The organism is Asanoa ishikariensis (genome assembly GCF_900107455.1).
GTDB lineage: Bacteria > Actinomycetota > Actinomycetes > Mycobacteriales > Micromonosporaceae > Asanoa > Asanoa ishikariensis.
Map to the genome: position 1 here is coordinate 623,365 of NZ_FNQB01000003.1, position 56,336 is coordinate 679,700.

The 56,336-nt window shown below is 71.6% G+C and carries 51 protein-coding genes (1 of these 51 running past the window's edge); 17 read left to right on the top strand and 34 right to left on the bottom strand.

Annotated elements, in window-relative coordinates; translation table 11 throughout:
* Positions 1–53 precede the first annotated feature (53 nt).
* Positions 54–1,187: an anhydro-N-acetylmuramic acid kinase gene (locus tag BLV39_RS26910; protein WP_090798866.1), complete on the top strand. Its 1,134-nt coding sequence runs from the start codon at positions 54–56 to the stop codon at positions 1,185–1,187.
* Between the two features lie 42 nt (positions 1,188–1,229).
* Here BLV39_RS26910 and BLV39_RS26915 read toward each other — a convergent pair whose 3' ends face one another.
* The 8 genes from BLV39_RS26915 to BLV39_RS26950 form a co-directional block, all read right to left on the bottom strand.
* Positions 1,230–5,126 carry a ThuA domain-containing protein gene (locus BLV39_RS26915; RefSeq protein ID WP_090798868.1) on the bottom strand — a complete coding sequence of 1,299 codons (3,897 nt, stop codon included), beginning with the start codon at positions 5,124–5,126 and terminating at the stop codon, positions 1,230–1,232.
* Positions 5,127–5,233: 107 nt separating this feature from the next.
* Entirely contained in the window at positions 5,234–6,379 is a 1,146-nt protein-coding gene (locus BLV39_RS26920; protein ID WP_090798870.1) for a multicopper oxidase domain-containing protein, read from the bottom strand.
* A gap of 60 nt (positions 6,380–6,439) precedes the next feature.
* Positions 6,440–9,547, bottom strand: coding sequence for an OmpL47-type beta-barrel domain-containing protein (locus BLV39_RS26925; RefSeq protein ID WP_425304717.1), 3,108 nt, complete (start codon positions 9,545–9,547; stop codon positions 6,440–6,442).
* A gap of 344 nt (positions 9,548–9,891) precedes the next feature.
* Positions 9,892–11,091, bottom strand: coding sequence for an epoxide hydrolase family protein (locus BLV39_RS26930; protein ID WP_090798874.1), 1,200 nt, complete (start codon positions 11,089–11,091; stop codon positions 9,892–9,894).
* A gap of 107 nt (positions 11,092–11,198) precedes the next feature.
* Complete coding sequence (locus BLV39_RS26935; protein ID WP_090798878.1) at positions 11,199–11,828, bottom strand: LysE family translocator; 630 nt, start codon at positions 11,826–11,828, stop codon at positions 11,199–11,201.
* Positions 11,829–11,837: 9 nt separating this feature from the next.
* Positions 11,838–12,380 carry a DUF4232 domain-containing protein gene (locus BLV39_RS26940; protein ID WP_090800669.1) on the bottom strand — a complete coding sequence of 181 codons (543 nt, stop codon included), beginning with the start codon at positions 12,378–12,380 and terminating at the stop codon, positions 11,838–11,840.
* A complete protein-coding gene (locus BLV39_RS26945) occupies positions 12,380–13,333 on the bottom strand; it encodes an MBL fold metallo-hydrolase (protein ID WP_090798881.1) in 954 nt (317 codons plus the stop codon). The genes BLV39_RS26940 and BLV39_RS26945 overlap by 1 nt, the downstream gene beginning before the upstream one ends.
* Before the next feature lie 123 nt (positions 13,334–13,456).
* On the bottom strand, positions 13,457–14,338 hold the full coding sequence (locus BLV39_RS26950; protein ID WP_239083455.1) for a serine hydrolase: 882 nt from the start codon (positions 14,336–14,338) through the stop codon (positions 13,457–13,459).
* Between the two features lie 57 nt (positions 14,339–14,395).
* Between BLV39_RS26950 and BLV39_RS26955 the strand changes: the two genes are divergently transcribed.
* Entirely contained in the window at positions 14,396–15,349 is a 954-nt protein-coding gene (locus tag BLV39_RS26955; RefSeq protein WP_090798885.1) for a LysR family transcriptional regulator, read from the top strand.
* 1 nt (position 15,350) lies between these two features.
* Here BLV39_RS26955 and BLV39_RS26960 read toward each other — a convergent pair whose 3' ends face one another.
* A complete protein-coding gene (locus BLV39_RS26960; protein WP_090798888.1) occupies positions 15,351–15,980 on the bottom strand; it encodes a LysE family translocator in 630 nt (209 codons plus the stop codon).
* Positions 15,980–18,760, bottom strand: a complete 2,781-nt coding sequence (locus BLV39_RS26965; protein WP_090798892.1) for a CHAT domain-containing protein — start codon at positions 18,758–18,760, stop codon at positions 15,980–15,982. Before BLV39_RS26965 ends, BLV39_RS26960 begins: the two co-directional genes overlap by 1 nt.
* Positions 18,761–18,884: 124 nt before the next feature.
* On the opposite strand from BLV39_RS26965, the gene BLV39_RS26970 reads away from it, so the two are divergent.
* The 3 genes from BLV39_RS26970 to BLV39_RS43145 are packed head-to-tail and all read left to right on the top strand — an operon-like array spanning position 18,885 to position 21,080.
* Entirely contained in the window at positions 18,885–20,096 is a 1,212-nt protein-coding gene (locus BLV39_RS26970; RefSeq protein ID WP_090798894.1) for a S8 family peptidase, read from the top strand.
* On the top strand, positions 20,086–20,655 hold the full coding sequence (locus BLV39_RS26975; RefSeq protein ID WP_090798896.1) for an RNA polymerase sigma factor: 570 nt from the start codon (positions 20,086–20,088) through the stop codon (positions 20,653–20,655). Before BLV39_RS26970 ends, BLV39_RS26975 begins: the two co-directional genes overlap by 11 nt.
* A complete protein-coding gene (locus BLV39_RS43145; RefSeq protein WP_090798898.1) occupies positions 20,652–21,080 on the top strand; it encodes a hypothetical protein in 429 nt (142 codons plus the stop codon). The genes BLV39_RS26975 and BLV39_RS43145 overlap by 4 nt, the downstream gene beginning before the upstream one ends.
* On the opposite strand, the gene lysA is transcribed toward BLV39_RS43145, so the two are convergent.
* Entirely contained in the window at positions 21,077–22,429 is a 1,353-nt protein-coding gene (lysA, locus tag BLV39_RS26985) for a diaminopimelate decarboxylase (RefSeq protein ID WP_090798899.1), read from the bottom strand. The two genes, BLV39_RS43145 and lysA, sit on opposite strands and share 4 nt — an antisense overlap.
* Positions 22,365–22,697, bottom strand: a complete 333-nt coding sequence (locus BLV39_RS26990) for an Lrp/AsnC ligand binding domain-containing protein (RefSeq protein WP_090798901.1) — start codon at positions 22,695–22,697, stop codon at positions 22,365–22,367. The genes lysA and BLV39_RS26990 overlap by 65 nt, the downstream gene beginning before the upstream one ends.
* A 154-nt stretch (positions 22,698–22,851) precedes the next feature.
* Here BLV39_RS26990 and BLV39_RS26995 point away from each other — a divergent pair, with 154 nt between their 5' ends.
* Positions 22,852–23,625 (top strand): SAM-dependent methyltransferase, encoded by a 774-nt coding sequence (locus tag BLV39_RS26995; RefSeq protein ID WP_090798903.1) that lies wholly within the window; start codon positions 22,852–22,854, stop codon positions 23,623–23,625.
* A gap of 20 nt (positions 23,626–23,645) precedes the next feature.
* Here the strand turns inward: BLV39_RS26995 and BLV39_RS43150 are convergent, their stop codons facing one another.
* The 3 genes from BLV39_RS43150 to BLV39_RS27010 form a co-directional block, all read right to left on the bottom strand.
* Complete coding sequence (locus BLV39_RS43150) at positions 23,646–24,356, bottom strand: hypothetical protein (protein WP_090798905.1); 711 nt, start codon at positions 24,354–24,356, stop codon at positions 23,646–23,648.
* A gap of 376 nt (positions 24,357–24,732) precedes the next feature.
* On the bottom strand, positions 24,733–25,410 hold the full coding sequence (locus tag BLV39_RS27005) for a response regulator (RefSeq protein WP_090798907.1): 678 nt from the start codon (positions 25,408–25,410) through the stop codon (positions 24,733–24,735).
* On the bottom strand, positions 25,407–26,513 hold the full coding sequence (locus BLV39_RS27010) for a sensor histidine kinase (RefSeq protein WP_090798909.1): 1,107 nt from the start codon (positions 26,511–26,513) through the stop codon (positions 25,407–25,409). Before BLV39_RS27010 ends, BLV39_RS27005 begins: the two co-directional genes overlap by 4 nt.
* Positions 26,514–26,624: 111 nt before the next feature.
* Between BLV39_RS27010 and BLV39_RS27015 the strand changes: the two genes are divergently transcribed.
* The 3 genes from BLV39_RS27015 to BLV39_RS27025 all read left to right on the top strand — a co-directional run bounded on the left by BLV39_RS27015 (position 26,625) and on the right by BLV39_RS27025 (position 29,873).
* Positions 26,625–27,548, top strand: a complete 924-nt coding sequence (locus tag BLV39_RS27015; protein WP_090798911.1) for an ABC transporter ATP-binding protein — start codon at positions 26,625–26,627, stop codon at positions 27,546–27,548.
* Positions 27,545–29,026 (top strand): ABC transporter permease subunit, encoded by a 1,482-nt coding sequence (locus BLV39_RS27020; RefSeq protein ID WP_090798913.1) that lies wholly within the window; start codon positions 27,545–27,547, stop codon positions 29,024–29,026. The genes BLV39_RS27015 and BLV39_RS27020 overlap by 4 nt, the downstream gene beginning before the upstream one ends.
* A 70-nt stretch (positions 29,027–29,096) precedes the next feature.
* Positions 29,097–29,873: an ABC transporter permease gene (locus tag BLV39_RS27025; protein ID WP_090798915.1), complete on the top strand. Its 777-nt coding sequence runs from the start codon at positions 29,097–29,099 to the stop codon at positions 29,871–29,873.
* On the opposite strand, the gene BLV39_RS43690 is transcribed toward BLV39_RS27025, so the two are convergent.
* The 8 genes from BLV39_RS43690 to BLV39_RS27065 are packed head-to-tail and all read right to left on the bottom strand — an operon-like array spanning position 29,850 to position 35,523.
* The gene (locus tag BLV39_RS43690) at positions 29,850–30,344 is read right to left on the bottom strand and encodes an LPXTG cell wall anchor domain-containing protein (RefSeq protein ID WP_204082615.1); all 495 of its coding nucleotides are present in this window, start codon (positions 30,342–30,344) and stop codon (positions 29,850–29,852) included. The two genes, BLV39_RS27025 and BLV39_RS43690, sit on opposite strands and share 24 nt — an antisense overlap.
* Positions 30,341–30,913, bottom strand: a complete 573-nt coding sequence (locus tag BLV39_RS27035; protein WP_176985094.1) for a class E sortase — start codon at positions 30,911–30,913, stop codon at positions 30,341–30,343. Before BLV39_RS27035 ends, BLV39_RS43690 begins: the two co-directional genes overlap by 4 nt.
* Before the next feature lie 49 nt (positions 30,914–30,962).
* Entirely contained in the window at positions 30,963–31,982 is a 1,020-nt protein-coding gene (locus tag BLV39_RS27040) for a hypothetical protein (RefSeq protein WP_143049897.1), read from the bottom strand.
* A gap of 17 nt (positions 31,983–31,999) precedes the next feature.
* The gene (locus BLV39_RS27045; RefSeq protein WP_090798924.1) at positions 32,000–32,788 is read right to left on the bottom strand and encodes a hypothetical protein; all 789 of its coding nucleotides are present in this window, start codon (positions 32,786–32,788) and stop codon (positions 32,000–32,002) included.
* A 29-nt stretch (positions 32,789–32,817) separates the two neighbouring features.
* Entirely contained in the window at positions 32,818–33,465 is a 648-nt protein-coding gene (locus tag BLV39_RS27050; RefSeq protein ID WP_090798926.1) for an NIPSNAP family protein, read from the bottom strand.
* 19 nt (positions 33,466–33,484) lie between these two features.
* On the bottom strand, positions 33,485–34,423 hold the full coding sequence (locus BLV39_RS27055) for a hypothetical protein (protein WP_090798928.1): 939 nt from the start codon (positions 34,421–34,423) through the stop codon (positions 33,485–33,487).
* Entirely contained in the window at positions 34,420–34,749 is a 330-nt protein-coding gene (locus BLV39_RS27060) for a PadR family transcriptional regulator (RefSeq protein WP_090798930.1), read from the bottom strand. Before BLV39_RS27060 ends, BLV39_RS27055 begins: the two co-directional genes overlap by 4 nt.
* 51 nt (positions 34,750–34,800) lie before the next feature.
* Positions 34,801–35,523 (bottom strand): hypothetical protein, encoded by a 723-nt coding sequence (locus BLV39_RS27065; RefSeq protein ID WP_090798932.1) that lies wholly within the window; start codon positions 35,521–35,523, stop codon positions 34,801–34,803.
* Positions 35,524–35,594: 71 nt separating this feature from the next.
* Here BLV39_RS27065 and BLV39_RS27070 point away from each other — a divergent pair, with 71 nt between their 5' ends.
* Positions 35,595–36,233, top strand: a complete 639-nt coding sequence (locus BLV39_RS27070) for a winged helix-turn-helix transcriptional regulator (RefSeq protein WP_090798934.1) — start codon at positions 35,595–35,597, stop codon at positions 36,231–36,233.
* Here the strand turns inward: BLV39_RS27070 and BLV39_RS27075 are convergent.
* Positions 36,220–36,933: a M15 family metallopeptidase gene (locus BLV39_RS27075; RefSeq protein WP_090798936.1), complete on the bottom strand. Its 714-nt coding sequence runs from the start codon at positions 36,931–36,933 to the stop codon at positions 36,220–36,222. The two genes, BLV39_RS27070 and BLV39_RS27075, sit on opposite strands and share 14 nt — an antisense overlap.
* Positions 36,934–36,961: 28 nt before the next feature.
* Between BLV39_RS27075 and BLV39_RS27080 the strand changes: the two genes are divergently transcribed.
* Together BLV39_RS27080 and BLV39_RS27085 are read left to right on the top strand one after the other, a co-directional pair.
* Positions 36,962–37,807 carry a L,D-transpeptidase family protein gene (locus BLV39_RS27080; RefSeq protein ID WP_090798938.1) on the top strand — a complete coding sequence of 282 codons (846 nt, stop codon included), beginning with the start codon at positions 36,962–36,964 and terminating at the stop codon, positions 37,805–37,807.
* 135 nt (positions 37,808–37,942) lie between these two features.
* Positions 37,943–38,923, top strand: a complete 981-nt coding sequence (locus BLV39_RS27085; protein WP_090798940.1) for a sporulation protein — start codon at positions 37,943–37,945, stop codon at positions 38,921–38,923.
* Positions 38,924–38,972: 49 nt separating this feature from the next.
* Here BLV39_RS27085 and BLV39_RS27090 read toward each other — a convergent pair whose 3' ends face one another.
* The 9 genes from BLV39_RS27090 to BLV39_RS27130 all read right to left on the bottom strand — a co-directional run bounded on the left by BLV39_RS27090 (position 38,973) and on the right by BLV39_RS27130 (position 46,362).
* Complete coding sequence (locus tag BLV39_RS27090; RefSeq protein ID WP_143049898.1) at positions 38,973–39,395, bottom strand: hypothetical protein; 423 nt, start codon at positions 39,393–39,395, stop codon at positions 38,973–38,975.
* Positions 39,396–39,401: 6 nt separating this feature from the next.
* Positions 39,402–41,033, bottom strand: coding sequence for an AMP-binding protein (locus BLV39_RS27095; protein WP_090798945.1), 1,632 nt, complete (start codon positions 41,031–41,033; stop codon positions 39,402–39,404).
* Between the two features lie 26 nt (positions 41,034–41,059).
* Positions 41,060–43,633 carry a rifamycin-inactivating phosphotransferase gene (gene rph, locus BLV39_RS27100; RefSeq protein WP_090798947.1) on the bottom strand — a complete coding sequence of 858 codons (2,574 nt, stop codon included), beginning with the start codon at positions 43,631–43,633 and terminating at the stop codon, positions 41,060–41,062.
* A gap of 125 nt (positions 43,634–43,758) precedes the next feature.
* Positions 43,759–44,331 carry an Asp23/Gls24 family envelope stress response protein gene (locus BLV39_RS27105; protein WP_090798949.1) on the bottom strand — a complete coding sequence of 191 codons (573 nt, stop codon included), beginning with the start codon at positions 44,329–44,331 and terminating at the stop codon, positions 43,759–43,761.
* Entirely contained in the window at positions 44,331–44,864 is a 534-nt protein-coding gene (locus tag BLV39_RS27110; protein WP_090798951.1) for a DUF6286 domain-containing protein, read from the bottom strand. Before BLV39_RS27110 ends, BLV39_RS27105 begins: the two co-directional genes overlap by 1 nt.
* Before the next feature lie 13 nt (positions 44,865–44,877).
* Positions 44,878–45,306, bottom strand: coding sequence for an Asp23/Gls24 family envelope stress response protein (locus tag BLV39_RS27115; RefSeq protein ID WP_143049899.1), 429 nt, complete (start codon positions 45,304–45,306; stop codon positions 44,878–44,880).
* Between the two features lie 14 nt (positions 45,307–45,320).
* A complete protein-coding gene (locus BLV39_RS27120) occupies positions 45,321–45,533 on the bottom strand; it encodes a hypothetical protein (protein ID WP_090798954.1) in 213 nt (70 codons plus the stop codon).
* Between the two features lie 5 nt (positions 45,534–45,538).
* Complete coding sequence (locus tag BLV39_RS27125; RefSeq protein WP_090798956.1) at positions 45,539–45,841, bottom strand: hypothetical protein; 303 nt, start codon at positions 45,839–45,841, stop codon at positions 45,539–45,541.
* Between the two features lie 11 nt (positions 45,842–45,852).
* Positions 45,853–46,362 carry an Asp23/Gls24 family envelope stress response protein gene (locus tag BLV39_RS27130; RefSeq protein ID WP_090798958.1) on the bottom strand — a complete coding sequence of 170 codons (510 nt, stop codon included), beginning with the start codon at positions 46,360–46,362 and terminating at the stop codon, positions 45,853–45,855.
* A 166-nt stretch (positions 46,363–46,528) separates the two neighbouring features.
* On the opposite strand from BLV39_RS27130, the gene fxsT reads away from it, so the two are divergent.
* From fxsT to BLV39_RS27155, 5 genes are all read left to right on the top strand, one after another.
* Positions 46,529–50,803 carry an FxSxx-COOH system tetratricopeptide repeat protein gene (gene fxsT / locus BLV39_RS27135; RefSeq protein ID WP_176985095.1) on the top strand — a complete coding sequence of 1,425 codons (4,275 nt, stop codon included), beginning with the start codon at positions 46,529–46,531 and terminating at the stop codon, positions 50,801–50,803.
* A 53-nt stretch (positions 50,804–50,856) separates the two neighbouring features.
* Complete coding sequence (locus BLV39_RS27140; protein WP_090798963.1) at positions 50,857–51,207, top strand: hypothetical protein; 351 nt, start codon at positions 50,857–50,859, stop codon at positions 51,205–51,207.
* Entirely contained in the window at positions 51,207–53,105 is a 1,899-nt protein-coding gene (locus BLV39_RS27145) for a 4-alpha-glucanotransferase (RefSeq protein ID WP_090798965.1), read from the top strand. The genes BLV39_RS27140 and BLV39_RS27145 overlap by 1 nt, the downstream gene beginning before the upstream one ends.
* Positions 53,106–53,224: 119 nt before the next feature.
* A complete protein-coding gene (gndA, locus tag BLV39_RS27150; RefSeq protein ID WP_090798967.1) occupies positions 53,225–54,679 on the top strand; it encodes an NADP-dependent phosphogluconate dehydrogenase in 1,455 nt (484 codons plus the stop codon).
* Between the two features lie 67 nt (positions 54,680–54,746).
* On the top strand, positions 54,747–55,277 hold the full coding sequence (locus BLV39_RS27155) for a DUF302 domain-containing protein (RefSeq protein WP_143049901.1): 531 nt from the start codon (positions 54,747–54,749) through the stop codon (positions 55,275–55,277).
* Positions 55,278–55,310: 33 nt separating this feature from the next.
* Here the strand turns inward: BLV39_RS27155 and BLV39_RS27160 are convergent, their stop codons facing one another.
* Positions 55,311–56,336: the 3' portion of an aldo/keto reductase gene (locus BLV39_RS27160; RefSeq protein ID WP_090798971.1), read on the bottom strand. Its footprint extends 3 nt past the window's final position; only the last 1,026 of its 1,029 coding nucleotides appear in the window; its start codon lies off the right edge, out of view; the stop codon is at positions 55,311–55,313.

Consider the following 56,336-nt stretch of genomic DNA (forward strand, 5'->3'; position numbering starts at 1 on the left):
AGCGGCGCCACGGCCGATTGACGCGCACTGCCGCAGGGGAACAGGGTGGGTCGATGCGCGTACTGGGCCTGAGCTCCGGCACCTCGCACGACGGCATCGACGCGGCGCTGGTGTCCTTCACCAGGACACCCGACGGCGACGAGCTGCGGGCGCGGTTGCTGCACCACGCCACCACGCCGTACGAGCCGAAGTTGCGCACCGCGATCCGCAAGGCACTGCCGCCGGGGAAGGTCGGACTCGGCGCCGTGTGTGCGCTCGACACCCGGCTCGGTCAGGCGTTCGCCGGCGCGGCCACCGCGGTGCTGGACGCGGCCGGCCCGGCGGACCTGGTCTGCTCGCACGGGCAGACGATCTTCCACGCGGCCACCGACGGCACGCTCCAGCTCGGCCAGCCGGCGTGGATCGCTGAGCGCACCGGGCTGCCCGTGGTCGCCGACGTGCGGGTCCGCGACGTCGCCGCCGGCGGGCAGGGTGCGCCGCTCGTGCCCGTGCTCGACCTGATGCTGCTGGCCGGGCGAGAAGGGCGGTGGGGCGCGGTCAACCTCGGCGGGATCGCCAACCTCACCGTGGCGGTGCCGGGCGAGGCGACCGCGTACGACACCGGGCCGGGCAATGCCCTGATCGACGCCGCCGCGCTGGCCGTGACCGGCGAGCCCTACGACCGCGGCGGTGCGCTGGCGGCCGGTGGCACCGTGCGGGCCGAGCTGTTGGACCGGCTGTTGGTCGAGCCCTACTACACGCGGACGCCGCCGAAGTCGACCGGCAAGGAGCTGTTCTCGCCGGCCTACCTGGACGGTGCGGGCGGCTACCCGCCGGCCGACCTGCTGGCGACGCTGACCGAGCTCACCGCGGCCACGATCGCCACCGAGCTACGCCGGCACCGGCTCGACCACGTGCTGCTCTCCGGCGGCGGCGTGCACAACCGGACGCTGCTGGACCGGCTCGCCGCCCGTGCGCCACACACGACGCTGCACCGTTCCGAAGAGTTGGGATTGCCGGCCGACGCCAAGGAAGCCGTGCTGTTCGCGCTGGTCGGCTGGCTGACCTGGCACGGGCTGCCGGGCGCGGTGGCGTCCGCGACGGGTGCGCGCGGGCCGCGGGTGGCCGGCGCGATCACGCCGGGTGCCGCGCCGTTGCAGTTGCCTCCCCCGATAAAGGCAATCCCGAAACGGCTGGAAATGCAGTGACCGGGCACGGGCCGAAGCCCGTACCCGGTCACCGGAAATGAATCAGTAGGTGCGCACGCGCACGTTGCGGATGTCGATCAGGTCGTTGTTGCTGTGGTTCTGCAGCCCGATGAAGCCGCTGACGAACTGGCGCAGGTCGGTCGGGGGGTCACCCGCTCGCGACGAGTTCTTGCCTGGCGTGTTGTCGAACTCGTTGATCACCACGCCGTTGCGGATCATCGTGAAGTGCTGGCCGACCACGCGGATCTCGTAGTCGTTCCAGACGTTCTTGGCGGTGGCGCCGGCCTGCGGCAGGGTGTTCGAGTCGAAGTTGTAGACCGACCCGGTCTTCTGCGGCTCACCGGTCTCGCCGTCGTAGATCTGGATCTCGTGTCCGCAGAAGATCGCGACCCAGGCCTGCGACGTCCGTGCCGACCCGACCGTGCCACAGGTGCCCGGCGGGCGCTGGGCGAGCGGGGTGCGCGGGTCCGGGAACCGGATGAACACACCGCCGTTGGCCCGGAAGCCCTCGGGGGCCACGTCCTTGAACTGCAGCTTGATCGAGTAGTCCGCGAACTCCTGGTCCGCGTACCACAGCATGCCCAGGCCGCCGCTGCTGCGGATCGAGCCGTCCGGCCGGAGACCGAACGAGCCACCGGGTGCCTGCCGCCAGCCGGCCAGCGAGTACGCCGTGCCGTTGAAGAGCGTCTGGTAGCCGTTGGTGGCGCCGATCGGCGACTGGGTGCCGGTCCGCCGGAGCGTCGCGGCCTCCTTGTTGTCGATGACGTGGGCCGTCGTGAGCTCCGCGATCACCGTTTCGAGGTGGTCGGCGAAGCTGCCACGGTTGGGCCACGTCGTCTCGTCGTCGATCAGGTCGTTGATCGTGCAGCCGCCGCCGACCTGCCGGTTGGCCACGGTGCTGTCGGTCTCCAGGAAGTAGACCGTCGGACGGGCGTCGGCCGCGACACACCCGGCGGTGACCGGGATGCTCGACTCGACGACCTCACCGTCGGCGTACGTCACCTTGAGCGTGGCCGTGAAGGTGCCGTAGCGCTTGTAGGTGTGCTTCGGGTGGGGCGCCGCGGAGCCGTTGGTGCCGTCGCCGAAGTCCCAGTCCCACGCGACGCCACCGACCTTGTTGCTGGAGAAGTCGATGGTGCGCGGCGTGCTCGGTGTCGCCGAGAGCGCCGTGGCCAGACCCGGGTTCGGGGTCGCCTGGCCACCCGTGTAGGTGATCCGGATCAGCTTCTGGTTGCCGTGCAGCGTGAAGAAGCCGCCGCCATAGTCCAGCATGTAGAGCGCGCCGTCCGGGCCGAACTTGGCGTCCATCCAGGACTGGAGCTGGGTGGTGCCGTTGGTGCCCGGCGGGATGATCCGGCGCAGGTCCTCGGCGAAGGCCGGGGCACCGGCGTCCCGGGCGGTGTCCGGGTTGACGGAGATGGCGACCCGGTTGTTGCCGTTGGACTCGTCACCGATGAACCACTTGTTGTCCCAGTACTCCGGCCACGCGACGCCGCTGTTCGCGTCGACGTTCTCGTGGTGGTAGGTCGGACCGTCCATGATGGCCTGACCGCCACCGCTGAGGTACGGCTGGGTGTAGGTGGTCTCGGACTGCACGTAGGTCGGCAGCCCACTGCCGTCGGTCCGCTTCGGGAAGACCGGGCCACCGCCCTGCGGCGAGTACCAGATCATGTTGTTGCGGACCGGCGGGAGGTTGACCAGACCGGTGTTGCGCGGCGACTCGTTCTTCGGGTTGTCGCAGTCGTACCAGCCGGTCAGGACGGTCGCGTCGGTGTTGCTACGGTCCCGGTACGGCTGCCGGTTGCCCATGCAGTACGGCCAGCCGTGGTTGCCGGCCTGGGTGATGACGGTCGCCGTCTCGTACTTCGCCGGGCCGAGCTCCGGGCTCGGAGCACCGGCGTCCGGGCCGACCCACGCGGCGGTGAGCCAGTCGTTCACCGGGTCCCAGGCGATCCGGGCGATGTTGCGTACGCCCATCACGTAGATCTCCGGACGGGCCTTGCCGCCACCGCCCTCGAGGCCGGTGAACAGGTTGCCGTCGGGGATCGTGTAGGTGCCGTCCGCCTCGGGGTGGATCCGCAGGATCTTGCCGTTGAGGTTGTTGGTGTTACCGGCGGTGCGACGCGCGTCCTGGAAGGACAGGCCGCCGAACTCCTGGGTCCAGTTGTTGCCGGAGTAGCCGTCGGAGCCGCCGGACGAGTTGTTGTCACCGGAACCGACGTACAGGTTGCCGGACTCGTCGAAGGCCATGCCACCACCGGCGTGGCAGCAACTGTGGATCTGCGTGTCCCAGTGCAGCAGGTCCTTGCGGGTGGCCTGGTCGATCGTCTGGCTGGCCTTGTCGTAGGTGAACCGCGAGATGGTCCGCTGGCCGACGCGGTTGACCCGGTCGATCGACTCGTGCGGCATCCAGAAGACGTAGAACCAGCCGTTCTCGGCGAAGTTCGGGTCGAGCGTGATGCCGACCAGACCTTCCTCGTTCTTGACCAGCTCGCTGCCGCTGCCCCGGTTGCCCATCACCTTGAGCGTGGTGAGGAGCTTGACCTGCTTGGTACGCGGGTCCCAGGAGTGGATCGTGCCGCAGCCGAGGCCGACGTTGGGGTTGTTCCAGTCGACGACCGCCGGGGTCGCGCAGGCCGCCTTGCCGATGTAGAACACCGTGCCGTCCGGCGCGATGGTCAGGCCGTGCGGCTCACCGATCTGGTCGAGCTGACCCGACTGGTTGGCCACGGTCAGCCGCTCGACCTTGTAGTTCGACGCGATGGTGGCCTTGCAGTCACCGCGCACGAGGCCGGTGGTCCACTTGATCGCGCCGAGCAGGTGGCCGAGGAACTTGGTGTCGGTGGTGTAGCTGGCGTCGGTGCGCCCCATCCCGGTGTAGAAGGAGCGGCCGCCGTCGTAGTCGCGGCACCAGGAGAGCGGGTGGAACGCGCCGTTGCCGGACAGGCCGGGGTTGTACGTGTTCTCCTGCACCTGGGCGATGGTGTGCACGTTCCCGGTCGGGTTCGGGTCCCAGTTGATCCACTGGTCCGAGCGGGTCCAGGTGAGCGGCAGACCGTCGTTGGCCGGGTGCTGACGGTCGGTGACGCTGACCGTCGCCTGCTGCACGTTGGCCTCCGGCGGCGGGCCGGCGTCCGGTCCGATCAGCCAGATCTCGGCGAGCTGGATCAGCGGCTCACCGCTGTTGGCGGAGATGTCCAGCCGGTAGTACTGGTACGCGGTGGTGTTGGTGAACGTGAACTGGCGGGTCTGGAACCGCTGCGGGAACACCTCGTTGGTACGGGTGTCCAGGTCGGTCCACGACTGGCCGTCGTTGGAGCCCTGCAGCTTCCAGTTCTTCGGGTCCCGGCCGTCGAAGTCGTTGGCCGAGGTGAGCGCGTAGCGGCTGACCACCTTCGGGGCGGCGAGCTTGCCCTGCGCCCAGGCGGTGTTGGTGCGGACCAGCCACTTGGTGCCGGTCGAGCCGTCGAAGAGCTGCGCGACGGTCTCGTTCGGCGGGTTGTTGCCGCTGGCCAGGGACTCGACGACCTTCTCGGCGTTGGGCAGGCTCGGCGCCGGTCGGGTGCCGATCAGGCCCGTGAACCACTCCGAGGTTGGCTGCGCCCGCGCCGCGTCGTGGACGCCGACGAAGCCGCCGCCGCCCTTGACGTACGCCTGGAAGGCCGCCTCCTGGCCGTCGGTGAGGGTGACACCGTTGGCGGACAGGAACACGACGCCGCGGTATTTGGCGAGGTTGTCCTTGTTGAAGTCGGCCGGGTTGCTGGACACCCGGACCGTGAACCCGTTCTCGTTGCCGAGCTTGCGCACGGCCGCGATCGCCTTGTTGACCGGGTCGTCCTGCTGGTCGACCGGCCCGTGGAAGACCAGCACGTTGACCGCGTTGGCGCCCCACGTCGGCGCCGCTGCCGCGGCGGCCGGTGGAGATCCCGGTCCCGTCATGATGCCGAGCGTTAGCACGGCCGCTGACGCCAGCGCTATCGCGCGACGCAGTATCGGCCGCCTTCTGTTGGCCATTCCTGCTCCTTCGGAATGCTCGTAAAACCCGGTCACTTCGTGCTCCCGTGTCCGGCATGTGCCGCCGGGGCACCCGCCGCAGCCGCCGGCGCGTGGTCGGCGCTGTGCGGAGCGAGGGTGCCGTCGGGGTTGAGGACGTGCAGCATCGTGGCCATGCCCTGGTCGGAGTGGAACTGCATGTGGCAGTGCAGCATCCAGTTGCCCGAGCCGACCGAGTCACCGGCGACGACCTGCACCCCGAACGAGTCGCCGGGGCCGAGCGTCTTGTTGTCGATGACCGGCACCGAGTCGACCAGCGCCTTGTTGGTGCCGTCGAGCATCCCGGTGCGGGTGTCCGCCCAGGAGTGCCCGTGCAGGTGGAAGGTGTGCATGTCGTTGCCCATGCCGACCACCAGGAACTCGATCCGCTCGCCCTTCTTCGCGATCAGGCAGGTCGGGCCGGGCACCGGGTTGACCGGGTCACAGGTGTCGGTCGCGGCACCCCGCCGCAGGTTGATCGACTGCAGGTCGCCGAACACGGTCACGTAGGTCCGGTCCGGACGGACGTCGCCCTGCCGCCGCACGACCAGGCCGCCGAAGAGGCCGGAGCTCAGCCCCCGCGTGCCGTGGGAGGTGCCGACCATGTGGTCGTGGTACCACCAGTAGCCGGCCGTGCCCTGCGCACCCGTGCTGGGGTTGCGGGGCTTGGCGAACCAGATGTACGTGCGCTGGCCGCCCGGCGGCACCCACGAGTCCGTGTGGATGGTGCCGTCGGAGGTCGGCGTGTACTTGACGCCGTGGGTGTGCAGCGACACGCCGAGCGGAAGGTTGGGGTCCTGCCGCAGCGCCGCGAGGGTGGCCTCCGGCACCTGGTTGTGGAGCGTGATCGCGAGGCACTCCCCCTCGATCATCTCGATCAGCGGCCCTGGGTAGGAGGCCGTCTCCGGGGTCAGGCCGTAGCCCAGCCGGACCTGGGTGCCCTCCTTGGGCAGTTCGACCGCGTAAAGCTGGATCCGTCGGTCGGGTTGGATGCAACCGTCGGGGCGGTCGCCGGGCGCGAGGGCCGCCAGGGCGGCCTTCTCGGCGGAGACCGCGGCCGGTGCCGCGGCGGGTGCCCCCGGCCCGGCGGCCTGCTGGCCGCCGAACCGGAGGACCCCTGCGCCGACCAGCGTCACGGCGAGGATCGCGACGGCCCACATGCGCGGACCACCGACGTAACCAAGGCGTGTCGTTTCCTTGTCCACTGGTCTGTCCTTTGCTTACGGGGTCAGCGGAGCGATCCGGATGTTGCGGAAGCTGACCGTGTCCGCGGCGCTGTGGTTCTGGAGGCCGATGTAGCCCTCCGCGTTCTGGCGCCCGTCGGTGCCCGGGTCGTCGGCGCGCGGCGGGTTGAACAACTGGCCCGGCCCGTTGGTGAACTGGTTGATCAGCTTGCCGTTGCGGAAGATCGAGTAGTGCTGGCCGACGACCCGGATCTCGTAGTCGTTCCAGGTGCCCTTGGCCGTCACTCCCGCGTCGGCCAGGTTGACCTGGTCGAACCCGTACACCGAACCGCTCTTGTACTGATCGCCGGTCGCACTGTCGAAGATCTGCAGCTCGTGGCCGTACTTGATGGCCACCCACTCCGGCTGCGGCTCCTGCGGGTGCTGGTGCACCTGCGGGAAGCGCACGAACACACCGCTGTTGGCCCGTCCGGTGCCGGCAGCGTCGTCCCGCCACTGGAGCTTGATCGAGAAGTCGCCGTAGGTGCGGACGGGGAACCAGAGCATGCCCAGCCCGTCGACCTGCTTGCTGGTGATCGAGCCGTCCGCGTTGCGGCGGAAGCCGCCGGCGCCGACCTGCTCCCAGAGCTTGAACGAGGCGGCCTTGTTGTCCAGCAGCGGCGCGTAGCCCTGCACCGTCTCGGACTTGCCCACATTGGACTCACGTGCCCCGCGGACCAGACCGTTGCGGTCCTTGAGCGGGATCAGCGAGCGCTGGTGCCACCGGTCGGCGAGCACCGTGACGTGGTCGACGAACTCCGCGGTGCTGGCCCACGGCGACTCGTCGAGCACCAGGTCGTTGATGCTGCAGCCGCCCTCGACGACGCGGTTGCCCACGCCCGTGTTGTGCGTGCCCATCCAGACCGTGGCGCGGTTGTCGGCCACCCGGCAGCTCGGCGGCGGCGGGCCGCTCTCCACCACGACGAAGGTCGCCGAGGCGGTGCTGGAGACGTTGCCGGCCCGGTCGGTGGCCCGGTAGGTGAAGGTGTGCGTGCCCGGGGTGTTGATGGTGACCGGCCCGGTGTAGACCAGGTAGCCGCCACCGTTCACCGCGTATTCCGTGCGCAGCACACCGGTGCCCGCGTCGCTCGACGTGAGCGTCACCGTCGCGCTGCCGACGTACGCCCAGCCGCTGTTCATCTGGCCGGTGATGGCGGCGTTGACGGTCGGCGGCGTGGTGTCGGCGGTCGCGGAGACCACCCGGAACTGCACGCTGGCCGGCGTCGACGTGTTGCCGGCCTGGTCGGTCGCCCGGTAGCTCACCGTGTGGCTGCCCGGCTGGTTGACGCTGACCGGGGCGGTGTAGGCCGCGTACGGTGCGCCGTCCAGCGAGTACTCCACGGTGGCCACACCCGAGTCCGCGTCGCTCGCGGTGACGGTGACGGTCGCCGCACCGACGTACGCGCCGGTGTTGTCGCGGTTGCCGGCCACGGTCGCGTTCGCCGTGGGCGCGGTCTGGTCCGGGTTCGGCGCGTCGACGACGGCGAACTGCACGCTGCCCGGCGTCGAGGTGTTGCCGGCCCCGTCGGTGGCCCGGAACGTGACGGTGTGCGAACCGGTGGCGGTGACCGTCACCGGCGCGGTGTACGCGGCGTAGGCGCCGCCGTCGACCGCGTACTCCACGGTGTCCACACCGGACTCCGCGTCGGCGGCGGTCACGGTGACCGTGGCGCTGCCCACGTAGGCGCCCTGCTCGTTCCGGTCGCCCGCGACCGAAGCGGTCACGGTCGGCGCGGTGGTGTCACCGGCCGGACCCTCGGCGACGGTGAACTGCACCGTCGTCGGCGTCGAGGTGTTGCCGGCCTCGTCGGTGGCTCGGGCGCTGACCGTGTGCACACCCCGCTGGTTCACCGCGAAGGGTGCGGTGTAGGCGGAGTACGGCGCACCGTCCAGGGAGTACTCGACGGATGCGACGCCGGAGCCCTCGTCGGTGGCGGCGACGGTGACCGTCGCGACGTCGACGTAGGCGCCGTCGTCGTCCTTCTCGCCGGCGACCGTGGTGGTCACCACGGGCGCGGTGTTGTCCGGGTTCGGCGGGTCGACCACCGTGAAGGCGAGCGACTGCGAGCTCGACGTGTTGCCGGCCTCGTCGGTCGCCCGGTACTGCACGGTGTGCGCACCGGTGGTGTTGACGGTGACCGGCGCGGTGTAAGCGTTGTACGCGCCGCCGTCCAGGGAGTACTCGACCGACGCGACGCCGGACTCGGTGTCGTTCGCGGTCACCGTGACGGTGGCGGAGCCGAGGTAGGCACCGTTGCCGTCCTGGTCACCGTCGACGGCCGCGGTCACCGTGGGTGCCGTGGTGTCCGGGTCGGACACCGCGACGACGGTGAACTGGTTCGACCCGATGGCCGAGGTGTTGCCGGCCTCGTCGGTGGCCCGGTACTGGACCGTGTGCGCGCCGGCGCTGTTGACGGTGACCGGCGCCGAGTAGGTGCCGAACGGGCCGCCGTCGAGGGCGTACTCGATGCGGGCCACGCCGGAGCCGGCGTCGGTCGCGTTGACCGTGACGGTCGCCGCGCCGATGTAGTTGCCCTCACCGTCGCGGTCGCCCGCGACCTGTGCGGTCACCTCGGGTGCGGTGGTGTCGCCGCCGTTGCCGGTGACCACCAGCAGGCCGGTCATCTGGCCGTGCCCGGGGATCGCGCAGAAGAATCGGTAGGTGCCCGGGGTGAGGGTCACGTCGACCGTGTGCCGGCCGCCGCTGGCGTCGGACGGGTCGGCGACGATGTTCACGTTGACGTCGCTGTTGTAGCGCGGGTCGCCGGTGTCGAAGGTCAGCGTGTGCTGCATCCCGGTGGTGTTGCCGGTCGCGGCGCTGTTCTCGAAGACGATGGTGGTCGGTCCGGCGGTGGCGTTGGCGGGCACCGTCGCGTACGCCTGGAAGCTGTCCCCGGCCGTCCAGGTGAGCACCTGGGCCTGTAGCTGGGACGCCGCGGGTGGGCCGGCCGCGGCGGGGCTGGTGCCCGATAGGACCCCGGCCAGCACGACGCTGGCCAGCATGGTGGTCACGGCCGCGAACGCGGCGGACGGCCGGGTGAACCGGCCTTGTCCGAGTCTCGTGAGCAGGCGCCTTCGCCTGGAAGCAATGGGCATATCCGGCATACCTTCCGCAAGTCGACCGACGGATGACATGGCAAGGCAGACCTCGCCCGCCCGCTGTCGCGGGTCGGCGATGCCTGAGGGTCGGGGACGTGGGCGTGTGAACGACGCACGAGGTGCACAGCTCGTGACGCCGTTTACATTGATGAAACCTTCTGGTGTGCGACCGACACTAATCGCTGATCATCAACATGTAAACATCTTTCGATGATGTTGAGCAGACTTTTATCTTCCGCAGCAAAAGTACGGACGATCCTGATCGTTTGGAACTGCTGGCACAGTGGACAGCGGTCAAGGCGGCAGGTCGCATGACCTGCCGCCTTGACCGCTGACGTTCTACGAAGGACCTACCGCAGCGGCTGGAAGCCGTTGCGCACCTCGCGGGCGAAGAGCTCGGGCTCCTGCCAGGCCGCGAAGTGGTTGCCCATGTCGACCTCGTTGAAGTAGATGAGGTCCGGGTATGCCTGTTCCGTCCAGGAGCGCGGAGCCTGGTAGAGCTCCTGCGGGAAGATGCTGACCGCGGCGGGCACCCGCACGCCCTTGGCGTCGAAGAAGCCGAGCTTGTTCTCCCAGTAGAGCCGCGCCGACGAGACACCGGTGTTGGTCAGCCAGGTCAACGTGATGTTGTCGAGGATCTCGTCACGGGTGAGGTTGCCGACCGGGTCGTCGTCGACGAACGCCATCGCGATGTCGTCGTAGCTCTGTGCGTCGTGGTCGAGCATCCAGGCCGCGAGGCCGATCGGTGAGTCGGCCAGCCCGTAGAGCGTCTGCGGGCGCAGCCCCATCTCCACGGCGTACCCGATGCCCTTGGTGAACATGAAGGTGAGCTGGTCGAAGGCGCGGCTCTCGTCGGCGGAGAGGTTGGTCGGGCGCGGGTCGCCGGCGCCGAGCACGTTCGACGCGATCACCTTGGACACGTCGGCCGGGACCGTGCCGGGCATGTTGGAGTGGATGCCGAGCAGCCCGTCCGGGGCCTGCACACCCATGAGGTCCGTGACGATGGCTCCCCAGTCGCCGCCCTGGGCCACGTACCGCTGGTAGCCGAGGCGGTTCATCAACACCGACCAGGCCCGCGCGATGTGGTCGGGGTCCCAGCCGGTGGTGTCGGGGCGCTCGGAGAACCCGTAGCCCGGCATCGACGGGATCACCACGTGGAAGGCGTCCTCGGCCCGACCACCGTGCGACGTCGGATCGGTCAGCGGGCCGATCGCGTTGAGCATCTCGACGACCGAGCCTGGCCAGCCGTGCGTGAGGATGAGCGGCAGCGCGTCCGCGTGCTTCGAGCTGACGTGGATGAAGTGGATGTCCAGACCGTCGATCTCGGTCATGAACTGCGGGAACGCGTTGAGCCGCTGTTCCACCCGGCGCCAGTCGTAGCTGGTGCCCCAGTAGCTCGCCAGGGACTGCATGGTGTCCTCCTGGACACCCTGGGACGCGTCGGGCACCGGCTCGCTCTCGGGCCAGCGGGTCGCGGCGATCCGGGAACGGAGATCGGCCAGGTCCGCCTCGGGCACATCCACCGTGAACGGCCTGATCTTCTCGGACATGTGTGCTCCTCTCGCGTGAGACCAGGCATGTTGCCCGCTCGCGACGAGGTTTCCGAAGCATCCATGGTAGGCCGGACCCAGGGTGCGGCTGGCCGGAACGGCGAGGTTCAGGCGCTTTCGACGGCCAGCCGGGCGCCGAAAGCGGTCAGGGCGGTGCCGGTGGCGGCATCCAGGGCGCGGCGGACCCGGCGGCGGCTCAGTGCCCGGCGGACGCGGTGCAGGCCGGCGACCACCAGCAGTGAGTAGAGCAGCCCGAGTGCGGCGTGGGTCAGGGCGAACACCACGAGCACCGCGACCGGGGTGCCCGGGCCGAGGAACTGCGGCAGCACCGCCAGGTAGAAGACGAGCACCTTCGGGTTGGTGATGTTCGAGAGGAAGCCCTGCCGCCACCCGGTCCAGGCGGTGCCGGTGGTGCGTGGTCCGTCGGCGTCCAGGGAGGCGTAGTCACCGCGGGCGGCGCTGCGGAACGACTGCGCGGCCAGGTAGAGCAGGTAGCCGATGCCGGCCCACTTGACGGCCTGGAACAGCGGCTCGACGCGCACCACGATCGCGCCGAGGCCGGCCACCGCGAGCAGGCCCTGCACCACATTGGACGATGCGATGCCGGCGGCGCTCCACTGGCCCTGTCGGCGGCCGCCGACCAGCGTGCTGCGCACGGTCACCGCGAAGTCCGCGCCGGGGATCGCGATCAGGACGATCGCGAAGACCACGAAGGACCCGTACGCGCTCCAGCTCATGACCAGACCTTACCCAGCGTCGGCCCAGGCGTTCACGGCCAGCCGGCCGGTGGTGCCGAGGTCGAGGCCTCCGTCGGGGGTGACCAGCCGTTCCGGTGCGCCCGGAGCCGGCGCCACGGACAGGTAGGTGGCGGCGACCGGGTCACCCTCGGTCACGGTGTTGCGCCACAGCACCCGGGCGCGGGCCGTGCCACCCGGCGCCACCGTCAGTCGGTGCGCCGGGGCGTCCCAGGAGTCGGGCGAGCTGATCGGTTCCGAGCCGTTGCCGACGGTCACTCCCAGGGCGGTGCGCCGGTCGTCGAGCACCCGCACGATCGGGAAACCCTCGAGGGTGTACGGACCGGTGCCGCAGTTCTCCAGCACGAGGGCCATCGCGCGCAGGCCGGACGCGCCGTCGACGGGGCCGGCGGTGAGCCGGAAGCCGTCGGGGCAGGCGTTCTCGCTCGCGGTGGGTGCCGGGGTGGGCGGGACGGGCGGCGGCCCCGGCGCGTCGCACGCCGCGAGCAGGGCGCCCGCGGACAGCAACGCGCCGAGGCGCCGGGAAACAGTCATCATGCGAAGGTGTACGGCTTCAGGTAGTCGGGCAGGACGATCCGGGTGCGCGGTGCGACCCGCCGGATCGAGCTGATCATCGCATCCAGGCGCTCGCGGTCGGCCGGTGCCACCGGCGGCGGGTTCTCCAGGGGCTTCTCGAAGTTGTCCCAGTGCACCGGCACGACTACCGGCGGCTTGCCGAGCGCTTCCAGCAGCCGAGGGACGTACTCGTGGGTGGTGGTCGCGGACGCCATGGCCACCATCGCGATGTCCGGCCGCATCCCGTCCACGTTGCGGGCGACGAAGTCGCTGGCGCCCATGAAGAACACCGACGGCCCGTTGCGGACGTTCAGCAGGTACGAGAGCGTGTCGCCCTCCGGCAGGTCACCGACCGTGGCGGGTTTGGGCGGCGGGCTCAGCCGCACGCCCGGGATGCCGATCGAGTAGCCGACGTTGCGGCTGTGCAGCGATCCGGCCACCTCGACGGTGTAGTCGCCGAAGTCGAGCACCTCGCCGCCCTTGACCGGGCCGAGCTGGCCGGACGGGATGCCGGAGGCCAGCCCGAGCTGGTAGGTGGTCATGGTCCCGAGCACCCGGGCCCCGGTGGTGGAGGCGATGTGCGGCACATCGTTGAAGTGGTCCCAGTGCGAGTGCGTCACGAGGATCGTCTCCGGGCGCCCGACGTTGGCGTCGACCGTCGCGGTGGCCACCGTCAGCGGGGTCGACAGGACCAGCCCGCCGTCGAACAGGCCGGTCCAGTAGCGGCTCAGGTACGGGTCGACCAGCACGGTGCGGGCGCCGATGTCGATCCGCCAGCCGGCGGTGCCGAACCAGCGGAACGTCGCGGCGCCGGCCCGCCAGTCTCGTGGTGCGGCCTGCGCCGGGCTCGTGAGACCGGCCGCCCCCGTGGCGGCCAGTCCGGTGGCGGCGGCCGCGGTGCGCAACAGGCCTCGTCGGTTGAGGTTTGTCATGGGGAGAGACCCAACCACCGGCGGTCGAGCGGCGTCCAAGACCAAGATCATTAACGACCGATAGGGATACGCGTATCGGAGCAGGTCAGGGTGGTCGGAGCCAATGCCTCGCGGTGCGGAAACTCAGCTCGCCCGCAGCGCTTCGACCGCTGTGCGGGCCGCCTCTCCCATCGCGAGGTCGACGTCGATCCGGCGGAAGTCGAGCTGGTGGGCGCGGGCGAAGATGGCCAGGGCGTAGCGCCCGCCGTCGGGGTACTCGACGACCCCGGCCTCCATGTGCAAACCGGGCAGGGTGCCGGTCTTGGCGGAGACCCGGACCCCGGGCGGGAAGCCCGAGGCGATCCGGGTCCAGAAGATCTGGCGGCCCATCAGCGCGCGGACCATGGCGGTCGCGGCGGGCGGCCCGGCCTCGTCGCGCCAGATCAGCTCGAGCAGCCGGGTGACCTCGCGGGGTGTGCTCGAGGTGGTCTTGTCCGGGTCGAACACCCGCATCGCTCGGACCCGGTCCGCGTCCAGGGTGGGGAAGATCGCGACGAACTCGTCGTCGCCGGCCGCGCCGACGTCGGCGTACATCGACTCCAGCAGTTCCCGCGGACCGCCGGTGATCCGCGTCGTCGTCAGGCCGAGCTCGGCCGTGAGCAGCGGGAGCACGTCCGGCCCGACCCGGCGCAGCAGCAGGTCGGCCGCCGTGTTGTCGGTGAACGCCATGGCGAAGTAGGCCAGGTCGCGCAGGGACAGCTCGGCGTCGTCGGCGCAGCCGGAGGTGCCCCAGCCGCCCAGCCGGTCTTCGGCCCGCACGACCACCCGCTCGGTCGGGTCGAGCTGGCCGGCCGCCGCCTGCCGGGCGAACTCCAGCACCAGCAGGATCTTGAAGATCGAGGCGAGCACCACCGGCTCGTCGGCGCGCACCGACAGCTCGGTGCCGCGGTCGACGTCGACGGCGTGGAGCTGCGCGTCGACCCCGACGGCGGCGAAGATTCCGGCGATCCGGTCCGTGTCCGACACGGGAACCGACGGTACCGGGCCGCCGCGACCGATATCCGAACGCATATCCTCGGCCGGATGGACCTCGCCCGGCACCTGCGGCAGTTCCTCGTCGTCGCCGAGGAGCTGCACTTCGGCCGGGCCGCTGACCGGCTCGGCATCGCCCAGCCGCCGCTGAGCCAGGCGATCCAGCGGCTCGAGCGGGAGCTGGCCGTCGAGCTGTTCGACCGTTCCCGGCGCCAGGTCGCGCTCACCGTGGCCGGCCGGCTGCTGTGCGCCGAGGCACCTGCCCTGCTGGCGGCCGAGGAGCGGATCCGGCTGGTCATGCGCAAGGCCGGCGACGGTGAGCTCGGCACGCTGCGGGCCGGCGTGCCGCCGGAGACGCCCGCGGTGACGCTGCAGGCGCTGCTGGCCGGGATGGCTTCGCGGGCGCCGGGGCTCGAGGTCGACCTGCACGAGCTGACCAGCGCCGAACAGCTCCGGATGCTCGCCGAGGGCCGGCTCGACGTCGGCCTGGTGCACCACCCGGTCGACCTGACCGACGGGCTGCGCGCCGGCCCGGTGGTCGCCGTCCGGCTCGGCGTGGTGCTCCCCCGCGCATCGTCGCTGGTCCGGCTGCGCGAGCTCGACCTGGCCGACCTGGTCGGGCACGACCTGGCGATCTTTCCTCGGGCCACGGCGCCCGAGTGGTACGAGGAGATCCTCGACACCTGCCGCCGGCACGGGTTCCGCCCACCCCGGGTGCGGCACGCCCACAACCCGGACTTCCTGCTCGGCCTGGTGCTCGGCCGGCAGTGCGTGGCGTTCGAGCCGGAGACCACCGCCCGGCGCGAGGCCCGGGTCGCCTGGCGCCCGATCGCCGGCGCGGTGCTGGAACGACGCACGTCGGCGGTCTGGCCGGACCGCTCGCCACACCCGGCGGCGCCCGCGTTCGGTGCGGTCGCCGCGGCCATCCTGGCTGGCCCGCAGGTGGTCCCGCAGCCGGTCGCCGGCACCGAGCGAGTGCAGCCCTGGTCGGTCGTCTACCCCTGAGTCACCTGCTGTCGGCCACGAGCCGGGCGGCCAGGCCGGCGAACACGGTCGCGGAGGCCCGCTCCATCCACCGGCGGATGCCCGGGCGGGCGGTGATCTTCTCGGACAGGGTGCCGGAGAGCAGGCCGGCGGTGCCGTCCACGGCCAGGCCGATCACGATGAAGACCAGTCCGAGCAGCAGGAGCTGGGCGGTCACCGGCCAGGTGCCCGGCCCGGTGCCGACGAACTGCGGCACGAACGCGATGTAGAACAGGATGACCTTCGGGTTGGCCAGGTTGGTCAGGGTCGCCATCAGGTAGGTGCGACGCAGCGACCGCCGGGGTACCTCATTTTGCTGGATCTCGGCGCGGCTGCTCCGCCACGTCGCCACCGCCAGGTAGAGCAGGAACAGCGCACCGGCGATCCGCACCGCGGTCAGGGCCTGCGGTGCGGCGCTGATCAGGGCGCCGAGCCCGAACGCGGCGGCTACGGTGTGCGCGGCCAGCCCGGTCGACATGCCGAGCGCGGCGAGCACACCGGCCCGCCGACCGCCGGCGGCGCCGTTGGCGACCACGAACAGCAGGTCCGGACCGGGTGCGAGCGACAGCAGCGTGCAGGCGGCGACGAAGGCGAGGACGAGATGGATATCCACTATGGACCCCCTAGGAACGGTGCGATGAAACCGTGGCCGAAACAGTTGAACCCGGCGGCCGCGGCGCGGACGTGCGGATCGGCGTCGCGCAGCGCGTGCTGGGTCGCCGCCAGCGCGACCGCCGGCGGCGCGCCGGCCGCCAGGCGCTCGTGGTAGCCAACCATCACCGGCTCGGTCGCCAGGTCCGGGATCGGCAGCACGGGCGCGACGAGCTGCGCGGTGCCCCGGGCGGCGAGCGTCGCGCTCAGCCCGAGCAGCTCGTCACCCGCGTAGACGGCGGCCCGGCCGCTGTCGCAGGCGGCCAGGCTGACGGTGTGCGGCGTGCTTTCCAGGCGTTCCAGGTCGTGCACCAGCAGCGGGCCGTCGGCGAGCAACAGGTCGGAGAAGAGCGGGTTGCCGGTGGACAGCCGGCCGTGCGCGGCCAGGTGCAGCACGCCGACCCGCCCCAGCATCCCGAGCACCTGGTCGACGGGCGCGTCGAGCAGCGGCACGACACCGTGGATGGCAGCCACCCGCCGCGCCTCTGACCGCGCACCCGGCAGCCTCGGCCCGGCAACCACCGCCACCTCCTCGCGGACCCGGCCGGGACCACCTTCACTCGCGCGGGCGCGGTCGGGATCGCCGGCCGCTGCCCCTTCTGCGCCGGCGCGGTCCTGACCAGCCGCCCGCTCCGCGCGGACGCGGTCGGAATCGCCGGCCGCCGCCCCTTCCGCGCCGGCACGGCCCTGACCAGCCGCCCCCTCCGCGCGGGAACGTTCTGGGCCGGTGGCCGCTGCCGCCCACCAAAGGGTCGCTGACGGGGAGACGGCGATCGGGCGGCCCGCGCAGGACGGGAGGATCGACCACGGCACGCTGTGCAGGGCCCCGGTCGGTGAGATCACCAGTGGACCGTCCGGCAGCCCGCGCAGGAGCTCGGCGTCGAGCCGGGCGGCGGCGCCGGACAGCAGTGCCTCGGCGGCGGCCCGGCGCGCGTCGCCGGGTCGGGCCAGCCGGTGCAGCGCGAAGGGCAGCCGGCGGACGAGGTCGGCCAACGGTGCGACCGGGCCGAGCGGCCGCGCGTCGAGCCGGCCGCCGGCCAGGCTCAGGCGGTGCAGCACGCCGTCGGACTCGACGAACTCGACCAGGACGCGGTCACCCAACGCGGCCGCCAGCGTGCCGACCGGCACCGGTGTCCACGAAGGCTGGTCGCCGGTGGCGCGGTGGGTCCGGACGTGGTCGCGGATCCGGCGTTCCAGCGCGACTTGTCGCGGCACCAGGCGGGCGGTCTCCGTCGCACCGGCGTCGGCGAGCTCGAACGCGACACCGCGGAGCTGGGCGAGCAGGTCGGCCAGCAGCGGATCCGCGGGTGGTCGGGCCGGCCGGTGACCGAGGCGGCTCGCCCGGCCCCGCTCGGCCCACTCCAGCAGCCGCTGCGGTCGGCCGTCGCGCAGCGCCAGCCGGATGCCCAGCGCGGTCAGTTCGCGTCGGTGGGCGGCCGAGTGCACCCGCAGGTCGGCTGCGCCGAGCGAGGCGCCATGGTCGTCGAGGATGCGCAGCCCGGCGCGGATGGCGGTGACCGCGCGGGCCGGGTCGGTGTGCTGGCGGCGCAGCGCCTCCGCGTACCAGCCTCGCGCCCGGATCGCGGCCGGCACCCGGCGGCGGGCCCACCGGGCGGCGGCGGCCAGATGCGCGTCGGCCGTCCGGGGCCGCAGGGCGGCCGCGACCAGGTGTGCCTCCACCGTCGCGGCCGGCCAGCCGGCGTCCGTGAGCGTGGCGACCAGGTCGTCGGCGCCGCGGGCCGGCCGCTCGCCGCCGGCGCGCAGGCCCGCCTGGAGCAGGGCGAGCCGGGCCAGGGCGGCCCACTCCACCCGGTGCTGTGCGGCGAACTCCCGGGTCGCCCGCCGGGCGTTCTCGGCGGCCGCCCGCCAGTCGCCGGCCGCCGCCGCGGCCTGGGCCAGCAGCAGCCGCGCCTCCGGCACCTTGAGGCGGTGTCCCTCGCGGCGCATCATCGTCGCGGCGCGCTCGGCCGCCTGCCGTGCCTCGGTCGCCAGCCCCGCGGCGAGCAGCAGCACGCCGCGGTCGTAGACCGCCATCGCCACGTGGCCGCCGTTGGCGGCGATCAGGGCCTCGGCCCGGTCGATGTGGGCCAGTGCGGCCGGCACGTCGCCCCGCAGTGCCTCCGCGACGCCGAGGTTCTCGACGATGATGCCGACGGCGAGCGGGCGCCCGAGCCGGGCCGAGATCGCCTCGGCGGCGCGCAGGTCCGCGACGGCGGCGGCGAACGCGTACCGGTGGGTGTGCAGCACGCCCCGGTTCGTGAGCAGGCGGGACACGGCGATCTCGTCGCCGGCGGCACGCAGCCCGGGCAGCGCCGCCTGGAAGTCGGCGAGGGCCTCGTCGTGCCGGCCGATCTCGGTCAGGATCACCGCCCGTTGGGCCCGCGCCCGGTCGGCGGCGACCCCGTCCAGGGTGCGCAGGGCGGCCTCGACCTCGGCCAGCGCCTGGCGTGGGCGGCCGCGCATCACCAGCGCGTACGCCAGCTTGCCCCTGGCCTCGCCGGTCACCGTGGTCAGGCCGGCCCGCCGGCCGTGCGTGATGGCCGAGCGCAGGTGGCGGATGGCGTCGTCCATCTCGCCGGTCTGGAGGAGCGCGTGGCCCCAGGCCCGCTGGGTGATCGCGGCGGCGGCCACGTCGCCGGAGCGGCGTGCGGCGACCAGCGCCCGCGCGGCCAGCGGCGGCACCCTGCCTGGATGGGTGTCGGCGAGCAGCGCGACCGCGTCCGCCTCAGCCCGCGCGTCCACGCCCTCATCCTCGCGGGGGACGGCGCCCGTACTCCAGAAAAATTAGCCGAGGGTGTATCAAGCGCGACCGATAGTGTGTCCGTGGGTCGACCGCGTCGTCCGTCTGTTCCGCTGGAGGAACCCCGTGACCGACATTTTGCCGCCCTCCGACGACTACACCGCCGGCGACCTCGTCGTCGACCATCCCCATCGTGAGCTGGTCAAGAACCGCATCAGGGACATCCGGCCCTTGCTGGACGTCACCGAGGTGGCGCACAGCGAAGCGCTCGGTCTGACCCGCCTCCACCTCGAAGGGGTCTCCGCGTTCGGCGCGAGCAAGGGCCTCGCGGAGGACGACGCCGCCGCCATCGAGCTGGTGATCGACGAGTTGCGACGCGGGTTCGCGGCCGACTTCGGCGGGTGGGTGCCCGAGATGGCGCCCGACCCGACGATGACCGCCATCGTGGGCTACCCGCACACCAAGCCGATGTTCTTCACCACCGACCTCACACCGGCGCCCGCCAGCCTCGCACCCATCGCCGACAGCACGCTCGGCGCGGGTGTGCGGGTGGCCGTGCTCGACACGGGGCTCGTACTCCACCCCGCGCTCAAGGGTCACGCGTCCGAGGCGCACGACTGCTCGGACGAGAACAACGACGACAACAAGGACGACGACAAGGACCCGGTGATGGCCTGGGCGGGCCACGCCACCTTCGTCGCTGGGTTGATCGCCCAGCAGGCGCCCGGGTGCGAGATCGTGGTGCACCGCGCGCTCAAGTCAAACGGCCGGGCCACCAACTGGGACACCGCCGTCGCGCTGGCCGAGCTAGCCGACGACAAAGAGGGCTATGCCGTGGTCAACCTGTCGCTGGGCTGCCGGCTCGGCGGTCCCGACGGGCCGCTGGCGTTGCGCCGGGCGGTCGCCCGGCACGGCCGGCACACGCTGCTGGTCGCCGCGGCGGGCAACCACGGTGCCAGCGCGATGCCCACGACGCCGGTCTGGCCCGCGGCGTTCCCCGGCGTGACCGCGGTCGGCGCCTATGCTCTCGACGACGGGCACCAGGAGCTCTCCCAGATCACCCCGCTCCTGCCGTGGGTCGACTGTGTCGCGCACGGCTCCGGCGTCACGTCCACCTATCTGAGCGACGTCACGCTCACGATCGACAACCAGCCCTTGGCCTTCACCGGGTACGCGACCTGGAGCGGCACCTCGTTCGCCGCCGCGAACGTCAGCGGTGCGGTGGCCGCGGCTTTGCGGCCCGGCGAGCGACCCGCCAAGACGCTCGAGCGACTGCTGGGTGATTCCGGCTCCGGTGTCAGCCGGTTCTCGCTGCCGGCGGCGGGCCATGCGGGATGACCCGTCCGTCGTCGACCTGGTAGAGCGGGCCCGGCACGGTGACGCGCGGGCCTGGGACGCGTTGGTGGACCGCTACGCGCCGCTGGTGTGGGCGATCTGCCGGCGGTTCGGGCTCGGCGGTGCCGACGCCGAGGACGTGGCCGCGAGCGTGTGGCTGCGCCTGGTCGAGCGCCTAGACACGATCCGCGAGCCGGCCGCCCTGCCCGGCTGGCTCGCGACGACGGTCCGCCGTGAGTGCCTGACCGCGTTGCGAGGGCGGCGACACCAAGTGCTGGTCGGCGACGAGTCCAATCTGGACAGTGTTGACGAACCGGCCTTTGAGGAGCTGCTGCTGACCCAGGAGCGGCACATCGCGCTGCGGGCCGCGTTCGACAACTTGCCCGAGCACTGCCGGCATCTGCTGACGTTGCTCTTCGACGACCCGCCGGCACCGTACGCTCAGATCAGCAGCCGCACCGGCACCCCCGTCGGCGCGATCGGGCCGACCCGCCGGCGCTGCCTCGACCGGCTGCGGCGCGACCCCACGCTGGCCGCGGTCGTGGGGGTGGAGCAGTCATGACCGACGCTGAGATCGTCGCCGCCCTGGCCGAGGCCCGAAAGGCGGCCGCCGAGGTGCCCGAGCGGATCCGGGAGATCGGGCGGTCCGCGTACGCCTGGCGGACCGTCGACGCGGAGCTCGCCGCCCTCTCCGCCGACACCGACACGCCCATCGGCACCAGGGCCGAACCGGCCGCGGTGCGGGCACTGACCTTCGCCGCCCGCGACCTGACCATCGAGGTCGAGATCACCGACGACGCCCTGCACGGTCAGGTGGTGCCACCGACGCCTGGCGAGATCGAGCTGCGCGACCGCACGGGGGTGGTCGCGGTCGCGCAGGTCGACGAGCTCGGCTGGTTCGTGCTCGGCCCGGTCCCCCGAGGCATGTTCCGGCTGCACCTGCGGGCCGGAGACGCCGTCGTGGTCACCGAGTGGATCACTATCTAGCTCTCGACGTCTCTACACAGGACATCGTCGATCGTCTCCCGGCGTACGACGACCCGGGCGACGCCGTCCCGCACGGCGATCAGGGGTGGGCGGCCGACCAAGTTGTAGTTGGACGCCAGCGGCAGGTGGTAGGCGCCGGCGCCGGGCGCGGCCAGCAGGTCGCCGGGGCGCAGGTCGGCCGGGAGCGGCACCGAGCGGGCGAGCACGTCGCCGGCCTCGTCATGGCGGCCGACGATCGTGCTCGACACCGCGGGACCGGTGCCGGCCCGGCCGAGCAGGACGGCCGTGTAGCGGGCGCCGTAGAGGGCGGGCCGGGGGTTGTCGCTCAGCCCTCCGTCGATGGCGACCAACTGGCAGCCCTCCGGCTCGCGGCGAACCGCCACGACCCGGTACAGGGCCACCCCGGCGCGGGCGACGACCGCCCGACCCGGTGTCACCACCAGCTCCGGTTCCGGCACACCCTGGCGTTCGCAGGCCAGGCCCAGGACCGCCCGGGCCCGGCCTGCGAACGCGGCGACGGCGAAGGGGGAGTCGCCGTCCACGGCGGGCGCCGCGTGGCCCCCGCCGATGTTGAGCTCCCGGACCACGATTCCCTTGGTACGGGCGAGATGTCCGGCCACCGCGACCAGGCGCTGGATCGCCCGCTCGTAGCCGCCGAACCGGCTGATCTGCGAGCCGACGTAACAGTCGAGGCCGTACAACTCCAGCTTGGGTTGGGCGACGATCCGCCGCACCAGGTCGTCGAAGGCCTCGCTCGGCGCGGCCACCCCGAACCGGTCGGCGTCGCTGGCCGCGGGAATCCCGGCGACACCGTCGAACAGGTCGTCGTGCGGCGGCAGCACCCGGATCAGGACCTTCTGCCTGCGGGTCGCGAGCGCGGCAAGCCGGGTCACTTCGGAGGCCGACTCGATGACCACCCGGCCGACGCCGTAGTCCAGGGCCGCCTGCAGGTCGGCCGGCGTCTTGGCGTCGCCGTGCAACACGATCCGCTCGGCCGGGAAACCGACCGCCGCGGCGACCGAGAGCTGGCCCTCGGAGTAGACGGACAGCCCCAGCCCCTCCTCCATCACCCAGCGCAGCACGGCCCGGCTGGTCAGCGCCTTGGCCGCGTACACCACGTTGCCGTTGCCGAAGGCCGCTCCGTACTCCCGGCAGTGGTCCCGGACCTCTCCCTCATCGATGACGTACGCCGGTGTGCCGTACTGCTCCGCCAGCGCGGCGAGGTCGACGCCGCCGATGCTGATCGCGCCGTGCCCGGTGTGCCGGGTCGACGACGGCCAGATCTCAGTGCACAGCCGCTGCGGTGGCAGCGACGTGCGCAGTGACGGGATGAGATCCGAGAGGCTCATGCCAGCTCCTTGTTTTGTGCGGGCCGAACGGCCGCAGCACGAGGTGGGTCGAGGTGCGCCCGGCCCCGGCGTGATGCCGGAGCCCACGGACCAGGCCGTCGAGGGCCGCCATGTCCCGGCACCGCACCCGGACGACGGCATCACTGTCGGCGGCGACCCACCAGGCATCGACCACCTCCGGCCGACTCGCCAGGTGGGCCTCCAGGCAGGGCGCGTCCTGGGTGTGGTTGAGCCACACCAGAACCACCGCTTCGACCTCTCCGCTCATGCCATTGATCGTGCGGCGCCCTCGACGCGCATGAAAAGGACCTTGACGCGGTCGCTACGCGGTGGGCCCCGCTCCTGACTGATCCTTGACGCGATCTTCGCAAGCACTATGATCCGGTGCTGAAACGGACCGCGCACCGTGGGGAGTCAGGCAGATGACCGACGAGGAACAGGTGTCCACGATCGACACCAGCGTGCCGCACAGCGCGCGGGTCTGGAACTACTGGCTGGGCGGCAAGGACAACTTCGCCGTCGACCGTGAGGCGGGTGACCGGGTCCGCGCGGTCTTCCCCGCGATCGTCGACAACGCGCGGGCTCAGCGCGCGTTCCTGGGGCGGGCCGTCCGGCACCTGACGGCCGAGCACGGCATCCGGCAGTTCATCGACCTGGGCACGGGCCTGCCGACGGCCGACAACACCCACGAGATCGCGCAGGCTGTGGCGCCTGAGTCACGTGTGGTCTACGTCGACAACGACCCGCTCGTGCTGGTGCACGCCCGCGCGCTGCTGACCAGCAGCCCGGAGGGCGTCACCGACTACATCGAGGCGGACGTCCGTGACCCGGAGCTCATCCTGCGCGAGGCGGGCCAGGTCCTCGACCTGACCCAACCGGTCGCGGTCATCATGCTCGGCATCCTCGGCAACATCCCGGACTACGCGGACACGCTCAAGGTCGTGGCCCGGTTCGTCGAGGCGGTGCCGTCGGGCAGCTACATCGTGATCAACGACGGCACGGACGCGAGCGACGAGATCACCGAGGGAGCGAAGGTCTCCCACGGGTACGTGTTACGCAAGCCGGAAGAGATCGCCCGCTACTTCGAGGGCCTGGAACTCGAAGACCCGGGCCTGGTCGCCACGACCCGCTGGCGCAACGAGGCCGACGAGTCAGCCGAGCTCGACGGCATGGGCGGCGTGGCGCGCAAGCCTTAGCGCCGCGCACGACCACGCCCTTAGAACGCGACGCCGATCTTGGCCGCGATCCGCCGGCCAGCCGCCTCCAGGTCGTCGATCAGGTTCAGCATCTCGTCCGCGCTCATCGTGCGGCGGCCGGCGGTGCGGTTGCCGGCCGTCTCGAGGAGCCGTTGCACTTCGTCGATCTCGCCGAGTGCGCGTTGTGCCGCAGCGGCGCGACTCGTTCCGGATTGGGCCTGTCGCAAAGCTTCCTCGAGAATGGCCATGACCCGGCTTGCCGTCGTGTCGAACAACTGCTGGAACTTCTCGCTCGCCTGTTGCTGCATGGCGACAGCGGCGGACTTCGCCAAGATGCGCTCGGCCGCTGCCCCGCTCGGGGCGCCGCCGCCGTTCGTGTCGGTGTCAGTGTCGGTGTTGCCGAAAACCGCGAGGTTCGCCGCCGTGTACCCGTCGTCAGCCGCCGTGTCCGCCGCGGACGCGAACATCAGCACCGAGCTCATGGCATCCTGCACACAGGCGAAGAACACAAAGGGTGCGGGACCATTCGCCTGGCTGGCCCGGCCGAGGGCGGCTGTGGCGTCCTGCACGGACCGCAGCGCCAAATCGCGGTATCCGCTGCCGACGCGTCCCGCTTCGCCTGACACCTTGAACGCGGACTCCACCGTATTGACGATGTGTGCCAGGAAATCCGAGAACTCCCCGGCCGAGGTGCGCCCGGCCGCGATGTGCTGCCTGAATCGTTCATCCATCTCCGGATGGCGATATGCCAGTGGCAGATCGGCGCTGGCGGCGCAGTCGCTCAATCGCAGGAAAGCCCAACCGGGTGGCGGCGGCCCCCACCGCGGATCGGGCCGCCAATCCGGCGCGGGTGTCCACTGTGCCGGCGCCTCGGGCCAGTTGGGTGGCGCGGTCCAGCGGAGACCCGTGGAAACGTAGAGATGTGGAGTCGGCGGTCCGACGTGCGACATCACCGGACTCTATCCATCGGTAAACGGATCTTCGATCCACGAACCTGCCTGACATCGCACCCGAACGGGTGGTCCACTTCGGAATAAGAAGCTCAATTGGCGCGCCGCACGTCGGCGCGGCAATCAGCTGGTCAGCCTCGTGGCACTGCCGCGCGCATCATTCGCCGTCAGCTCGCCCGGAGACACGAGGCACGACGAGGCCTGTCTCATAGGCGGCCACCACCGCCTGGGTGCGGTCGCGGAGGGCCAGTTTCGTCAGCATGCGGCTGACGTGGGTCTTGACCGTTTCCTCCGTGACCACCAGGCGGGCGGCGATCTCCGGATTGGACAGTCCCTCGGCGACCAGGCGCAGCACCTGGGTCTCGCGCGGTGTGAGCGCCGACAGCGCCACCGGACGCGTGGACGACGGGCGGTGCTGGCGGGCGAACTCGCCGATCAGTCGCCGGGTCACCGTCGGCGCCAGCAGGGCCTCGCCCGCCGCGATCACGCGTACCGCGTCGAACAGGCTCTCCGCTCGGACGTCCTTGAGCAGGAAGCCGCTGGCGCCCGCGCGGATCGCGTCGTAGACGTACTCGTCCAGGTCGAAGGTCGTCAGGATCAGCACCCGGGGGTGGGCCGCCGTCGCGGTCAGCAGGCGGGTCGCCTCGATGCCGTCCATGCCGGGCATTCGCACGTCCATCAGGACCACGTCCGGGGAAGACGACGCGCACACCCGGACCGCCGCAGCGCCGTCGGCCGCCGTGCCGACCACCTCGATGTCGGGTTGGGTGGCCAGCAGGCCGGCGAAGCCGCCGCGGACCACCTCGTGGTCGTCGGCCACCACCACGCGAATCATGTGTTCTCCTCGGTCGGCACGGGCAGGGTGGCCTCGACGACGAAGCCGCCGGCGGGGCCCGAGACTCCGGTGCGGAGCCGGCCGCCGACCGCTACCGCGCGTTCCCGCATGCCGCTGAGGCCATGGCCACCAGAAAGGGGGGCCACGGCTCCTGGGCCGTTGTCGCGGATCCGCAGCACCAACCCATCGGCGCGATAGCTGATCTCGACGTCGACCGCGGCGCCGGGTGCGTGCCGGCGGGCGTTGGTCAGCGCCTCCTGGACGATCCGGTACGCGGCGAGCTCGACACCAGGGTCCAACCGGACGGGTGGCCCCCGCAGGATCAGCCGGGTGCCGGCACCGGACGCGTCCCGTGCCTCGTCGAGCAACGCCGTCAGTTCGCGCAACCCCGGCTGCGGCTGGCGTTCCGGCTCGGCCGGTGCGTCCGAGCGCAGCACGCCCAGCAGCCGCCGCATCTCGGTCAGCGCTGCGCGGGCCGTGCCTCCGATCGCCGCGAACCGCTCCGCGCCCGCCAGCGGCAGCCCGGGCGTGGTCAGCCGCGCGTTCTCCGCCTGCACGGAGATCATCGAAATGTGGTGCGCGACCACGTCGTGCAGTTCACGGGCGATCCTGGCCCGCTCGCCGCGCGCGGTGTGCTCGACCAGTGTCCCGGCGAACGCGTCCTGGGCGGCCAGGTGCGCCGCGTCGGCCCGGCTGACCCGGCGGGCCACTCCGGCCAGGGCGCACATCGGCACGAGCGCGGCCAGCACCACACCGACCGGGGTGAAGATGGCCAGCACCAGGTACGGCAGACCGAGCGGGACCGCCGCGGCGACGAGGCCGCGGCGACCGACGAGATAGGCGGCGACGAGCTGGGCCAGCCAACCGGCCACCGTGAAGAGCCCGAAACCGGCCAGCGACACCACCGACGCGGCGGTGACCAGCAGTGCGGCGGCCGTCGCGTTGCGCAGCGCGAGCGGCGCGGTCGAGGCAACCGCCAACGCGGCCAGCAGCACCAGGAACGGTCCTGCCACGTCCGTCGGCGCGAACCGCACCAACGCTTCGACGGCGGCGGCCACCGCCAGCGCGGCGACGGCCGCCCGAGGGGTCGCGGGCCGGTTCACGCTGCCATTCTCGCCTTAGCCACGACCGGGGTCGTCCCTCGCGTCAGGGACTCCGAAGATGGCTCCCACGCGGGACGACCCGGGGCGCTCCGGTTCGTAGCGTGACGTGTCATGGAAGCCACCATCGAGGTCAACGACCTGCGCAAGGCGTACGGGTCGACCGTCGCGCTGGACGGGATGACGTTCACCGTCGCACCGGGGCGGGTCACCGCTTTCGTCGGGCCCAACGGGGCCGGCAAGTCCACCACCATGCGCGTCGTGCTCGGTCTCGACCGGGTCGACGCGGGCACCGCGCTGGTCGGGGGCCGCCCGTACCGCAGCCTGCGCACGCCGCTGCGGCACGTCGGCGCGCTGCTGGACGCGTCCGCTCTGCACCCCGCCCGCAGCGGGCGCGATCACCTGTTGTGGCAGGCGCACTCGCAGGGGCTGCGCGGTCAGCGCGTCGACGAGGTGCTCAAACTGACCGGATTGGCCGACGTGGGCCGGCGCCGGGCGGGCGGCTACTCGCTCGGCATGCGGCAGCGTCTCGGCGTAGCCGGTGCGCTGCTCGGTGACCCGCCGGTGCTGATGCTCGACGAGCCGTTCAACGGGCTCGACCCCGAGGGAATCCGGTGGATGCGCGGCTTCCTGCGCGCGCTGGCGGCCGAGGGCCGGGCCGTGCTGGTCTCCAGCCATCTGATGAGCGAGCTACAGGACACCGCCGGGCACCTGGTGGTCGTGGGCCGGGGCAAGGTGGTCGCCGACACCAGCGTCGCGGACCTGATCGCCGCCGCCTCCAGTGACCGGGTCACGTTGCGTACGGTCGCCCGGACCGAGGCGATGACCGCGCTGGCCCGGGTCGGTGCCACGGTCGCGGTGACCGAGCGCGACACCCTGACCGTCGACGGGCTGCCGGCCGATCGCGTCGTGACCGTGCTCAGCGAGGCCGGTGTCCCGTTCTCGGAGATCGCCGCTCATCGGGCGACGCTCGAGGAGGCGTACATGGAGCTGACCAAGGACGCGGTCGAGTTCCGGGCGACGGAGGTGGCCCGATGATCGGGTTGATCCGGGCCGAGCTGACCAAGTTCCGCTCTGTCCGCGGCTGGCTGATCGGGTGTGGCATCGCCGCCGTGCTGATGGTGCTCCTCGCCGTCGTGGCGGCCGCCGGCACCGACGCTCGCGTCGGCGGGCCGGGCGCGCGTGGCGCGCTTCCGCGCGCGTCGGACGGCACGCCGGTCCTCGACGGCTTCACGTTCCTCCAGCAGCCGCTGGACGGCGACGGGACGCTCACGGTGCGAGTGCCCTCGCTGACCGGCGTCGCGCTGCGGCCGCCGACGCCCGGTGACTCGGTGCCGGACGAACAGGAGCAGGCGACCCCCGAGCCATGGGCCAAGGCCGGCCTGATCATCAAGGCCGGCACCACGTCGGGCTCGGCCTACACGGCGGTGATGGTGACCGGATCCCATGGCGTACGGATGCAGCACGACTTCATCCACGACCTCGCCGGTCCCACCGACGCACGCTGGCTGCGGCTGGTCCGCAGCGGCGGGACGGTCACCGCGTACGCGTCGAGCGACGGCGCCGCCTGGACGACGGTGGGCAGCGCGCCGCTCGCCACCGGTGCGATGAGCGCCGGGATCTTCGTCGCCACACCACCGCACCAGGAGTACGAGCAGTTCCTCGGCGGCACCAGCGTCATCGGCGGTGGGGCGATCGCGACGGGCACCTTCGACAACCTGACCGCGGCCGGCATCGGCGCGGGCGGCGACTGGAACCTGGTGAGCGTCGGCGCCGACGACTCGCCGAACCGCCCGGAGAGCACCTCCACCCGCAACGGCGACACGTTCGTCCTGCGCGGCGGGGGCGACATCGCGCCGGTCGACGGCGGCACCGGCCCGAAACTGGAGCAGTTGCTCAGCGGCGGCTTCATGGCGCTGACCGTGCTGGCCGTGCTCGGCGTCCTGTTCGTCACCACCGAGTTCCGGCGCGGGATGGTCCGCACCACGTTCGCCGCGACGCCGTCCCGGGTCCGGGTGCTCGCCGCGAAGTCGGTCGTGCTCGGCGCGGTCACGTTCGCCGTCGGCCTGGTCGCGTCGACCGCCGCGCTGCTGGTCGGCACCGCGATCCGGGGCTCCAACCACTATCCGGCCGACGCGCTGACTCAGGTGCGGATCGTAGTCGGCACCGCGGCGCTGATCGCGGTCGCGACGGTGCTGGCGTTGGCGATCGGCACGATCCTGCGGCGCGGTGCGGGTGCGGTGGCCGCGGTCGTCGTGCTCATCACGCTGCCCTACATCCTCTCGGCGGCGGCGGTGCTGCCCGCCGCCACCGCGGACTGGGTGCTGCGGATAACGCCGGCGGCGGCGTTCGCGGTCCAGCAGACAGTTCCCGAGTGGCCGCAGGTGGACCAGGCGTACACGCCGGCGTTCGGCTTCTTCCCGCTCCCGGCCTGGGGTGGCTTCGCGGTGCTCTGCGGCTGGACCGCGGTGGCGCTGGTGATCGCCGCAGCCCTGCTGCGCCGGAGGGACGCGTGAGCGAGCGAAGCGAGCGCAGGCAACTCAGCGCCTGGCGGTCCTGCCGGGCCGACCGAAGGGAGGTCCGCGCATGACCGCGGCGTTGTACGCGGAGTGGACGAAGCTGCGTACCGTCGCCGGCCCGTTCTGGCTCGTCGCCCTGGCGGCGGTGCTGACCACGGCGCTGAGCGCGGCGGCGGCCGGCGCGGTGACCTGCGCGGGAGCCGGCTGCGGGGTGGACGCGCCGATGGTCGCACTGACCGGGGTGCAGCTCGGCCAGGCGGTCGTGGCGGTGCTCGCGGTCATGGTGGTCGGCGACGAGTACCGGACCGGGATGATCCGCACGACGCTGGCCGCGACGCCGTCCCGGGCGGTCCTGCTGGGTGCCAAGAGCGTGGTGGTCGCCGGCGCGACGCTCGCCGCGGCGGTGCCCGGCGTGCTCGGCGCCTGGCTGGCCGGGCGGCTGATCATGCCGGGGCGGGGTTTCACGGCGGCGCACGGCTACGCGCCGCTGTCGCTGACCGACGGCGGGACGCTGCGGGCGTTCGCCGGCGCAGCGCTCTACCTGACGCTGGTCGCGCTGCTCAGCCTCGGCATCGCGGCGGCGGTGCGCGACGCCCCGACGGGGGTCGGCGTCGTGCTCGGCGTGCTCTACCTGGCACCGATCCTCGTCGCGGTGGTCTCCGATCCGGACTGGGAGCGCCGGCTGCGGCAGATCATGCCGAGCGACGCCGGCTCGGCCATCCTGCACACGATCGACCTGCCGGCCCTGCCGATCGGACCGTGGCCGGGCCTCGGTGTGCTGGCCCTGTGGTCGGCGGGCGCGCTGCTGCTCGGCGGCCTGCTACTGCGGCTTCGCGACGCGTAACCGGCGGATGCGGTGGAGGAGGCCGGCGCCGAGCGCGAGCAGCGCGGCGCCGGCCACCGCCAGCGGTGTGTTGGGTGAGTCGCCCGTCGTGGCAAGCTCCGGCGGATCGACCGGCGGGCCGCCCGGGCCGACCTGGAGGCCGCGCAGGGGCGTCGTCTCGGCGTGGCCGTCGGCGTCGGTGCCGGCGGCGTTGAGCGTCCACGCACCCGGACGCAGGCCGGTCAGCTCGCACGACCAGGTGCCGCCGGCGCCGACCGGTGCGTCGCAGGACGCCACGTCGATCTCCGGGCCGCTGCCGGTGGCGCCGGTGACCACGACGGTCGTGCCGGGCCGCGCGTCACCGCCGGACACCGCCAAAGTCGGCCCGGACGGAGTCGCGGTGGTGATCTCGACGGCGCTCGCGGCGGCGCCGGTCAGGGCGAGCGTGAGCGCGGCGGAACCGATGCCGATCGCCGTACGCAGCAGGATCATGTCGTGGGCTCCCCTCCAGGGAAAAGCAGGGCGGCGTGGACGACGAGGCGCCGCGCGTCGGACCATTTCGGCTCGCAGGTGGTCAGCGTGAGGACCGCTGACGTGGCGGTGGCGCGGGGTTCGCCCGGCACCGGCGCGAGGACCTCGACGGCGGTCGGTGCGACGACCCGCGACCCGGTGACGGTGTACGTGAAGGTGCGCGGCCCGTATTCGACGACCACCTCGTCACCCCGTGCGAGCCGGTCCAGGTCCCAGAACAGCCCCCGCACGCGGTGTCCGGCGACGGCGAAGTTGCCGACCTGGCCCGGCGGTGCTGTCTGCGGGTAGTGGCCGGGCGCGTCCGCGATCGACGCCGCGTCGACACCTTCCACGACCGTCCACCGCGCGCCCAGGCGCGGGATGCCGAGCGTGGCGATCGGGGTGCCGGGCCCCGGCCGCGCGGACGGAGAGGCGGTGTCGCGCTGCGCGGGTGCGACGGCCGGGCCCAACCACGCCGGGACGACGGCCGCCGCGAGCAGGACGAGACCCGCGCCCAGCGAGGCCCTGCCTGTCCACCGGCCGGCGCTCACACAATGGACGATAGGCAGGAAACGGCGCGAATCTGGCCAGAACGGTAATTCAGCCGAGCCCGATCGCCTGATCCGCGGTGACCGGGGCGAGCGCCTTCCAGGCGGCGGTGTCGAGGACCCGGGTTCGCTCGGCGAGGCGGCCCAGGGCCGCGAGGGCCGCGTCGCCCGGCTCGCCGCCGCTGTAACCGACGAAGGCCACCAACCCCGGCGCCGGCTCCCACGCGAGCGTCGCGCTGCCGCCCGCGACGCCCGACAGCACGGCCGGTTGCCCGTCGACCGTGCCCCCGTCTCGGGTGGCTTCGGTGTAGAGCTGGTCCTCGAACCATCCGCCGCTGGTCACACCGGTGTAGACCAGCGCGCCCAGGGTGTCCTGCTCGCCGACGTCCGCGCCGCCGTAGCGGAGCTCGTGCAGGGACGGTGCCCGGTAGGGCCCGCTGGCCACCACCGTGAACCCGGCGGGCGCGTCCACGACCGGACGGCCGTCGACCACGCGGGTGAGCGCGGCGAGCTTGACCAGCTCGGCGTCGCTCAGGTCGCCCCGGACGCGGGCGTGCTTGCGGGCGACCGGCCACGTGACCACGCCGCTCGCCGCTCGCGCCCCGACGCCGCCCACCGCGACAGCGCGGCCCGACCGCAGCGGTGCGGCGGGGAAGGTCACCACCGCGCTCTGGCGGCCGAGCGAGCCACCGGGTCCGCGCACGACGACCGCCCACGGCCCGTCGATTGCCGTGCGGTCACAGCGGTCGAGGCCGGACCCGGCGCTGGTGGCCTGGTCGATGCGCAGCCCCGCGACCGAGACGCGGGGCGCCGGGCGCTGTCCCCAGCCGACGGCGAGGCAGGGCGGGCCGGGATGCTCAGGCGCGCTCGGCGCCGACGTCACGGTCGGGCTCGCGGCAGGAGTCGCGCTCGGGCTCGCGGCGGACGTCGTCGGTGGCGGTCCCGGCCCGTCGCGGAAAGCCAGCACGGTCACCGCGCCCAGGGCGACGGCGACCAGGACGGCCACCACGACCCAGCGCGTCGGCCGCCGGGGCCGGTCGTCCGGACGACCGAAGCTGATGACGTCTGGCACGCCGTCCATTGTCGGCGCTACTCGCCTCCGTCACCACAGCCGTCGTCGCCGCACCCGCCGTCGGCGTCGCCACTGCCACCGCCGGCCGCCACCGGCCAGGGCCGCTGGTGCCTGGGAACGGGGTCGAGGAGGCGCCGCGCGAACTCCTTGTCGATCGCGCGCAGCGCGGTCGCGCCGTAAAGCGCGACCGCCAGCCCCGCGGACGCCGGGGTCACGCCCGTCCACGACGCCTGGCGCCACGGATGCAGGTCCGGGCGGGCGGTGCGCACCGAACGGACCACGACCTCGCCGGCGAAGTCGCGCCGGGTCGGCCGGACCAGCAGCGCGTACGCGGGCACCAGCGCGACGAACGCCCACCACGGTGCGGCAGCGGACGCGAGACCGGCCGCCACCGCCGCGACCGCGAGCGTCGCGAGCCCGTGCGCCGGGACGGCGCGCAGCGTGCCGGTGAGCCCGAGGTCGTCCGCGTGCTCGGCGACCTTCTGGGCCGCCATCCGGGCCTCGATCGAGTCGCGGATCGGCGGCCAGCGCCACCCTCGCCCGAACACCCTGGCCATCGTCCGCTCCACATCGGACACGGCTGGGCCGGGGTCGAAGCGGAAGCCGGTGCCGGTCGGGAGCACGTCGATCGCGCCGGCGACCCGGGCGGCCCCGATCGCGGCCAGCGCCACGCGCCGCCGCCCGCCGACCAGGTGGGCGATCACCGGATAGTCGGGTGGCGTGGCGGACCGCACCGGGTGCCGCGGCGCGAGCCAGCGGATCAACAGCCGCGCGGCCAGCAACGCCAGGGCGAGCAACGCGTACATGGAGCCAGCATGGTCCCCATGCGCAAGCGTCAGCGCAGCGCGGACCGCGTGGTGGGCGCGAGCCGCAGCAACTCGACCGGTCCGGCCAGACCGGACGTGTCGAGGCCGGCCACCCGCTCGGCGAACGCGTCGACGTCGCCCGCGTCGACGCGGGCGAACCACACGAAGACGTCCTCCCCTTCCCGCACCGGCAGCGCGGGGAAGGTGTTGGGCTCGTGGCTCGTCTGGCTGGTGCCGAGCAGGGTGGCCCCGAGCCCCGGCCGGACCACGCGGTCGAAGTGGTCGGCGTAGTCGGTGTGGGCGAGTGGGCACAGCCCCGCCACCACGATCCGGCCCGGCCGGAGTGGGGCGTCGCGGGGCTCGTACCCCGTGAAAGGCTCGATCGCCCGCATCAGCAGCACGTTGTCGGAGTCCAGCATGGTCGCGTTGGCGGCGTCGCGGTGCTCCTTCCAGACGGGTCCCGAGTAGAACCCGGTGAGAGCCGCCTGTCGCACGGCCATCGAGGAGAACTCGCGCACCCAGACGAAGCGGTCGGGGCGGTCGAGGTCGCGGAACTGGCCGACGACCCGCATCCCCTCGGCCTCCTGCGACTCGACGAAGTTGGCGTCGAAGAGCGTGATGAGGGTGTCCCGGCCGCCGGGCACAAGGGTGTACTGCCGAAGCTCCACGATTGTCACTCTGGCGATCCTGCCATGATCATCCGACCGTCCGCTGCCCGCATTCGCTGCAGCGGGTGCGCCGCCGGCGGCCCGACAGCCACAGGCTGGCCGGGACGGCGGCGACCGCGACCACCATCGACACGACCGCGGTCAGGGCGGCGGCAGAGAACTTCGGCCACTGCTGCGGGCCCGACTCGCTCAACCGGGTCAGAGCCAGCAGCAGGATCGGACCGAGCAGGAGCACGAACGGCCACCAGCCTCGGGTGTCGCCGCGCGCGGTGAAGACGACACCAGCCACGGCCACGGCCGACGCGAGACCCAGCGCCACGAGCGCCAGCACGTCGAGCAGGTTGTAGTAGAAGAAGTCCGTCCGGACCAGCACAGCGATCCCCGCGGCGGCAAGGCCGACGACGGCGGGCTCGTAGCTCACCCGCCGGGCGGGCAGGAACAGGGCCAGGAGGCCGAGGGCGACCTGCGGAAGGAGCACGAACAACGGCGGCCGGGCGTACGGCGTCAGCACCGAGGCCGGGATCGTCGCGACGGTGGCCAGGAGAGCCAGCAGCACCACCGGGCGCCCCCGGCCGAGCAGGGCCGCGACCGACGCCAGCAACCAGACGATCCACGCCACCGCGCCGAGCGTCGCGAACGGGCCGGCCGACGTCCAGAACACGCCCACCGGAATGGTGACCGTCTCCGCGGCGACGAGCCACACAGCGGCCAGCGCCGTCGCGGCCGACAACGCCAGGGTCGCGGCGAACGGCAGCGCGTCGGCCAGGCCGTGTGCGTGCCGGGCACGCAGGTGTTGGCGGGCGCCACCCGAGGCCAGGTCCACGACGTCGGCCCGGCTGGGCCGGCGCTGGCCTGGCCTGGCCAGGTCGAGGTAGGTGTCGACGATCTCGTCGCCGCGCTCGGCCCGGTAGTCCGCGGGGTAGAAGCGCAGCAGCGACCGATAGCGGTCGCCCAGTTGGCGGGTCATGCGACGGCCGGACGCTGGGTGGCCCGCGCGGACAGGCGCGCCTGCGCGGCCCGCACGGTGTGGCTCAGGCGCTCGACCTCGGCGCCGAGCGCGGTCTCGCCGCGGTCGGTGAGCCGGTAGTAGCGCCGCGCCCGGCCGTCGACGATCTCCTCGCGGTCCCGCTCGACCAGGCCGTCGTCGGCGAGCCGGTCGAGCGCACCGTAGAGCGTGCCCGGCCGCAGCTCGACCCGCCCGCCGGACAGCTCCGCGACCTCGGTGATCAGCCCGTATCCGTGCATCGGCGCGCGCGCGAGCGCCGTGAGAATCAGGAACGTCGGTTCACGCATGCCCGTCAACGTATCGGACACGAGGATATCTTCGCAACGAAGATATGTTCGTCAGCGTAGCGCGATGTCCGTCAGGTCGACGGTGATCGGGGTCCAGGACAGGTCCGGCGTGCGGTCGTCGTTCCGGAGCTGGATGTGCCGCCGCGTCGGAATCGGGACGCCGTCGACGACCCGGTGCTCGCGGATGTAGTGCGCGACGGGCGTGCTCCCGTTGACGTCGGGTGCGTAGTCCATCCGGCGCAGCAGCCCGGCCTCGTCGTAGTAGTAGAGCTGGGTCGCGTTGTGCGTGTGGATCGTCTCGGGGTAGCTGACCCGCAGCACCCGCCAGGTCTCGTCGCCCTCGGTCCACGGCTCGACCTCGTGGGCTTCGACGCCCGCCCAGGTGAACAGGTAGGGCTCGACCAGGTAGTGCCAGGTGGCGTACGCGCGGAAGTAGCCGATCTGGGCCAGGCTCCACGGCGTCTCCGGGGTGAAGCCGGCGAAGGTCGAGCGGGGGCTCTCGAGCTTCTCGACGACGGCGCCGTCGCGGTCGGTGATCGTGAGGCGGTCGGCCGCGCGGTCGAAGACGAGCTCGAGGCCGGTGGCGTCGTCGCGGTGGCGGATCCACTCGTCCTGCAGGTTCGCCTCGACGAGGCTCGTACCCGCGAAGTCGGCGTGGCCCTTGAACTCCCAGAACGGGCCGCCATAGGTGATGCGGGCGGTGAACGTGGTGAGGTTCCGCCAGCGGTCGAGCCCACCGTGGGCGTCGAGCACGCGGCCGAGCAGTGCGTCCATGTGTCACTCCTAATTTAGGACCAGTGAGTGTGACACTAGCACTGGACGGTGCGGGTTCGTACACTTGATCCATGTCACAGCGCAGCTACGAGGACGAATGCGGCACCGCCCTGGCCCTCGACGTGGTCGGCGAGCGGTGGGCGTTGCTGGTGGTGCGCGAGTTGGTCTTCGGCCCCAAGCGGTTCCGCGACCTGCGCGCCGGCCTGCCCAAGGCCAGCCAGAACGTGCTCAGCCAGCGGCTGCGCGAGCTGGAGGACAGTGGCGTGGTGCGCAAGGTCGAGCTCGGCCCGCCGGTCAGCGCCTCGGCCTACGAGCTGACCGACCGGGGCCGCGCGCTGGAGCCCGTGCTGATCGAGCTCAGCCGGTGGGGCGCCAACGCGCCGGGCGGGCACGGCCCGGAGATGAGCACCGACGCGTTCATGCTGCTGCTCAAGGCGCTGCGCCGGCCGTCGCCGGAGCCGCCGGCGGTCCGGCTGCTGGTGGGCGCCGACGCGTTCGACGTCGTGCTGGCGGCCGACTCGGTCAGCGTGACCCGCGGCGCGCACGCCGACGTGGACGCGACCGTCCGGGCCGACGTACCCACGTTGTGGCGGTTGGTCTTCACCGACCTGACCGTGCCGACCGCGATCGCCGCCGGCGACCTGGAGCTGACCGGCGACCGCACCGCCGCGGAACGCTTCTTCCGGAGCTTCGGTCTCAGCGGCCCGTAGTGCTGAAGTGCTGGTAGTCCGGGTTCGCGCCGCCGACGTTCCACTTCCAGCCGACCGCGGCGAACGCCTTGACCAGCACGCCGCCCTTGACTGCCATGCCCGGGCGGTACGGCGAGCGGTCGACGAACTCGCGGCCCTCGGGCGGCAGGACGTCGTCGCCGAACAGGTACGGGTTCTCCACCGGGTTGACGTCGATCGCCTTCCCGTACGCGTGCACCGACCAGGACGGCTTCCCTGACGACACCGCGTTGCGGCAGTTGAACGCCGACGTGTTGTCCGCCGCCATGGACTTGTCGTCGCTGCCGCCGTACTCGCTGACCGGTCGCAGGCTCCTGATCGGGAAGCGCTTGGCGAACAGCGTGCGGAAGGCCGAGGTCACGTCGGCCGCCACGTCCTTGTGCACGACGATCGCGCCGGAGTGCGGCTCGTCGTCGAAGCCCCAGTAGCTCAGCCGCAGCAGGCGCAGGCTCGCCGGGCCGACCGGGCAGCCGGCCTTCCAGCTCGCGCCGAGGTCGGCGGCGGTGACCTTCTCGGTGGCGGCGGAAAAAGAGGGAGCCTTCGATGACGGGGACGGCGCCGGCGCCGATTGGGTGGTCGGCGGCGGTGACCACGCGGCGAATTCGGCCGGTTGCCCAGCGCAGCCCGTGATCGCCAGGGCCACCGCCAGGACTGCCAACCGGTAGGGTTTCGACCGCACCATCGTCCATACGATACGGATCGGGGTTCGCGTGCGTGCACTGCGGCGGTCGGCGCTGGCAGTCCTGACCGTGCTGGCCCTTTCGGCCTGCGGTGCCGTGACCGGCGAGCAGGGCGCCGTCGAGCAAGCGCCCGGTGCGGCCGACCTGGTGGAGGCCCGCGACCAACTCGCCCGTCGGGCTGACCTGCCGACCCCGACCCCGACCGCCAGGCCGACGGCCAGCCGCCCGCCCACTCCGAAACCGGGCGGCTCCAAGACGACGAATGACGCGTCGCGGCTGCGTACGCTGCCGGCCGGCACCACCCAGGTCATCGTGGTCAAGGCCAACGGCTTCGGCACGAGCACCGGCACGTTGCAGGCGTTCAGCAAGCGCGGCGGCAACTGGACGCCGGCGTTCGACTCGATGCCGGCCCGCCTCGGCACCAAGGGCTTCAAGGACAGCAAGGTCGAGGGCGACCTGACGACCCCGACCGGCGTCTACAGCTTCGGCGGCACGATCTACGGGATCGCCGGCAACCCGGGTGTCCGCTACGGCTACCACAAGCTGGTCGCGAACGACTGGTGGAACGAGAACCCGGCCACCGACGGCTACAACTCGTTCTTCCACGGCGCCGACCCGGGCGGCGCGAGCGAGGCCCTGTGGGAGACGAACCCGCAGTACCGGTACTTCGCGGTGATCAACTACAACATTCCGGTACGCGAGGCCAACCCGCCGCGCGGCAGCGGCATCTTCCTGCACGTGTCGGTGCCCGGCCGCTCGACCGCGGGTTGCGTCGCGCTGGTCGAGTCCGACCTGGTCAAGGTGCTGCGCTGGCTCGACCCGGCGGCCAAGCCCCGGATCGTGATGGCGCCCGCGAGCGAGCTCGACCGGTACTGACGTCACTCTCAGCGAACTGTCAGATTCGCCTGGTACGGTCCCCCGCACGGCCGCATCCTCCGATGTGGAGCGCCACGCGGAATGTGTTGCGCTTCAACGGGATCGCGGCCCTGACTGACGATTCAGGAGAACAACGTGGTCTTCAAGAAGATGTTGGGCGCCCTCGGTGTCGGCGGGCCCAGCGTCGACACGGTGCTGTCCAACCCCAACACCCGCCCGGGCCTGCCGCTCACCGGCCAGGTCAACCTGACCGGCGGCAAGAACGACGTGGAGCTCGCGCACATCACGCTCGGCCTGGTCACCCGGATCGAGGTGGACAGCCCGCACGGCGGCGACCACAGCACGGTCGGCGAGTTCCACCGCACCGCCGTGGCCGGGCGCACCAAGCTGGCGGCGGGCCAGCAGCTTTCGATCCCCTTCCAGGTCGACATGCCGTGGGAGACGCCGGTCACCGACGTCTACGGGCAGCGCCTGCACGGCATGACGATGGGCCTGCGCACCGAGGTGGCGATCGACCGCGCGATCGACAAGGGCGACCTCGACCACGTCGCGGTGCACCCGCTGCCGGTGCAGGAGCGCATCCTGGAGGCGTTCAGCCGGCTCGGCTTCCGGTTCAAGGGCGCCGACCTCGAATACGGCCGGCTGCACGGCGTGCACCAGAGCCTGCCGTTCTACCAGGAGATCGAGTTCTACCCGGGTCCGCAGTACGCGCACGGCATCAGCGAGGTGGAGCTGACGTTCGTCGCCAACCCGCAGACCGTCGAGGTGGTGCTCGAGTTCGACAAGCGCGGCGGCATGTTCGTCGGCGGTCACGACGCCTACGGGCGTTACACCGTGCCGCACTCCCACGCCGACACCGCCGACTGGGCGCAGGTCGTCGACGGCTGGGTGCGGCAGGCGGTCGAGGCGCGGCAGACGTTCTTCGCCAGCCGCGGCGGCTTCGCCGGCATGGGCGGCCACGGCAAGAGCCACGGGCACGGCGGCCACCGCGGCGGCGGGATGGGCGGCATGGTCGCGGGCGCGGCGCTCGGCGTCGCGGGCGGCATGATCGCCGGTGAGATGATCGAAGAGGCGTTCGAGGACGACGGAGGAGACTTCGGCGACTTCGGCGAGTAGATCGGATCGGTGGGGGCGGCCCGGTTCGGGCCGCCCCCACGTCCGTCCGTCACTCCGAGGGGAACGCCACGGGCTCGCCGAACGGCTCGATGGCGCCGTCCCACCCGTTCCAGCCGTCCTGGGTGATCTTCCCGCCCCCGTACGTGTAGGACCAGGTCGCGCCGTCCTCGCCTTCGATGTCGACGGTTCCCGACCGCACGAACGGCGCGATGGCGACGTAGAAGGCGGTCGACGTGTCCGACCACTTGGGATCGCCCTCGTCGTCGTGGCCAAGCTCGATCGAGTCGCCGTCGCGGGTGACCGAGGCGGCGGCGGCCCACGCGATGTCGCTCAGGGTGTCGTCCGGAGGCCAGCCGGCCGGGTCGAACGGGCGCTTCAGCCCGGCCCAGGCGGCCTTGACGGCCACTACAGCGGCGGCGTCGTCCGAAGCCGGCAGGTGAAGGCGCCCCGAGGGCAGCACGTGGTATCCCACGGCGCGTCAATCTACAGTAGACAGGCCCAGCTCGCCGACCGCCCACTCACGCATCTCGACCTTGCGTACCTTGCCGCTGATCGTCATCGGGAACGACTCGACCGCCCGGACGTAGCGCGGCACCTTGTAGTGGGCGAGCTGACCCTGGCAGAACGCGCGCACCTCGTCGAGGGTCAGCGCGTCACCCGGGTCGCGCAGGATCACGCAGGCCATGACCTCCTCGCCGTACTTCCCGTCGGGTACGCCGATCACCTGCACGTCGGAGATCTTCGGGTGGCGGTAGAGGAACTCCTCGATCTCGCGCGGGTAAACATTCTCCCCGCCACGGATGATCACGTCCTTGATCCGGCCCACGATGTTGACGTAGCCGTCGGCCCGCATCGACGCCAGGTCGCCGGTGTGCATCCAGCGGGCGGAGTCGAGCACCTCGGCCGTCTTCTCCGGCTCGTCCCAGTAGCCGAGCATCACCGAGTAGCCGCGGGTGCACAGCTCCCCCGGCTCGCCCCGCCGCAGCGTCACCCCGGTCGCCGGGTCGACGACCTTGACCTCGAGGAACGGCAGGACCCGGCCGACCGTGCCGGTGCGCCGGTCGAGGTCGTCGTCGACGCGGGTCTGTGTCGACACCGGCGAGGTCTCGGTCATGCCGTAGCAGATCGACACCTCCGACATGTGCATCCGGTCGACCACCTTCTTCATCACCTCGACCGGGCACGGCGAGCCGGCCATGATGCCGGTGCGCAGGCTGCTCAGGTCGTAGTCGGCGAAGTCGGGCAGGTCGAGCTCGGCGATGAACATGGTCGGCACCCCGTAGAGCGAGGTGCACCGCTCGGCCGCGACGGCGGCGAGGGTCGCGGCCGGCTCGAACGCCGGCGCCGGGATGACGATGCACGCGCCGTGCGACGTGGCCGCGAGGTTGCCCATCACCATGCCGAAGCAGTGGTAGAAGGGCACCGGGACGCAGATCCGGTCGTCCTCCGTGTAGTTGCACAGCTCGCCGACGAAGTAGCCGTTGTTGAGGATGTTGTGGTGCGAGAGCGTCGCGCCCTTGGGGAACCCGGTCGTCCCCGAGGTGTACTGGATGTTGATCGGGTCGTCGCTGGTCAGCGTCGCGGCGCGGGCGTCGAGGTCGGCCGCGGTCGCGTCGGCGGCGCGGGACACCAGGTCGGTCCAGCTCGGGTCGTCGAGATAGGCGACGGTACGCAGCGCGGGGCACTCCCCGGCCACGGACTCGACCATCTCGCGGTAGTCGCTGCCCTTGTGCGTGAGCGCGGAGACCAGCACCGAGATCCCGGACTGGCGGAGCACGAAACCGACCTCGTGCCGCCGGTACGCCGGATTGATGTTGACCATGATCGCGCCGATCGCGGCGGTGGCGTACTGGACGAGCACCCACTCCGGACGGTTCGGTGCCCAGATGCCGACCCGGTCGCCCTTGCCGACGCCGATCGCCAGCAGGGCCCGGGCCAGCTCGTCCACGTCGGCGGCCAGCTCGCGGTAGGTCCACCTGCGGCCGCTGGGCACGTCGACCAGGGCCTCGCGGTCGGGGAAGCGGGCGGCGGTGCGGGCCAGGTTCTGCCCGATGGTGTCGGCCAGCAGCGTGGTGTCGGACGGTCCACTGGCGTACGCGAGCTCGCTCATGTCGCCTCCTCTACCGGCAACCTACGTCACTCCAGGAGCTCGATGTAGCCGTCCGTTCCGTGCAGGCGGATCCGCTGTCCGTCGGCGATCAGCCGGGTCGCGCCGGGCACACCGACGACGGCCGGCAGTCCGTACTCCCGGGCGATCACCGCGCCGTGCGTCATCTGCCCGCCGACCTCGGTCACCAGACCGGTGATCGCGACGAACAGGGGCGACCAGCTCGGATCCGTGAAGGCCGTGACGAGGATGTCGCCCGGCTCTAGGTCCGCCTGGGCCAGGTCGAGGATGACCCGGGCGCGGCCCTCGATGGTGCCCGCGGAGACCGGCACGCCGACCAGGGCGCCTACCGGCACGTCGTCGCGCCGGTAGGCGCCGTTGAGCACCTCGCCGTCGGAGGTCAGGACCCTTGGCGGGGTGAGCGCCTGGTACGACCGGAACTCCTCCCGGCGCCGCGCGACGAGCCCGTCGTCCGCCTGGTTGGTCCGCGCGACCTCGTGGAATTCCTGGAGCGTGAGGTAGAAGACGTCCTCCGGCGCCGCGAGCACCCCGGCCCGCACGAGGCGGTCGGCCTCCGCCATGAGGGCCCGCTTGTAGACGAAGTAGCGGGCGATGATGCCGTACTTCGGGTACTCCCGGTAGCCGGTGAAGATCCGGACCCGGTCGATCATCCGCGCGGTCTCGTCGGCCTTCTCCGCACCGTCCGGCAGGTCGCGCAGGCGGGACAGCAGCTCCGTCCGCTTCTCCTCCGCCGCCTGTCGTCCCTCCTCGAAGCGTCGCGCGGCGGCGCCCGGCGCGAAGAAGGTGACGTTGTCGAGGATCAGCGGCACCAGAGCGCTGGGCTGCTCGCTCCACCGTGGCCTCGTAATGTCGATCTCGGCGACGCAGCGCATGCCGTACCGGTCCAGATAGGAGTCGATGGCGTCGCGCGCCTCGACCCCACCGGCGAGCTTGGGCAGCTCGTCCAGGAACCCGTCGTCGGTCACGCCCCGCAGGAACGCCACGACGTCCGGATGCGGGCGGATGGCGTCGGCCACGTCGAGCAGCGCCAGCCCCATCTCCGCCGTGATGTTGCCGGGCGCGGACAGGGTGAGCCGGTCGGCCGCGTTCCGCTCACCCAGCCATTCCAGCAGGTGGTCGTTGAGCCACCAGGTGGCCTCCATCCCCGCCATGATCGCCTGAATGCTCAACGGGTCGGCGAGGACCCTCTTGTGCTCCTCGAAGGCCTCCCGCAGGAAGTCGAAGAGCGCTGGTCCGGTCTTCGTGGCGATGTCGCGCCGCAGGGCGGCCAGCGAGGCCTCGCTGCGGACGACGAGCTCCGTGACGATGGCCGGGTCGTTCGCGATCGGTTCGGGAGGGGCCACGACCCGCGGCCCGGAGGGCGCGGCGTCCGGCAGCGTCGGGACGAAGTCGTCCCGGTCGAGAACCGTCTCCAGCGCGTCCCCGGTCAGCGGATCGGCCCGGCCCACCATCGTCAGGAAGCCGGCGCGGCCCGCCGGCGTGGACAGCACGCGGATGGCGTCGACCCACAGGCGCCCGCCGGCCTCGAGCATCGGCGCCATGGCCGTGCGCTGCCACATCGACCAGCCCAGCGGCTTCATGGCGTCGGTCATCATCTGCTGGTGTCCGACCGACAGGTAGACGTGGTTGCTTCCGTCGCCGGCCTGCTCGGGCACGGGGAACAGCGTGGTGATGGGCCGGCTCTGCACGATCTGGAAGGCGTCGTCGACCAGGCACCATTCGATGTCCTGCGGGCGGCCGAAGTGCGCCTCGATCCGTCGCCCGAGCGCGGCGAGCCGCACGACCTGGACGTCCGTGAGGGCGGGCTGGTGCCGCTCCCCCGGGTCCAGCGTTACGACCTCGGTTCCGCCCTGTGGCAGGGCGTGCATGGCGACCTGCTTGGCCGAGATCTCCCTGGCGACGACCGCACCCGCGCGCACCTTGAAGACGTCCGGGTTCACCAGCCCGGAGACCATCGCCTCGCCGAGGCCGAAGCCGGCGTCTACGGCGGAGACCGTGCGGTCGCCCGTGACCGGGTCGGCCGTGAACAGGATGCCGGACGCCTGCGGGAAGACCATCCGCTGCACCACCACGGCCATGTGGACCTTGCGGTGGTCGAAACCGTTCCGGATGCGGTACGTGACGGCCCGCTCGGTGAACAGCGACGCCCAGCACCGGCGGATGTGCTGGAGGATCGCCGCGGTGCCCACGACGTTCAGGTAGGTGTCCTGCTGGCCCGCGAACGACGCTGTCGGCAGGTCCTCGGCGGTCGCACTGGACCGGACGGCGTAGGCCGTGTCCTGCTCGATCGCGGCGCTGACCGCCGCCGCGATCTCCTCGGGAATGTCGACCGCTTCGATCGTCCGGCGGATCTCGGCGCTGAGCGCGCCGAGCGCCTGCCGGTCGTCCGGGTCCAGGCGCGCCAGCTTGTCGTCGATCGACGGCATGATCTGCCGGAAGGCATCCGTCGTCACGCAGAAGCCGGCGGGCACGACGATGCCGTCGATTCTCGACAGCTCCCCCAGGTGTGCACCCTTGCCGCCGACGACGGCGACCTGCGTATCGCCGACCTCGTTCAGATCCAAAACGTACCGTTCGCGCATTGCGACACCTCCGAGCCGACGATTCTGCGGTACGGCACGGGTCTTGCCGCAAGCCCCCCAATGCGTTATACGTTAAGAAGGGCAAGGAGAGAATCTCCTCGCCCTTCGTTGTTTTCACGGTCGGGTTACTCGACGCGCGGCCCACTCTTCTTGCTGACGCCCAGGTCCAACGTGACCGGCATCTGCGGTGCGTCCAGGGCCTCGCGGGCGTGCGCCAGGGCCTGCTGCTCGATCCGGTTGCGCACCTCGGCGACCCGCGCGTCCGCGGTGAGGTTGACCTTGACGCCGAGCCGCGGCTGGATCGGGTCGCCGTAGACCCGCACCCTGGCCGCGTCGACACCGCGGTAGCTCTGGATCTCGTTGGTCAGCGCGTCGCGCAGCGCGGTCGCGCCCACGGTCGTCCGCGCGCTGCCGTCGATCGAGATGTCGTGTGCCTTCGGCGGCCCGCGCAGAATCTTGATCAACCAGAACAGCGCCAGCGCACCGAGCACCGTGGCGGCCGCGGCGGCGATCGGCCAGAACCAGGTGCTGTGCCCGCCGATCCACGCCACGGCCGGGTTCTCCAACAGCGTCCGCTGCGGAAAACCGCTGGCGAACAGCCCGGTGTTGGCCGCGATGATGGCGCCACCGATGGCGGCGAAGATCGCGCCGAGCACGATCATGATCGTCCGGTTGGTCCGGTCGGCGTGTCCGCGCATCACCGCTCCCTCGCCGTCGCCAGCTTGATCGTGATCCGGGGTGGTCGGCGCAGGTGCAGTTCGTCGACCGCCCGGTGGGTCGCGTCCGCGACCGTCTGGGTGGTGATCCCCTCGGAGGCTTCGGCCCGCCGCCGTGCGTCGACGGTGACCTTGTTGCCGTGCAGCGCCACCCGGGCCTGGCTGATGCCGTCGATGTCGCCGACCGCCTGTTGCACGGTGCGCACCACGCTGCGCCGGTCGATCGCCGCGTCGATCTCGTCGCGTCCGCCGCTCACCTTCAGCCGCTCCTTCTTGCGCGGGATGAGCTGCAGTCCGAGCAGCACGAGACCGCCGAGGGCGCAGAGCCCGCCGATGATCCGTACGCTCCGCGACTCCCAGGTGTGGCTGCCCATCCAGTCGTAGATGCCGTGCCAGTTGACGATCGCCGGGCCGGCACCGGCCCGCTCGAAGATCAGCTCGACGACGATCAGGACGGCCAGGAAGATGAAGCCGAGCGAGAAGAGGATCGCGAGGATCCGGTTGAGCTTCTTCATCGGGAACTCTCCGTCAGGCGACGAGGTCGGTCACGGAAATGCGTACCCGGGCCACGGTCAGCCCGGTCCACGCCTTGATCCGGTCTTCGACCGTGTCCCGGATCCGCTCGGTCACGTCGGCGAGCGACTCGGGCCAGCGGACGCTGATCGCCATGTCGACGTAGACCACCGACGAGTCGATCTGCGCGCTGGTCTTCGGCCGGGCCGCGAGATCGGAGGCACGAATGCCCATGTGGCCGGCGCCCGGCATGACGCTGCCGAACATCCTCGGCGCGGCCGCGCCGGCGCGCGGCGTCTCGTAGACGGCCTGCGACGCGATCTTGGCCACCACCCGCTCGGAGATGACGACGTCGCCGAGATAGTCGGGTTCGGGCAGCACCCGCGACGCCTCCGCCAGGGGACTCTCCATCCGCGGCGTCGTCGTCGGCTGCGTGGTGCGCACGGGCCGATCCTGGGTCACTGGTTGCTCCGCGACAGGTTGCTCCGCTGGAAGCGGCGCTGCAGCGGCTGCATCGTCGCGCCGACGTCGATGCGGCCGGTGACCACCTTGGTGACGCCGTAGCCGACGAGCGCGAACAGCCCGACGAGGGCCAGATCCCCGAAGTTTCCGAACGCCACGGCGAAGCCGAGCGCGATGCCGATCGCCGTACCGAAAATTGTCTTGGTCATTTCCCTCAACCCCCCGTGGCTGGCGCCGTGATGTCGGCGACCACGATGTCGACCCGATGCCCGCCGGCCAGCGGGCGCACCGCCGACCAGACCTGTCGGGCCAGTTGCCCGACCGTCGACTCCCATCGGAGCCGCACCTGGATGGTCACCACGTCATCTTCGATCCGGATCCCGGTGACCCGGCGCCGGGGAAGATACGTGGCGGCCATCGCCGGCGGACCCTCGACGAGTGCGTCGACGGCCGGGCAGTCCTCCGCGGCGGCCGCGAGCTTGTCGATATCGACACCGTCGACCATGGCGTCGGTCATCGCCTGAACGCTCACGACACCCGAGCCTGGCCGCCGCTGCTGCTGGCGTTGGTGCTGAAGCTCCCGCTCCCGCTTCCACTGCCGCTCGTCAGGCCTTCGCTGTCGTCCGGCAGGTGCACGTCGTTGATGTTGACGTTCACCTCGACCACGTCGAGCCCGGTCATCCGCTCGATCGACGACTTCACGTTGCGCTGGATGCCCCGGCCGAGCTCGTTGGCGGAGATGCCGTACTCCACCACGATGTCAAGATCGACGGCGGCCTCGTTCTCGCCCACCTCGACCCCGACGCCCTGACTGGGGCTCGAGCCGGTGCCGGGCATGGCGTCCTTCACCGCGCCCATTGTCCGCGCGGCCCCGGAGCCCATGGCGTACACGCCGGACACCTCCCGCGCGGCCATTCCGGCGATCTTCTGCACCACGCCGTCGGCCACGGTGATCCGGCCGTCACCGTCCTGGCCACCGCCGCGAATGTGCTGTTGGGTATCGGACCGCTGGTCCATCCTGCTGGCAGTCTGCGTCATCACTACGTCCTGTTCGTGAGGATTGACCACAGTTTGTGCAATGACCGTTGACTTACCGTAATCATCGCTGCTAAACCACCACGCGAGGATTTGTCCGGGCCCTATGGCAGGATCAGCACACCTACCGTGAGTGCCCGATCACCGGGCGGCCAGGATGGGGGCGGGCGTGCACCGGGCCTTGATCGTGTGCAACTCCGACTACGACGCCGACGCGCGCACCTTCCACGAGCTTCGCGGTCCCCGCCATGACGGATCCGCCCTGTGGCACGCCCTGACCGAGCCGTCCGCCGGGCTGTTCTCGACCGTGGTGCCGGTGTTCGAGCGCAAGTCCCAGCCGATCGGGCTGGAGGCCAAGCGGTTCTTCAACAGCGCGGCCCGGGACGACGTCGTGCTGTTCTACTTCAGCGGACACGGCTGGCTCGCCGAAAGTCAGCTCTACCTGTGCGGCCGCGACTCGACCCGCGACGAGATCGAGGCCACCGCCCTGTCCGCGAGCACGCTCGACGCGATGCTGGAGGGGTGTCGAGCGCGCACGAAGATCGTCATCCTGGACTGCTGCTACAGCGGCGCGTTCAAGGGTGACGCCGACCCCGCCGACCGGTTCGCCGGCCGCGGCCGGTTCGTGCTCGCGTCCACGCCACCGACCCAGCTCGCGAAGGACGCCGAGCACGACGGCCAGCTGAGCCCGTTCACGCACGCGCTGGTCGAGGGCCTGCGTGGCAGCGCCGTCGACGCACACGGCAAGGGCTTCGTCGACCTCGACGACCTGAAGGGCTATCTGGAGACGGCGTTGGTCACCGGCCCACGCCCGTACTTCCGCTGGACCGGCTCCGGCCAGGTCAAAATCGCCCGGCGCGAGGCAGCGGCGAGCATCCCTGCGGTGGCGCCGGCGAAACCGCCGGCCGACGCCGTCGCGCCGATGCCCGCGCCGCGCTCGCCCGGTGACGAGGACCCCACGTTCTTGGATCGCACGACCGCGGCCACCTGGTACGACGCCAAGCGCGTAGCCGAGTTCCGCAGGGAGCTCAAGGACGAGATCGCGGACGTCATGCCGGCGCAGCTCTCCGACGCCGAGTTCCTCACCCGTGCCCGCCTGCTCGACGGCGGCAAGCTCACGCTGGCCGGCGCCCTGCTCTTCGCCGACCTGCCCACGAACGCGCTGGACACCGCGATCGTGCGGTGCAGCCGCATCGACGGCACCGACATCAGCGACCCCCTGACCAAGCGGGTGCTCCGCGGCACGGTGATCGAGCAGATCTCGGCGGCCCACGCCTTCGTCGCCGACGCGGCCCGGCGCGGCGAGGTGCCGACCGCACGCAGCGCGCAGGCGGAGCCCGTCTACGACTATCCGATGATCGCGATGCGGGAGATCATCGCCAACGCGCTCGTGCACCGCGACTACGCGGACCGCACCGGCTGCGTACACATCCGGGTGTTCACCGACCGCATCGAGGTCAGCAACCCCGGCCCGTGGACGGGCCAGCACCTGCCGCCCGGTGAGAGCGTGGCGCTCAGCCTGCTCCGCCGCGAGTCCCGGCACCGCAACTTCCGGCTCGCCGACGCCCTCACCTGGTTGCGCTACGTCGAGGGCGAAGGCGCCGGCATCCCCCGGGCCGTGCGCGACTGCGCCGCCGCCGGCGCGCAGGAGCCCACGGTCACGGTCTCCCACAGCGGCGTGGTGGTCACCGTCTACAAGACCCCGGCGCCACGCGGCCCGGAGACCGTCGCGGACCAGCCGGCCACCGTGCGGTCGAAAGCGCTCCTGGTCGAGGCGTTGATGGAGCTCGACAGCTTCCGGTCGCCGAGCGCGCGGTCCACTCTGTTCACCGAGCTGGAAAGCTCGCTCGGGCAGCCGCTCCCCCAGCAACGTTCCAGCTCGTTGCGGGTCGACGCGGTCGACCTGCTCGGCAAGCTGTCCCGCGTACCTGATGGTCTCTCGGCTCTCGTTTCGGTCCTGCACCTGCTCGAAGGCCCGACGAAGTCGGTACGTCAGATCGAGGAGCTGGTGCGGGCTCCCGAGCCGGCCCAGCCGGCGACACCGCGGCCGGCACGAGTCCGGGACGACGCCACCGACGGGCAGCCACCACGGCAGGACGCCGACCTCGTCGGACGCGAGGCGGAGTTGCAGCAGTTGGAGAAGGGGCTCGAATACGGCGGAAAGCATCTGCTCTACGGACCCGGCTGGGTCGGCAAGTCCCGACTGGCCGCGCAGTTCGCGCAGCAATCGACCACCAAAATCGTCTGGTGGATCGACGCGGAGCGGGTCGACGCGGTGGAAGCCTCGCTCCTCGCCCTCGGTCGCCGGCTCAAGCTTTCACCGAGCCACCGCAGCCGACCCGAGCTCATGCTGAACTACCTCGCCACGGACGCGCCGCCGTGGTTGCTCGTCTATGACAACGCGACCCGACCGGGTGACCTGGTTGACCTGATCCCAGAAAAGGGCGGGAAGGTCATCATCACGTCACGCGACCCGGAGTGGATCGACCACGTCCCCGGTTTCGAGGTCGGCACGTTCACCAGGCAGGACAGCCTCGCGCTGATCCTGCAGGGCTGGCCCAAAGCCTCCGACGTCGAAGCCGACCGCCTCGCCGAAGCCCTAGGGGACCTGCCGCTGGCGCTGCGACAGGCGACCGGCTGGCACCAGGCGACCGGGATGCCCGTCGACGAATACCTCGAGCTGCTCGCCGACGACGCCGCGGCGCTGCTCGACGAAGGACTGTCGCGGTCCTACCCCGGGGGGCTCACGAGCTCGGTCATGGCGGCGAAGAAGCACCTCGGCCCGCCGGCTGCACAGCTGCTCAACCGGCTCGCCCATCTGGGAGACGGAGGGATCACGCAAAGCCTGCTGCGAGCGGGCAGCGCGGGGATCACCACGGCTCCCCTGGCCACGGCCATCAGCAGTGCGTTCACCTTGAACCAGATGGTGGGTGAGCTCTGTCGTTCCGGCCTGGTCCGCGTCGACGAGGCGTCGCGGGTCAGGGTGCACCGCGCGGTGCGCGCGATCCTGTGTGCGATCAATGCCACGACCAAGACGCCGCTCCGCGAGACGCAACGACTCCTCGTCGCGGCGAGTCCCGGCACCCCCTGGGACCACCGTGCCTGGGACAGACACGGAATCCTCGACGAGCACGTGCTGCCGGCGCGGCTCATCGACGTGAAAGAGGATGCCGGAGCCAGCGCGTTCGTGCTCGATCAGATCGACTACCGCCAGGCGCGTGGTGACCACGAGGCCGCCCTGCACCTCGCGAAGGACACGGCGGCGCGGTGGAATCACCTCTTCGGCCCGGATGACGTCCGCACGTTGGCCGCGTCGTCTCGGCTGAGTGCGGCCCACCGCGCGGTGGACGGCTGCGGAACGGCCGAGGAACTGACCCGGGATGCCTATGAACGGGCCGTTCGACACCTTGGTGGCACCCACTCGCTGACGCTGGCACTGGCGGCGCAGACCGCGTGCGATCAACGGTTCAACGGCGACTTTCGCGACGCGTACTCGCAGGATCGGCTCCTTGTCGACGCACATGTTCGGCAGTCCGCCGACGGGACGTCGACCTTGGTGGCGATGAGCGCGGTCGGTGTCGATCTGCGCCTCCTGGGTGAATACCAGCAGGCGCTGGAATGGGACCAGGATCTTCGTGCCCGGTGGGCGGCGAGCGACGAGCCCGAGGGACCCCGGGCCCTCGCGGTGACCGCCGACATCGCTCGTGACCTGATCTACCTCGGCCGGTATTCCTCAGCGTTGGACATGCTCAACGAGCTCGCGCCGAAGCAGCGGGAGATGCTCGGCCGATCCCACCTCCAGGTGCTGCGCACGGATCGCCTGCGGGTGATCGCCTCCCGCAACGCCGGGCACCCGGAGGACCGTCTTCTCGCGATGGGCGGGGAGATGTATTCCAGCCACCATGCGCGACTCGGCCCTGATCACGAAGACTCGCTGGCCGCCGCGATGATCTACGCGCACCTGCTCACCACCATCACGGCCGATCGGAAGGCGCTGGACATCGTCCGCGACACGCGGATGCGCTACGAAACCGGTTTCGGGCGACACCATCCGCTCACCCTTGCCGCGACGGCGAACGTTCGCGTGATCGAACGATCGATGGGGGTCGACCTGGTGCCGGACGCGGAACCCATGGAACGTCTCCAGGACTCGCTCGGCGCCGAGCATCCGTACACCCTCTGCGCCGCGCATGGTCTCGCCAATGACCTGTTCCTGGCAGGCAGGCGCGAAGAGGCTGACGAACTGACGGAGGCGACGCGCCGCCGGCTGGCCGAGAAGCTCGGCGAACAACACCCTTACACGGTCGCCGCGGCGGTCAACCTGTCGGCCGGCGCCGTCACGCAGCTGACCAAGGTTCTTGGTGCCGGCCATTCAGCCGTCGTCGGCGCGAAGCGCGGGCAGCGGGTGGAGCTGGAGATCGAGCCGCCGCCGATGACGGTCTGATCCGGCGCGTGCCGCACGAGCATGGCGGGGGTCGGTTCGGGGAACATGGCCACATGGCCAGGTATGCGCTCAACGAGGATGCCGTCCGCAAGGCACGCCAGCTCATCGACGCCAAGCAGTACGTGCTCGACAGCGACTGGGGTGTCGCACAGCCCCGGGCCGACGACGAGAACTCCTACCTCGAACGGCACACCTGGGCCGAGCTGGCCGAGTGGCACCTGGGGCTGACCGAGGGAGCCAGCGACGAGACCAAGGCCCGCTACGCCTTCGTGTACGGCGACCTGCGCCGGCTGCATCGCTCTGGGCTGATCGCCGTCGTCTACCGGGCCTCGTCGTGGAAGCACAAGGACGTCGAGCTCGCCGCGCACGACCTGCTGCAGCACCTCGACAAGGTCAGTGGCTGATGGAACGCGACCTGCGCCGCCTGGCCGCGGCACACGGAGTGGTCACCGTCTACGACGCGGCGGACGGGCGGCGTACCCAGGTCGACCGGGACATCGTCGTGCGCGTGCTCGGGCTGCTCGACGTCGACGCGACCAGCCCGTCGGCGATCAGCGCGGCGCTGGCCGAGGCGACCGCCGACCAGGGTCTGCCGCCGACGATCGTGCTCCGCGAAGGCGACCGCCGCGACCTGCCCGGGCCGGGCACCGTCACCCTCGAGGACGGCACGACCCGGGAGGTCACCGAGCTGGCCGGACTGCCGCTGGGCTGGCACCGGCTGATCGTCGGCGACCAGGAGCTCACCCTGGTGATCGCACCCCGACGGTTGCCTCCGCCACCGCCGGCCTGGGGCTGGATGGTGCAGCTCTACGCGCTGCGCTCGCGGACCTCCTGGGGCATGGGCGACCTCGGCGACCTGCGCGAGTTCGCCGGCTGGGCCGCCGGCACCGGCGCCGGCCTGGTGCTGCTCAACCCGCTGCACGCGATCGGGCCCAACCACCCCGTCCAGGCCTCCCCCTACTCCCCCTCCAGCCGGCGGTTCGCCAACCCGCTCTACATCCGGGTGACCGACACGGCCGAGTACCGCAACGCCGACGCGGCCCTGAAGGCGAAGGTCGACGCGCTGCGGCCGGACGACGCCGACCTGATCGACTACGACGCGGTGTGGACGGCCAAACGGGCCGCCCTGGAGCTGCTCTATCCGGGGCCGGAGCCGGCGGGCGACCCTGGGCTGACCGCGTTCGCCACCTACTGCGTGCTCGCCGAGGAGCACGGCACCGACTGGCGCCGCTGGCCCGCACACCTAAAAGACCCGGCCACGGCGACCGCAGACCCGCGCCGGGTCGGCTTCTTCGCCTGGTCGCAGCGACTCTGCGACCAACAACTGGCCGAAGCCGCCCAGGCGGCCGCCGACATGCCCGTCGGCATCGTCCACGACCTCGCCGTCGGGGTCGACCCGGGCGGGGCCGACGGGTGGCAGCTCGGCGACGTGCTGGCCCAGGGCGTCCGGGTCGGCGCGCCGCCGGACGCGTTCAACCAGCTCGGCCAGGACTGGGGGCTGGCCGCCTGGCGGCCGGACCGGCTGGCGGCGACCGGCTACGCCGCGTACCGGGACATGCTCCGCGCGCTGCTCCGGCACGGCGGCGGCCTGCGGGTCGACCACGTCGCGGGCCTGTCCCGGCTGTGGTGGATCCCGCCGGGCGCCGGTGCGGCCGAGGGCACCTACGTCCGGTACGACGCCGACGCGATGTTCGGCATCCTCGCCCTGGAGGCGCAGCGGGCCGGCGCGGTCGTGATCGGTGAGGACCTCGGCACCGTGCAACCGTCGGTGACCAGGGCGCTGCGCGGGCGCAACATGCTCGGCTCGACCGTGCTCTGGTTCACTCGCGACGGTGACGCGTTCGTGCCACCGAAGCGCTGGCCGCGTACCGCGCTCGCGTCCATCTCCACCCACGACCTGCCGACCGCGAAGGGTTTCCTGACCGAGGAGCACGTCGACGTCCGCGCGCGCCTCGGGCTGCTGGCCACCGGCGAGGCGGCCGAACGGGAGCGCGCGCGGGCCGACCGGCGGGCACTGTCCGCGATGCTGCGTGACGCCGGGTTACTGTCCGAAGAGGACGATGACTCGATCGTCACTGCGATGCACGCCGCACTGGCGGCCAGCCCAGCCCGTTTGATCACCGCTTCGCTCTACGATGTCCTCGGCGAGACCCGCCAGCCCAACCTGCCGGGCACGACCGACCAGTACCCCAACTGGCGGCTGCCGTTACCGCTGTCTCGGGAGGAGATCCAGGAGCATCCGGGAGTACGCGCCACCGCGCGTCTGCTGGCCGCGGCGCGGCCGTCGCGGAGGCTGGATTAAATCGGGCAAACAGGGTTTGCTATTGCCCCATAGGGGCACCCGCGTCAATACGGACGGCGGCTCACCGGTCAGCGTTGACGAGCCGGCCGCCCGCGTGACAGAAGAGCACGGAGGGGTAGATGAGCACGGAAGCTCGCGCCGAGATCGGCGTGACCGGCCTGTCGGTGATGGGGCGCAACCTCGCCCGCAACCTGGCCCGCAACGGGTTCAGCGTCGCCTTGCACAACCGCAGCGTCGCACGCACTCGCAGCCTGGTCGCGGACCACGGTGACGAGGGCGACTTCATCCCGAGCGAGTCGATGGCCGACTTCGTCGCGTCGCTGCAGCGCCCGCGCGCCGTCATCGTCATGGTCAAGGCCGGCAAGGCCACCGACGCCGTGATCGACGAGCTCGTGCCGCTGTTGGAGAAGGACGACATCGTCATCGACGCGGGCAACGCCCACTTCGTCGACACCGCCCGCCGCGAGCGTGACCTCGCGGCCAAGGGCCTGCACTTCGTCGGCACCGGCGTCTCCGGTGGCGAGGAGGGCGCGCTGCTCGGGCCGAGCATCATGCCCGGCGGCTCCGCGGAGTCGTACCGCAAGCTCGGTCCGATCTTCGAGAAGATCGCGGCCCAGGTCGACGGCACGCCCTGCTGCGTCCACGTGGGTCCCGGCGCGGCCGGGCACTTCGTCAAGATGGTGCACAACGGCATCGAATACGCCGACATGCAGCTCATCGCCGAGGCGTACGACCTGCTCCGCGCGGGTCTGGGTGCCTCGCCGGCGGAGATCGCCGAGATCTTCCGCGAGTGGAACAGCGGCGACCTCGACTCGTTCCTGATCCAGATCACCGCCGAGGTGCTCGCGCACACCGACGGCAAGACGGGCCAGCCGTTCATCGACGTGGTCATGGACCGCGCCGAGCAGAAGGGCACCGGCCGCTGGACCGTGCAGAGCGCGCTCGACCTGGGTGTGCCGATCACCGGCATCGCCGAGGCGACGTTCGCCCGGTCGCTGTCCGGCCACGTCGCGCAGCGCGAGAAGGCTCAGGAGACCTACGCGGGCCGGGCCGCCGACACCGACATCGCGGGCCTCGTCGAGGACCGCAAGCAGTTCATCGAGGACGTGCGCAACGCGCTCTACGCGTCGAAGATCGTCGCGTACGCGCAGGGCTTCGACCACATCCGCGCCGGCAGCCACGACAACGACTGGGGCATCGACCCGGGCGCGATGGCGACGATCTGGCGCGGCGGCTGCATCATCCGGGCCAAGTTCCTCGACCGGATCCGCGAGGTGTACGCCGAGAACCCGTACCTGGAGAGCCTGCTCGTGGCGCCGTACTTCGCCGAGGCCGTCGCCAACGGCTTCGATAGCTGGCGCCGTGTGCTGGTCACCGCGATCCGCGGCGGCGTCCCGACCCCCGTCTTCTCCTCCTCGCTGGCCTACGTCGACGCGCTGCGCCGCCCCCGGCTGCCCGCCGCGCTGATCCAGGGCCTGCGAGACAACTTCGGCGCGCACACCTACCAGCGCGTCGACCGCGACGGCTCCTTCCACACGATGTGGGCCGAAGACAAGCGGGAGGTCGACGCCTAGTCGGGTGTCGCCTCCATGCCGCGACCCCTGCACCCAGGGGTCGCGGCGGCGGGGAGAGGCGAACGTCATGAGTGAGCAAGGCGTATCGGTGCTGAGCCGGCCGGTCCGGCGCTTCGTGTTCCACACGGGGCGGTCGTACGACAAGTTCCGCAAGCAATGGGAACGTGCCGTGCCGTCCTGGTCCTGGGGCACAGCGGTGTCGGAGGCCAAGGGCGGCGGCGGCTGGCCGGCGCTCGAGAACCTGTCCAACCGCAGCGCGGGCGACGGCCTGGTCAACATCGCGACCTTCGACCCGAGCCCCGTTATGCGGCTCGCGGGCCACGAGCTCCGCGCGGTCACCTACCTGGCCGACAACCTGGTGATCGAAGAGGGCCTCTACAAGCACGACCCGGCGATCATCGAGTACCTACCGGTGCGGCTGACCATCTCCGAACAGCCGGGCGACGAGTCGACACTGACCTTCGACAAGCCGTGCGACCTGTTCGCCGGCTACGCGATCGCGGACCTGACCGACCACGCCACCGAGGTCGAAGAAGCCATCGCCACGGTCCTGCGCAAGGTCGATCTGCCGATCCCGCCGGAACTGACCAAGCCGTGAACCGCCGTCGCACGCGGAGCGCGCCCTAGTCGGTCAGGCGGCGGAGCGCTCGGCGACCGATCGGCGGCGCTGGCTCACGGTCGCGATGGCCGGAGGTGTGTAGGCCACATCGTTGGGGCCCGCGTCGGTGCCTGGCGGGACGATCTCGTCGATCCGGTCGAGGATCTCGTCGTCGAGGGTGACGTCGGCGCCGGCGAGCAGGTCGTCGAGCTGTTCCATCGTGCGTGGGCCGATGATCGCCGAGGTTACGCCCGGGTGGGCGATCGCGAATGCCATCGCGAGGTGGGTCATCGGCATGCCGACCTTCTCCGCGAGCGGGATGAGCTGCTCGACCGCCGCGAGCTTGCGCTCGTCGGCGAAGTGCTGCGGCATGGCGCTGGACCGGTGGGTATCCGTGTGCCGGCCCTTGCGGTATCGGCCGGTGAGCAGGCCCTGGCCCAGCGGGCTCCAGACGAGCGTGCCCATCCCGTAGCGCTGGCAGACCGGCAGGATCTCGCGTTCGATGCTCCGGTTGAGGATCGAGTACGGCGGCTGCTCGGTGCGGAAGCGCTCCAGGCCTCGCCGCTCGGCGACCCACTGCGCCTCGACGATCTCGGAAGCCGGGAAGCCCGACGCACCGACCGCGCGTACCTTGCCGCTGTGGATCAGGTCAGACAGCGCCGACAGGGTCTCCTCCACGTCGACCGTCGGATCTGGACGGTGGATCTGGTAGAGATCGAGGTGATCGGTCCGCAGGCGGCGCAACGAGTTCTCGACGGCGGTGACGATCCAGCGGCGCGAGTTCCCCTGGTGGTTCGGACCGTCGCTCATCGGATAGTGCAGCTTGCTGGCGAGCACGACGCCGTCGCGGCGGCCCTTGAGTGCTTTGCCGACGACCTCCTCGGATTCGCCTCGGGAGTAGACGTCGGCGGTGTCTACGAAGTTGACTCCCGCGTCGAGGGCTCGATGGATGATCCGGGTCGAGTCGTCATGGTCGGGGTTTCCCATGGCGCCGAACATCATGGCGCCCAGGGCGTATGGGCTGACCCGCATTCCGGTCCGGCCCAACGTGCGGTACTT

What these genes read in the sequence shown, in the direction of transcription:
- BLV39_RS26910 (WP_090798866.1), top strand. Translation starts at nt 54, where the DNA reads ATGCGCGTACTGGGCCTGAGCTCCGGCACCTCGCACGACGGCATCGAC.
- BLV39_RS26935 (WP_090798878.1), bottom strand. Translation starts at nt 11,828, where the DNA reads ATGAGCTGGAGCGCGTACGGGTCCTTCGTGGTCTTCGCGATCGTCCTG.
- BLV39_RS27025 (WP_090798915.1), top strand. Translation starts at nt 29,097, where the DNA reads ATGACCGCGGCGTTGTACGCGGAGTGGACGAAGCTGCGTACCGTCGCC.
- BLV39_RS43690 (WP_204082615.1), bottom strand. Translation starts at nt 30,344, where the DNA reads ATGATCCTGCTGCGTACGGCGATCGGCATCGGTTCCGCCGCGCTCACG.
- BLV39_RS26995 (WP_090798903.1), top strand. Translation starts at nt 22,852, where the DNA reads ATGACCGACGAGGAACAGGTGTCCACGATCGACACCAGCGTGCCGCAC.
- BLV39_RS27075 (WP_090798936.1), bottom strand. Translation starts at nt 36,933, where the DNA reads ATGGTGCGGTCGAAACCCTACCGGTTGGCAGTCCTGGCGGTGGCCCTG.
- BLV39_RS27005 (WP_090798907.1), bottom strand. Translation starts at nt 25,410, where the DNA reads ATGATTCGCGTGGTGGTGGCCGACGACCACGAGGTGGTCCGCGGCGGC.
- BLV39_RS27015 (WP_090798911.1), top strand. Translation starts at nt 26,625, where the DNA reads ATGGAAGCCACCATCGAGGTCAACGACCTGCGCAAGGCGTACGGGTCG.
- BLV39_RS27070 (WP_090798934.1), top strand. Translation starts at nt 35,595, where the DNA reads ATGTCACAGCGCAGCTACGAGGACGAATGCGGCACCGCCCTGGCCCTC.
- BLV39_RS27145 (WP_090798965.1), top strand. Translation starts at nt 51,207, where the DNA reads ATGGAACGCGACCTGCGCCGCCTGGCCGCGGCACACGGAGTGGTCACC.
- BLV39_RS27140 (WP_090798963.1), top strand. Translation starts at nt 50,857, where the DNA reads ATGGCCAGGTATGCGCTCAACGAGGATGCCGTCCGCAAGGCACGCCAG.
- BLV39_RS27155 (WP_143049901.1), top strand. Translation starts at nt 54,747, where the DNA reads ATGAGTGAGCAAGGCGTATCGGTGCTGAGCCGGCCGGTCCGGCGCTTC.
- BLV39_RS27105 (WP_090798949.1), bottom strand. Translation starts at nt 44,331, where the DNA reads ATGCGCGGACACGCCGACCGGACCAACCGGACGATCATGATCGTGCTC.
- BLV39_RS26940 (WP_090800669.1), bottom strand. Translation starts at nt 12,380, where the DNA reads ATGACTGTTTCCCGGCGCCTCGGCGCGTTGCTGTCCGCGGGCGCCCTG.
- BLV39_RS27125 (WP_090798956.1), bottom strand. Translation starts at nt 45,841, where the DNA reads ATGACCGACGCCATGGTCGACGGTGTCGATATCGACAAGCTCGCGGCC.
- BLV39_RS26915 (WP_090798868.1), bottom strand. Translation starts at nt 5,126, where the DNA reads ATGACGGGACCGGGATCTCCACCGGCCGCCGCGGCAGCGGCGCCGACG.
- BLV39_RS26925 (WP_425304717.1), bottom strand. Translation starts at nt 9,547, where the DNA reads ATGCCGGATATGCCCATTGCTTCCAGGCGAAGGCGCCTGCTCACGAGA.
- BLV39_RS27020 (WP_090798913.1), top strand. Translation starts at nt 27,545, where the DNA reads ATGATCGGGTTGATCCGGGCCGAGCTGACCAAGTTCCGCTCTGTCCGC.
- gndA (WP_090798967.1), top strand. Translation starts at nt 53,225, where the DNA reads ATGAGCACGGAAGCTCGCGCCGAGATCGGCGTGACCGGCCTGTCGGTG.
- BLV39_RS26975 (WP_090798896.1), top strand. Translation starts at nt 20,086, where the DNA reads ATGCGGGATGACCCGTCCGTCGTCGACCTGGTAGAGCGGGCCCGGCAC.
- BLV39_RS27120 (WP_090798954.1), bottom strand. Translation starts at nt 45,533, where the DNA reads ATGACCAAGACAATTTTCGGTACGGCGATCGGCATCGCGCTCGGCTTC.
- BLV39_RS27055 (WP_090798928.1), bottom strand. Translation starts at nt 34,423, where the DNA reads ATGACCCGCCAACTGGGCGACCGCTATCGGTCGCTGCTGCGCTTCTAC.
- BLV39_RS26945 (WP_090798881.1), bottom strand. Translation starts at nt 13,333, where the DNA reads ATGACAAACCTCAACCGACGAGGCCTGTTGCGCACCGCGGCCGCCGCC.
- BLV39_RS27060 (WP_090798930.1), bottom strand. Translation starts at nt 34,749, where the DNA reads ATGCGTGAACCGACGTTCCTGATTCTCACGGCGCTCGCGCGCGCGCCG.
- BLV39_RS26990 (WP_090798901.1), bottom strand. Translation starts at nt 22,697, where the DNA reads ATGAGCGGAGAGGTCGAAGCGGTGGTTCTGGTGTGGCTCAACCACACC.
- BLV39_RS27065 (WP_090798932.1), bottom strand. Translation starts at nt 35,523, where the DNA reads ATGGACGCACTGCTCGGCCGCGTGCTCGACGCCCACGGTGGGCTCGAC.
- BLV39_RS43150 (WP_090798905.1), bottom strand. Translation starts at nt 24,356, where the DNA reads ATGGATGAACGATTCAGGCAGCACATCGCGGCCGGGCGCACCTCGGCC.
- BLV39_RS43145 (WP_090798898.1), top strand. Translation starts at nt 20,652, where the DNA reads ATGACCGACGCTGAGATCGTCGCCGCCCTGGCCGAGGCCCGAAAGGCG.
- BLV39_RS27110 (WP_090798951.1), bottom strand. Translation starts at nt 44,864, where the DNA reads ATGAAGAAGCTCAACCGGATCCTCGCGATCCTCTTCTCGCTCGGCTTC.
- rph (WP_090798947.1), bottom strand. Translation starts at nt 43,633, where the DNA reads ATGCGCGAACGGTACGTTTTGGATCTGAACGAGGTCGGCGATACGCAG.
- BLV39_RS27095 (WP_090798945.1), bottom strand. Translation starts at nt 41,033, where the DNA reads ATGAGCGAGCTCGCGTACGCCAGTGGACCGTCCGACACCACGCTGCTG.
- BLV39_RS26920 (WP_090798870.1), bottom strand. Translation starts at nt 6,379, where the DNA reads ATGTGGGCCGTCGCGATCCTCGCCGTGACGCTGGTCGGCGCAGGGGTC.
- lysA (WP_090798899.1), bottom strand. Translation starts at nt 22,429, where the DNA reads ATGAGCCTCTCGGATCTCATCCCGTCACTGCGCACGTCGCTGCCACCG.
- BLV39_RS27045 (WP_090798924.1), bottom strand. Translation starts at nt 32,788, where the DNA reads ATGTACGCGTTGCTCGCCCTGGCGTTGCTGGCCGCGCGGCTGTTGATC.
- BLV39_RS26930 (WP_090798874.1), bottom strand. Translation starts at nt 11,091, where the DNA reads ATGTCCGAGAAGATCAGGCCGTTCACGGTGGATGTGCCCGAGGCGGAC.
- BLV39_RS27130 (WP_090798958.1), bottom strand. Translation starts at nt 46,362, where the DNA reads ATGACGCAGACTGCCAGCAGGATGGACCAGCGGTCCGATACCCAACAG.
- BLV39_RS26955 (WP_090798885.1), top strand. Translation starts at nt 14,396, where the DNA reads ATGGACCTCGCCCGGCACCTGCGGCAGTTCCTCGTCGTCGCCGAGGAG.